Here is a 44466-nt window from a genome sequence, read left to right as displayed (position 1 = left end):
AACTTTTTTTGAAAGTTTTTTATAATGCGTTGATAATGAGTGAAATATTTTTTGATGAAAACTCTGAAAATCTAAATAAATAATAAATATAAGATAACTCCAAACTCTCTTACGCGGCTATTGCCGTGTATATACCAAGAGGTGAACTATCGCTGAAACTCCCAAAAGGGACTAACCGGAAAGGGGGGCGAGTTGGGCGGGGGGGGTAGGAATGGGATTGGGAAATAAAAAGAGTGAGCCTTTTTAAGGGACTCACTCTTTGTTTATGTGACAATGAAAAACGTTTTTTATAATTCTACGTCGCTATCTTTTACATATATAAGTTCATGGATCGTATTTCCTTTGGCATCGGTGTAGTTTTCGAACTTACCTGCAATAGTTACTTGTTGTCCTGAAGTTTTTAGTTTATCTTGTTTATCTTTAGAGATGCTTCCTATGTTGGCTGCATATAGTTGTATTTTAGTATTATCGCTTAGGAGGATATAAGATTTAGCGTTTTTACCAGTACCTTCTACCGTGATTGTTCCGTGCAATTTGACGTATTTACCATCGGCATAGTTAGCCATGGTAGCTGTAGAGGCGTTTAAGGTTTGATAAGTAGGGGCAGCAGGGGCAGTTCCAAAGGTTACATCGGCATCGGCAGCGGGTTGTATTTGCTTAGTTCCTTTAAATTCGCCTAACACTCCTTTTACAGTAACTTCATATCCTTCGGTAGCTAATTTTTCTTTTACTTCGTTGGAGACGTCTTTAGCGGGGTATACTTGTATTAAAGTGCCGTCACTAAGGCGGAAATGAGCTCTACCAGCTTTGGTTATAATAGTTCCATGTAGGGAGATTGTTTTACCATCTTCGAAGATAGCAGCGGTAGCGGTGTTGGCTTCTATGGTTGTACTGGGTTGAGGAGCGCCAGCATTGCCTAAAACAACATCATTATCTTTTACATAGATGAGTTCGTGGATGGTATTGCCTTTGGCATCGGTGTAGTTTTCGAACTTACCTGCAATAGTTACTTGTTGTCCTGAAGTTTTTAGTTTATCTTGTTTATCTTTAGAGATGCTTCCTATGTTGGCTGCATATAGTTGTATTTTAGTATTATCGCTTAGGAGGATATAAGATTTAGCGTTTTTACCAGTACCTTCTACCGTGATTGTTCCGTGCAATTTGACGTATTTACCATCGGCATAGTTAGCCATGGTAGCTGTAGAGGCGTTTAAGGTTTGATAAGTAGGGGCAGCAGGGGCAGTTCCAAAGGTTACATCGGCATCGGCAGCGGGTTGTATTTGCTTAGTTCCTTTAAATTCGCCTAACACTCCTTTTACAGTAACTTCATATCCTTCGGTAGCTAATTTTTCTTTTACTTCGTTGGAGACGTCTTTAGCGGGGTATACTTGTATTAAAGTGCCGTCACTAAGGCGGAAATGAGCTCTACCAGCTTTGGTTATAATAGTTCCATGTAGGGAGATTGTTTTACCATCTTCGAAGATAGCAGCGGTAGCGGTGTTGGCTTCTATGGTTTGGGTAGTAGTAGTTTGAGTAGCTGTAGAGGTTCCAGTTACTACTATATCGGTATAGCTATTGATCATAAACTGCCAATTTTGTCCATATTTAGTAAGTACACCAGTGACATCTAAATTACCAGCGGGGATTTTCTCATCTTTGAATTTTGCATATTTGCTAGTTCTAAATGGGATAGTATTACCTTGTGCATCTGTAAGGGTATAATCGGTACCATTAAATTTATCGTTAGTAGCTAGATGTAGTGTTTTACCGACATCGGTAGTTTTGAAGTGTACGCCTTTAAGGGTGATGAGTTGGTTTACATTATTTTCTACCTTTAAAGTACTTATAGAAGTTCCTGTTTTAGAGAGTTCTGCAAGGGTTTTGCGAGTGCCCCCTATATCGAATAGGTGTTTTTTGTAGATAGCTTCAGACATTTGTTCTACGGAAGTTTTATTATTTTTTCCTTGGTAAATTCCGTATCCGAAGTCTACTCCTCCATTATTAGTATGGAAAGAAAGTCCTTTTAGGCGCAATTGTACTTTTGTTCCGATAGGGAACTCGGAAGCGAGTCCGGTTTTGTTGATAGCTATAGTAACCGCTTTAGTTTTGTCTTCGTTTTGGATATAGATTTTTTTGAAGAAGTTACCAGCTTCATCGCTAGAGATTACATAGCCTTCGATAGCATCATCAGCGCCATAAGTAGCTATTGTATTAGTAGCTTGTGCAGTAGGGACATCAAAAGTTACTATTTGTCCGCTAAAAGAAGGTAGAGGTTTTTTCCCGTTTGGGTCAGGGATTTCATAATCGTCGTCTTTTACACACGATGTAATTGCGAATAGCGACAAGAGGGCTATTGCTGTGGGTTTTAAAGCGTTTAATTTCATATTATTGTTAAATTAATTGTCTATTTATTAAAGGCTTACTGCTAAATTGATCATATAGGTTCGTCCATATCCTACGAAATATCGATTACCGAAAGAAGGAACTCCTTGGGCGTTATCTTGGAGCATTCTGCCATAGTTGGCTGTACGTGATTGTTCAAAGCCTCCTGAAAGGAATTTGGTATTGAAGAGGTTGTTCACACTTGCCATTAGGTTGATATAGGTTTTCTTTACGCGCCAAGATTTTCCTCCTACGAGGTTCACTAAGAATACATCGTCTAAGCGTTCTTGTTTGAGGAGCTGACGAGCTTTATCGAGGTCGATATTAGAGTAAGGTGCTTTGGTAGCGGGGTCTATAAAGAACTGAGAGGTGCGGTTGAGAGCAGATAGCGATACGTAGTTTTGTGCTAAGAAGTTGGCTGTTGCTCCTACCCACCAATATTTAGGATTGCGGTATTCTAAGCCTAATGAATAGGCTTGTTGAGGGCCGCTTGGTACGTGGTAATTTTTCATTTTCACCTCGTCGATAGCTTTATTTACATCTCCCGCTGAAATGTAGAGCGATGGATTATTAATATAAGTGTATTGCCCTATAGCAGCAGCAGCCGTAAGTTTTACAGTGGGGTGCAATTGAGCTTCAGCGCCGAATTCTAATCCGAAGTGGCGTTTTTGGATACCGTCTACAGTTTGAGCTACAAAGTCTTTATCGATTTCATCGGTAATAGCGGTTTCGGTATAGAAAAAGTTAGTTTCGGCAGTATTTTCTATCTCGGTAAAGAAGCCAGTGAGGCGACCTTTGAGGTAAGGCATACGGAAGATGTAGCTTGCATCGGCACTATAAGCCAATTCGTTTTTGAGGTTAGGCAACAAGCGATTAGAATTGCGTATATTTGCATAGATATTGCGCAAGGATTGTGGGGTGTTGAAATAGCCTACATTGAGTTGCAAGAGGTGGCGACCAGTGAGAGCATAAGTAATTCCTGCTTTGGTACTCACCCCATTTTGCACTTGCATTGCCCCTTTGCCATACGAATCGCTGTATAGAGGATAGTTGAATTTCCCTTCACGCTGTACATCGGTGTAGTGGTAACGACCTGCAATGAAGAGTTCGGCTTTTTTGAAAGTAAATTCTAATTGAGAGAAAGCCTCAGCTACATTACTTTTTAGGCTATAGAAGTAATTCCATTTATCGCCTTTTTGTTTTTTCATATCTGCCTCATTGGCATCGTAGGGTTTGTTCTCGAAGTAATCGTAGTTCATAAAGTACTGACCTCCTAGCAAATCGTTGATTTCGGCAAAGTTATCGGAAGAGATATTGCGGTATACAACCCCTGATGTCCATTTGATAAAATCGTGAATAGGCATTGCAAAATTCACATTGGCTGAAAGAGTACGTTCGCGGTTGATATCATTGCTCACTATAAAAGTACTGTGTTTATCGGTATTGTTATAGTTTGCATAATACAAATTTTCCCAATTGAGTTGAGAGTTGGCTAAGACGTAGTTCTTTTGTTCCTCCGCCATTGCAAAATCGGGACCTGAATTTTGATTCAGGTAATAACTTGGCATATTTTTATAGTAGTTAGGTTCTGGGTTTTGGGCATTGGCATAAGCAATGCGGGTATTGCCAATTTCGCCGAATTGATAACCTAAGTCGATATTCAAACGGGTATTGTTTTTCAAGTAGTTATAGGATAGGACAAAGATAGGTTCGGAGATAACGCGGTTGCGAGAGTTACGTTTGTCGCCCATCTGTCTGCCCCAATAAGGATTGTATTGGTAACCAAATAAATCGAGAGCTTCGCGAGTAAGGGGCGAACTCTTGCCGCGTTTCACGGGTGAGAACATTCCGAGGAGGTTGAAGCTGCTATGATCGTTCAGTTGGTATTCTACAGCCGCTGAGAAGGCATAGGCATTGTAGAGCGTACCATCTACCCAAGAGCCTTGAGGCGCAAAGCGACGAGAGGCTGAAACCATAAAGGATAAACCATTGCGGAGTACGCCTGAGTTATAAGTAGCCATCAATCGACCGGTATAACTGCGGTTGCTTGCTGAAGAAGTGAGGCGAAGCCCAGCGCGGTTGAGAGATGGACGAATGTTGATATAAGTAGAACCCATTAGCCCCCCGAAAGTGTAATCAGACTTTAAGAGTCCATTGCTATACTCTTGGTTACGAGTAACATCATTGAGACCGCCCCAGTTATTCCATTGGGCGCGACCATTCTCAAATCGGTTCATAGGAATCCCATTGATGAGCACAGTTACATCTTTGGAATCGTAACCACGAGGTTTGAAGAAAGCAGAACTAAAATCGAAGGCTGCACGTCGCATAAACACATCTTGAGAGCTTTGCAAGAGTCCAGACATAGCATCGGCGCTACTCTCATCGTCTTCGAGTTCAGATTCGTTGATGACAGCCATTTGTTCGGATTCTTGAACTACATCGGCTGTTAGGCTCACCTCAGGCAGTTGCTGAGTGATTTTTTCCCCTCCTACAGAGACTAATTGCTCTTGACGGGTATACCCATTAAGTGAATAGATGATAAGGTATTCGCCTTTGGGAAGAGAGAGGGCATATTTTCCTTTTGCATTGGTAGTTACTTGCCAAGCAGAAGCATTGACGTGTACTTTCACACCTTCTAATGGCTTTTTGCTCAGTTCATCTACCACCGTTCCTTCTACTCGCCATTGTGCAAATGCCGAAGTTGACATTAGCAAGAGTATGAACAAATAAAATTTCTTAAACATAATAAGGTTGATTTCTTGTATTAGGAGACAAAGGTACAATAATAAAAGGAAACAGCCAAAAATAAATCATAAAATTATTTAATTGTGGGTTTGGTATAATTAATCGTTTAACAATCAGTGAAATAATTTAAATCGCACTCAAATTTTACAAATTTGTGCAACTGGGTTTGTGGAATAAGAATTTACACGAAATTGGGGTTGAAAAAGTGATGTTGTGATGAGGGGGAGAAGCTCGGAGAATCTTGGAGAATCTTAGAAAAGTGTAGGGACACCTTTTTCACCTGACGGTGATCGTATTATCTCACATATAAAAAGCCTTTTTGCTGTTCTTCTTTTCCGTGCTTGCTGTAACGAACGATATAGAAATAAGTGCCGTGAAGGGCTTTGTTATTTCCTATAAAACCTTTGGCTTTGGCATAGCCTCTGAAATAATCGCCGTTTTTTCCATAATGTTCATTTTCATATACTTTTAAGCCCATTTCATCGAAAATGAGGAGGTGAATAGGACTATTATCATCTGCTCCTTCTACTGTGAAATAGTTGTTCGTATTCTCAGTAGAAACACCATTGTAGATAACAATGCTATTCTCTGGCTCTTGTTGTGGTTTACTATCTTCTGCAGGAGAGGGCGTTTCTGTTTTCTTTTTAATTTTAAAACCTCCATTAGGCACTGCTTTTCCATTAGATATTTTATATGGTGCTACATTGGTAATAGCAAAAGCTATATGGTCTATCACTTCCACTTTGATAACCCCCGCGGGGAGTGGGATTTTTGGTTGTTTGCCCCATTCTACCGTACCTATCTCGATATTAGGAAGTGTAATCTCGCAAGTACCATCGTTTTCGGTGTTTTCTACCAAAGTATATTTAAAGGTTTTACCGAAATCATCGGAAAGGAGGATGCGCACTTTGCTATTGGGGTCAAAGAAGTTAGGGTCTACTTGCCAATGAAGTGTTATTTTATCACCCCCTTGGTACTCGTCGTTCATTCCGTTAGTAATAGCAAAGGTTTTACCGTCGGCGATGTTCACCTTTACGGCTAGCATATCGTAATTCACAAAGTGTTGGGGCGCAGGATTAGAGGTTGCCACCCAAAAGAGGTGTTCTCCTTTTGCATTGGGACGTGTATACTCTATAAAGCCTCCTAAATCGCTGTACTGTGTTTGGAAAGTGATGGGATTTCCTTCTGTTTTACCTTTACGAGTGAGGAACTTAGGATCGTTTACTCCTGCCCTACTGGTGAGTTGTGCTGTGTAATAAATAGGGAGATTGCTAGGGCTTGTCGCCTTGATATGGAATTGAAAATAAGTATCTTTAGGAATGGTATAGGTTTCTTGTAGTTTAGTGCGGTCGATTGTAGGGAAAGAGCTTTCGGTTTTGATACCATAAGCATAATTGAAATTACTCACATCATTTCCATTGCGGTTTACCAACTGAGTACGCTGAGAATCTTTGAAATAAGACCGATTGACAATCCCATTGCGTATTTGATAAGCGGTAGGGAGTGAAAAGAAAGCCCCATCGGGGAAATTGTTGCTATAGCCCATTAGTGATTGACCGTAGCTGGGTTCTGTATAGAGAGAATTGCCAGAATAAACATTTTTAAAAGTATGGTCGGCACCAAATAAGTGTCCGATTTCGTGAGCAATGGTTGCATTTTCGGCTATTGCCGAAGCCCCTCCTTTTCTTACAAGACGAAATCCTCCAGAAAAGAAAGCGAGTCCTGACAAGGTAGCATCGGTGCCAGGAGCAATCACAATTCCTATGTCATACTGCTTATCGCCAATGAGTTCGTTGATTTTTTCAGTAGAATTTTCGATGATATCTCGTCGTGATTTTTGATTGTACAACTGCTTAGCAGCTTCTTGAATAATAAGTTGGCTATCGTCTACAATACTGAATTTCACTCCTATATCGCGTACATATACCTCGTTGAGAAAGGTTTCGAGGTTGAGCAGAAAGTCTTTTACTTGTGTGATATCACTGCCAAAAGTATGGGCAAAATCGTGGTAATCCACCAATACTGCCAAGCGATAGAGATAGAGAATCCCCTCGGGGTCGTTAGGCATTAGAGAGGTAGTGGTGGTGATAGGGCGCGCAGTAGGGCTGTTTTGAGGAGATGGGAAAAGAGGCTTGTGCGGGTGCGTATCAGTGCCACATTTTGCATTGGGGTTGTGGCGAAGTCGTTCTTTTGCTGATAGCTTACCTTGCTGTGAGCTTGAAAGTTGGTAGGTAATTCCTCCCCACTGCAAGCTACCAGAAGCCTCCTTGTTAGGATGTACTACCAAAGTAGCCACAAACTGGTTTTGGTTATAACCTACAAAAGTGTGAATGCCTTTATTTTGCTGAGAGTTTTCGCGTTCTTGCCATTCGAGGTTAAGGGTTTCACCATTAGGAAGACTAATGTTCCATTGCGCTTGAGCAGTGGTGAAACTGAGGTAGAGGAATAAATAGATAATATGTTTCATTTTAATTTGGTAATGTTTTGAAATAGGTTGTAATACAATGAGTTATTAGTAGTTAGTGAAAAACTCCCCCTACTTGATAGTAAGAGGAGTTTTAACGTATGTCATTTAAATGTATAAATTACAAGGCTACGCGTTTGAAAGCTGTAATCTCTATGTTTTTAGATTTTACAAACTCAGATACTTTTTTGCTTTCGTCGTAGATGTACACTTGGTCGAGAAGAGCTTTCTCTTGGTCGAGGGTAGTGTTATCGGAGATGAAGCGTTGTATCTTACCAGGAAGGATTTTATCCCAAATTTGTTCTGGTTTACCTTCAGCTTTCAATTCAGCTTTAGCATCGGCTTCAGCTTTAGCTAATACTTCAGGAGTGAGTTGTGCTTGTGAAACGTATTGAGGTACGTGTTTGAGGGGTTTGCCCAAACGGTGTAACTCTTCGTTTTCTTTTTCGATGATAGCGATGCGAGCTTCGGTTTCTTTAGCGATGTACTCAGTTGAGAAATCTTTGTAAGAAAGGGTTTCAGCACCCATAGCAGCGATTTGCATTGCTAAGTTTTTACTTACTTCGGTAGCATCGGCGATAGCAGATGAAAGACCTACAATAGCAGCGATTTTGTTACCGTGGTGGATGTAAGAACCTACGAAAGGCGCTTCAACTTTTTCGAAAGCACCGAGTTCTATTTTCTCACCGATAACGCCAGTTTGCTCGAGGAGTTTTTCGGCTACGGTAATGCCTTTGTAGTTAAGGGCAAGAAGTTCGTCTTTGCTATTTACAGTAAGAGCAAGATCAGCTAAATCTTTAGCGAGGGCTACGAAATCGGCGTTTTTAGCTACGAAGTCGGTCTCACAGTTAAGAGAGATGATAGCACCTACCGTGTGGTTAGCGTTTACTTGAGCAATAGCAGCACCTTCTTTAGAATCGCGGTCGGCACGTTTAGCGGCTACTTTTTGACCTTTTTTGCGCAATACTTCGATTGCTTTATCGAAATCGCCTTCGGCTTCGATGAGGGCAGCTTTACAGTCCATCATACCTGCGCCGGTAGCTTGGCGGAGTTTATTTACGTCTGCGGCGGTAATATTTGCCATTTTTATTAATGTTTAGGGATTAAATTCTAAATCACGTGATACAAAAGCCCCCGTTCCCCCGAAGGGGGACAACCTTCAAAAGTGATTATTAACGAGGTAATTTGTTTTAATGTAATTTAGGTTGATGATTAATCAATAATTTTAAGGCTTTGACAAAGTTAGGGACTTTGTCAAAGCTTATTTGATTTATTCAGCTGCTTCAGCTTCTTTGTTAGCTTCAGCAGTTCTACCAGAAAGACCTTCGTTTACAGCTTCAGTGATGTAAGAAAGTACTTTTTCGATAGCTTTAGAAGCGTCGTCGTTAGCAGGGATAGCAAAATCCACCTCACGAGGGTCGGAGTTTGTATCTACCATTGCAAAAATAGGAATGTTTAATTTTTGCGCTTCTTTTACAGCGATGTGTTCACGGAGTGTATCTACTACAAATAGGGCACCAGGAAGGCGAGACATATCGGCGATAGATCCTAAGTTTTTCTCGAGTTTTTCGCGCAAACGTTCTACGTGTAGTTTTTCACGTTTTGAAAGGGTATCGAAAGTACCGTCTTTTTTCATTTTGTCGATAGACGACATTTTCTTTACAGCCTTACGGATGGTTACGAAGTTAGTAAGCATACCACCAGGCCAACGCTCGGTGATGTAAGGCATTTTTACTGAAGTTGCTTTTTCGGCAACAACGTCTTTAGCTTGTTTTTTGGTAGCCACGAAAAGGACTTTTTTTCCAGAGGCTACGATTTTTTTGAGGGCTTCGGCAGCCTCTTCAATTTTAGCAGCGGTTTTGTATAAGTTGATTACGTGGATACCGTTGCGTTCCATATAGATGTAGGGAGCCATATTAGGATTCCATTTGCGGGTAAGGTGACCGAAATGTACGCCTGCATCTAATAAATCTTTAATTTCTATGTTATTTGCCATTTCTTTTTAAATAGTTTACGTTCCTAATATTAGCAATAGCTTGGAGAGGTTTTATAAAAAAGGGATAACCGCCTGAGCCATTTGGATGCTAAACTAAGGAGCAAATTGTTTTTTTAGGTAAGAGATAAGAGGTAAGAGATAAGAATAAATATTCATTTTTAACTCTTTTCCTTTAACTATTAAATATTCACTAACACTAACGTTTAGAGAATTGGAATCTCTTACGGGCTTTTTTCTGACCGAATTTTTTACGTTCAACCATACGAGGGTCGCGAGTGAGGAGCCCTTCAGGTTTCAATACTGCGCGGTTTTCGGTGTTGAGTTCGCAAAGTGCGCGAGCGATAGCCAAACGAACGGCTTCGGCTTGACCGGTGATACCACCTCCATACACGTTTACTTTTACATCGTAAGCATCTTCAGCACCTACAAGGCTGAGGGCTTGTTTTACTTTGTATTGCAATGTAGGGGTAGTGAAATAATTGTTGAGTTCGCGTTTGTTTACGGTGATAGTACCGTTACCTGCTTTAAGGTAGATACGCGCTACGGCGGTTTTTCGTCTACCGATGGTGTGAATTACTTCCATTATTTCAAATCGTTTAAGTTAATGGTAACAGGTTGTTGAGCTTCTTGTTTGTGCTCGGTACCTGCATACACTTTTAAATTACGTAAAACTGCTGCACCCAATTTTGTTTTTGGTAACATACCTTTTACAGCTTTCTCGATGATACGTTCTGGGTGTTTTTCGAGGAGTTGTTTTACTCCTGTAGTGCGTTGTCCTCCTGGGTAACCAGTGTGGCGAAGATAGGTTTTATCTTCCCATTTGTTCCCTGTAAGGTTGATTTTCTCGGCGTTGATAACGATTACGTTATCGCCACAATCAACGTGAGGGGTAAAATCGGGTTTGTACTTACCGCGAAGTAGCTTTGCTACTTTAGAGGCAAGGCGACCCAAAGTCTGTCCGTCAGCATCTACCAAAACCCACTTTTTGTTTGCAGTGGTTTTGTTGGCAGAGATGGTTTTGTAGCTTAATGTGTCCACTCTTTGTGATTTTTATTAAAAATTAAACATTCCTTATAGTGTCATCAAACGACACTTTTATTTTTAGGGCGCAAAATTACAACAAATATTTGAAACTGCAAAATTTTTGTGAGGTAAGAGGTAAGAGGTAAGAGGTAATTATTTGGCAATTAGCAAATTAGGTGATTAGCAAATTATAGAGAGGTACGAGCCGCACGGGCAAAGAATGGGGGGGTGCGAGCCGCACGGGTAGAAAATCTCAGAGGGACTCGGAGAGGCTCTGAGATTTAGGTATAAATATAACTGCTTGTTGTGCTACGACTATTCGTTGTTTTCTATGGTTTTGTAGGCTTCGATGATGCTGCGTACCAGTGGGTGACGCACCACGTCTTTGTCGTCTAAGTGGAGGAAGGCGATGCCTTGTACGTTTTGGAGGATGAGCATTGCTTCTTTGAGTCCGGAAGAGACTTTGCGAGGGAGGTCTATCTGCCCAGGGTCACCGGTGATCATAAACTTGGCATTGCGCCCCATACGGGTGAGGAACATCTTCATCTGGGCGTGGGTGGTGTTCTGTGCCTCATCGAGAATTACAAAGGCGTTGTCGAGGGTACGTCCGCGCATAAAGGCAAGGGGGGCAATCTCAATGATTCCTGCCTCAATAAAGGCATTGAGTTTTTCGTGGGGAATCATATCGCGCAAGGCATCGTACAGCGGTTGCATATAGGGGTCGAGTTTTTCCTTGAGGTCACCAGGGAGGAACCCGAGGTTCTCGCCTGCTTCGACGGCTGGACGGGTGAGGATGATGCGGCGTACTTGCTTTTCTTTGAGGGCTTTTACAGCTAAGGCTACCCCTACATAGGTTTTACCGGTACCCGCAGGCCCAACAGCAAATACCATATCGTTATTACGCATCATTTTTACCAATTTTACTTGGTTTTGAGTTTGTGGACGTATAACCTTGCCATTCACTCCGTGTACAATGATATCTTCCTCGCGTACTTTTTCGGTAGTTTCGGGGCTAGATGCCGATAGAATATTATCGATAGTGCGCTCGTCTAAACGGTTGTATTTGGAAGTGTAAGAAATAAGCTTTTCCATTTGTTCTCGAAAATCTTTGAGCAGATGTTCTTCGCCAAAAACGATGAGCTTGCTGCCGCGTGCGACAATTTTCAGTTTAGGAAAAAGTGTTTTGATGTATTTGATATTACTTTCGTCCTCACCACAAAAAACCTGTGGGCTGACATCGGTAAGTTCCAATGTTAGTTCATTCATATTCAGGTAAAAGATAAGAGGTAAGAGGTAAGGGTTTGCGTTTCTTATCTCTTACCTCTTATCTAAATTTAATATTGTTCTAATAGGTATTTGATCAAATCGGTAGTGGTTACAAGTCCTACGAGTTTGCCGTTATCTACCACAGGGATAGAGTGGAAACTTTGGGCGGCAAGGTTTTCGGCTACTTCTTTGATAGAGGTGTCAGCAGTTACCGTAAGCGGTGTTTTAGCCATAATCTGCGGGATGGTGTACATATCATAGACTACGGAGGTTACTTCTTCCTCGCCATCGGTCATATCGGCAAAGCTGATACGAAGGAGGTCGGAATAGCTTACAATGCCTATAAGTTTATCACCTTCTACCACTGGGATATGGCGGATACGGTGTTTTTTGAATAATCGCTCGGCTTCATAGAGCGATTGATCGGGAGTAAGGGTTACTAATTCCTTGCTCATAATTTGTGATACGGGTACTCTTTGTCTCATAATAATTGTGTTTTTAAGGTGAATGCTTTTGTTTATTGATTTCACCCGCAAAGATACGAAACTTTTTGTAACTAACAAAAAAATAATCGTTAGTTTTTTAGGAGTTATAGAGGCTTGTGAAACACAATTTAAGAGCTTGTTTTATAGGTTACTTAGGCACACCCCAAATAGGGAAAGCATACAAAGGGAATTCGTAGCTTTGTAATACATATACAGGATTATCATCTTGAGGTTGTACTTTCATATCTGTTTTTTTGATATAAAAACCTTGAACGCCGAGGTCATAGATACTTCCTAAGGCGCGTTGAGCTTGTTCTAAGATAGCCTTATTTTTGTCATCGTCCCAAGTATCGGGGTCGCTAGTGCTCAAGTTTTTATCACTATCTTTTAAGTACAAACGTTTGTTTTTGAGTTCATACTTACAACTGATTTGTAGGATAGAGAATCCACTTTCGGGGAAAATATGTCCTATTTGGATATTACAATTTTCATTACCTTCGAACATTATTCTGAGTAAAAACAGGTCGGTAGAGGCATTGACTTTCAAGACATCTTCATAGAAGGCTTCGGTCATATATTTATTATCTTTGAAATATTGGCTCATAAGGGCGAATCCATCGATAGATGTATTGACGTCTTGATAATCATTTCCGTTGAAGAAATCGGGAGCTACTGATGAGTAGAACAATTCGGCAGTAACCCCATTGATGGTTGCTTTATACACGGGAGGCACACTACCCGCTACACGTTCTAACTCGGTGAAAGACTGTCCGCCTAAAGTAAAAGGGCGATTGAAAGCAATACCTTTTTGGGTTGCCAAAGTAGCGACTTTGCTTTGGGTGTTTTTCAGTGATAACACTCTATTAGTAAACACAATAGGATAGGTAGTGGAGGTACCCGTAGCAGCGCTCACTTTTAGGTAATAGTGAGCGGCGGCGCTAGTTAGAGGATTGATATTTTTATACAGATCAGGGGTGTGTGTCCAATCTTCGGCTGTAGCGGGTTCAAACACTATAGAAGAGTTGTTGTTAAGGATCAAGTTTTGGAATTTGAGTTTGTCGCCTTCCTTACCGGTATATAAAAACTGATAGACTTTTCCCGTGTGGGCATTACCTACAACTCCTTGTAGAGCATCGGCTAATAGGTGGATTTGGTTATTACCTATAAAACTGAGTACTAAGCCTCTCCCCTCTTCTTGGGTGCTGTAACTAGTAGTAGTGGGGGTAGCTGTAGCACTGAGGTCGGAGAGCATAGACACTTTGCCTTGAGCGTCGAACTTCATCAGGAAGTTGTAACCTCCAAAGGAATCATCGGAGGAAATATAGGTAAGTTTCCAGCCGTTTTGAGGAGCGATAAGCTCTTTTATTAGGGCGGGGTTTTGTGCTGGATTGACAGGTTCATTTCCTGTGGTGGGGTCGTCGTTCTTAGAGCAGAACGATAGGCTCATAGCGAGCAGAAGAAGGGTGATTTTTTTCATTGTTTATAGAGAATTAAAGCATATAAATATAACTAAAATTGATAATAGCGTGATAACGAGTAATGTAGTTGCCTTTGTTCCAGAAAGAGCCTCCTAATTCTCCAAAAATCGCTAATTTACTGTGATCGGAAGCGTATAAATCTACTCCTGCAAAAGCGTGATACCCGAGGTTGACGGTACCTCCTATCCAACCTTTGTTATTCACATCCTGAGTTTTGAATTGTCGCCACAAAGGAACGCTGAGATGAAGTCCGGCACCTGTAACAATACCAATATTAGGACTCACAGGGGTAACCACAGCTAAGCGTACGGGTACATCGAGGGTAGAGACTTTGAGCATTGCGTAGTTACTTTCACTTTGCTGAAAGCCGCCTTGTGAAAACTCACTGACTCCCAACCCCATTTCGATGCGGAAGTTTTTTTCAGGAGAGTAGAGCACTCGCATTTGTAAGCGCATTACATCACCTCTCATTTGGAAATCACTGCTCACCATTTCGGCAAGCCCTAAGCCTGCATCAAATTCACAAGACCATTTAGTATACGGAATGCTATCTTTAGCAGTTTCTTTTTCTTGGCTAAAAGCGCTAATAGTAGCACATAATAGCAGAGATAATAATAACTTTTTCATTGTGTGTGGGGTTTAAGGGGTTAAATGCTAGTTATGGGCTTTTATTTTCCAAATAGATAGCGCAATAAGTAGCAATAGGGCAATAATACCTAAAATAGATGGCTCATAGAAAATATGAGTAATGAACAGGATTACAGCTACTATAAGGATATATTTATACATTTGTTTAGGATTTAGAAGTTTAAAAAACTCTGCCAAGACAGATAATATGAGGCATTGCCTTGGCAGAGATGTAAAATGATTTTTATCTTTTAAGTGTAGCACCTTCACTATAGTAAGTAGGGTGGTTATGACTTTGGATTGTATAAATTGGGTATCTACTAGCGTATAGACGGCTTGTTTTTTTGATATATAAACCATCTGAGGCTATTTCCAAAAACTTAGCAGCTGTTACAGTTGCTCTTGCTTTGATAGCTGCATTTTCAGTGTTGTTCCAATCCGCATTGCCATAACCTGCACTCAATACATTATTACTAATATATAAACGTTTATTTTTTAGTTCATAAGTAGTTGATACAATATAATAAGACGGAGTATTGGCTTGGAAATCATATGCAACTTGAATTTGGCATCTTCCTCCTGTTTGGAAAGATATTCTAAACACATACCATTCTTTAGTTTCATCTATTTTGAGAATATCATTATAGAAAGGATCAGAAGTTTCTTTTCTAAACGAAGCAGGGTCTATCAAGAATAGGCGCATGTTGTCTATATCTTTGTAATCATCAGTGATGAAGGCTTCAGGAGGTACTAATGAATAAGCTATTTGAGCTGTTACCCCATCTATAGTAGCTTTAAAAGTAGGAGGGGTAGAGCTATTGTCACGAGTAAGTTCAGTAAAGTTTTTACCTTCAAAAGTAAGTGCGGGTTTGAAGCCAATTCCTGTTTCGGTAGCATAAACAGAAGCTTTTTGGGTGCTGGAACCATCAAGAGAGGTGAGTGTTACAAAGCGATTTTCGTACTTCATTTCATAACCTGTAGCACTTGCTGTAGTACTTACTGTAAAGTAATAGCTATCAATATTATTTTCTAAGGTATTTATATTACTACTAAGGGTTTTGATGGCATTCCAATCTTGCGCAGTAGCGGGCTCAAAATAGACAAACTGCTCGGTATCTTTACGTTGTGTTTTGAATTTAAGTTTATTACCTTCTTTACCAAAGTATATAAATTCAAAATTTCCCTCATAGCCTACTCCAGTCTCTCCTTTTGCGCTATCGGAGAGTTCGTGAATTTGGTTTTTGGTAGTAAATGAAAGCAAAGCACCTTGTCCCCATTTAATTTCATACTTACTTGTTGTAGCAGTAGCAGTAGCATTTACATCAGAAGTCATGGTTACGAATCCTTCTGGAGTAAATTTCATTAGGAAGGTAAAACCTCCGAACTTTTTATCGTTAGTATAATATACGAATTTCCAACCTTGCTCAGCAGAGGTGAGAGCCTGGCGCAATTCAGTTTGATTTTGCTGAAAGCGTTGAGAAGGGTTTTTTCCTCCAAAAAGGTCATCGGGTTCGTTTTTTTGGCAAGAGAAAAGAGCCAAAGCGATGATAGGTAATAAGAGGAGTTTTTTCATTGCAAATGTAATTTAAGTGTTCTAAAAATCAGTTTCTTCAATACGACTGAATTTACTATTCCAGTTATTCACTGCTTCGTATTTTTCTTTGCTTCCTTTTGGCACATACAACACTCTATCGATTCCTGCTACCAAATTAGGGAAGGTAGTACGGAATACAGTGGGAGGTTCTACTGCAGCACATCTTACTACCTTTATTTGGCGGCATTGTAAGAAAGCGTTTTTATCTATTTTTTTAGTTTGTGCAGGAAGTAGTATTGTTTTGAGTTCGGCGCAAGAGGCAAAGGCTTCTTGGTTAATATTCAACTCTTCATTCTCTACTCCTGTGATGGTAACTGTTTGTAGAGATGAGTTAAATTGAAAAGCGCCTAATCCTATGTTTTTCACTCCTTTAAGGGTAATTTGTTCTACTTGTTGACAACTAGCAAAGGCTAATTTTCCAAAACTTTCTACCCCATTAGTAGTGATACTTCTAAACTCTCCAAATCCTTTGAAAACGCTTTCAGCTACCGCTTTTACATCTGAGAGTACGAAATCGGTATCATCAGCAAAGTTATGGCGATCGGAATGTGTGATAGTACCATTTGCATCTACTGTATAAAGAGATGTTACAATTACTGGAATATCAGATTTTTGCTGGGTTTTAGTGTCGACTACTGTAATAGTAGTAGTACCTGTTGCCACACTTGTAATCACTAAGGTATTAGTCACTATCTTTACATTCACGATAGGAGTTACTACTGTTGCGCTATAGCTACCAGACCCCGTTGTAATGGTGAGGGTTTGGGTCTTACTAAGAGTAGTGAACGAAAGTGTTTGGGTTGCTACACTAAGATTATCATATTGAATAGGAGGAGTTCCCCCATTGTTGTTATTATCATCTTTACTGCAAGCTACAGCAAGAATAGTAACGAGTAAAATAAATATTTTTTTCATTGTATTTTTTTTAGTTTAATTTTTTTGAAAATATCCATAAGTAGGGAAATAAACATTAGGCATACGATGACTTTGAATTATATATACGTCATCGTTATAATAGAATTTATTAGCTACTTTTCTTATGTAGAGACCTTCACTTCCTAAGAGAGCCATACCATTGAGGGCTGTTAAAGCTTTTCTCAAGATATTTTGGTTTTCAGCAGCTTGCCACAAGTCTAAATTAGTTCCATCAATACTCGTTCTATCTTTTAAATAAATACGTTTGTCTTTTATTTCGTAGTTATGTACAAAGATAAGTCGAGATTGGAATTGTTGATTAGGAAACAAGTAACGCACTTCTACTTCACATTTGGTACTACTTTTGAACGAAATAAGTACAGAAGGGAAGAGATTGCTTTCATCTATTTTTATGACATTATCTATAAAACCTTCGGATGTGAAAGGTGTATTAGATAGTGTTCTTGACAAGAATAAGAATCTGTTGATAGTTGCTGGTACTGATTGATAATCATCAGAAATATGTTCTTGAGAAGGTCTCAATTCAAAACGTATTTCGGCAGTAACTCCCTCTACAGTAGTGATGTAACGTGCTGGAGAGGCATTGTTATCCCAAGTGAGCTCTGTGAAAGTTTTACCTTCAATCACTAAAGGAGGATCAAAAGAGAATCCTGCTTGGGTGGGCACGATAGCTGTTTTGAGTGTTTGGGAAGGATCGGATGAAAAATTTAGCGTTAAAAATCTGTTAGATAGAGACATGCTATAATCTTTTGTCACACCATCTTTAGTAACTCTAAAGAAATGTCTAAAAATATCACCTTCTAAAGCATCTACACTTCCACTGAGATTTTGGATTGCATTCCAATCTTGAGTAGTAGCAGGCTCGAAATATACAAATTGTTCAGTATCTCTACGTTGGGTTTTAAATTTGAGTTTGTTACCTTCTTTACCAAAATAGATAAACTCAAATTCACCTTTAAAACCTACTCCAGTCTCTCCTTTTGTGCTATCGGAGAGCTCGTGGATATAGTTTTTAGTTGTAAAGGAAAGTAGAGTGCCTTGTCCCCATTTAATTTCATATTTACTTCTAGAAGGGGTAGCTGTAGCACTTACATCAGAAGCCATAGATACAAAACCATCAGGGGTAAATTTCATTAGGAAAGTAAAACCACCAAACTTTTTGTTATCAGTGAAATAGGTAAACTTCCATCCCTGTTCAGGGGTGGTGAGTTGTGTACGCAATTCATTTTGGTTTTGCTCAAAACGCTGAGAAGGAGTTTTACCTCCAAAAAGGTCATCAGGTTCGTTTTTTTGACAAGCAAAGAACCCTAAAACTGCGATAAATATATAAATAATTTTTTTCATCGATAAGAAACTATTTATTGTAATACAGAAAGCATTTGATTTTCTACTACTTCTTGTAGTTTATAAAGGTCGATATTCCATTCACTTTTAAAGTACGATACCACAAATTCTTCTTTTTTGCGAATAATATTTCTACCCTCTTCAGGGATAGCATTTACCTTAGCATCCCAATCGGTTTTGCTCATACTAAGTATGCCTGAGGTCATTTCGGCAAAGTCCTCAATATCATTCAACATAGAATATGGAGTGATGAACCCTTTTTTGTTAGCATCAGCTAATTGAATGTTATACCAGTTGGCTGTATAGTCTGAAGGGGTGATTTTGCCATACTCTTCAGAGTAAGGTTTTCTCTGGTTGATGATATGGCAGTACTCGTGCTGAATGGTATGGAAATATTGGCGAGTAGCATCGTGTTTGGTTACATCGAGTTGGTCTACATTGAAAAGGGTGATTTTCATACCACTATCGGCAAATCCAAGGGTGATAGTACCATCACTATTCATATTATACCCCCCGATGAGAGAGATTTGGCGTGGCGCAACGCTTTTGATAAAGTCTTGTCCTGCCACTTGAGTATAAGAGTCAATCCATACTTTCTTTACAATTTCGAGCATAGGTTGCACTTTGGCTTCTGTAGGAGGATAGAAGTACTTACCCATTTCAAAATCGGCATCAATATAGTTATAAGTTACACTGATGTTGTAAGGTTTTTGGAAATTGTTGTAGATATAGGTATCTAGTGCGGTTTGAGCCGTTACACGAGGCTGTATCACACTCTCTGGGTTGAGGGTTTCTTTGTTGTTGCAGGCAGCTAACGATAGAGCCAACACTGCTGCGATATATATTTTTTTCATATCTTACTCATTTGAATGTTAATTGTTACCTATCTTGGGTTGGCGGTAATACCGTTAGAGATAGCGTCTTCAGGGATTTGTAACTCACGACGTGGGTCGTCTTTAGTGAGTTCCATTGTTTGACCAGCTTTTACGTGTACAACTTTCATACCGAGGCGTTTGTTGTCTATCCAGCGCAAACCTTCAAACACGAAAGTGGTTCTTCTCACATCTACTACTGCTTGTAACCATTCGCGTTGCTGGGTAGAAAGAGTGTAAACGGGGTCGAAATCAGTACCTTTGTTTTGATAAAGGGAGTTCATATTGGCTTCGGTCAATGCAAAAGTACTAGGGATGTCGCGTAAGGTTTTCTTTTTCAAATAGGTTACCAAATCGGTAAGGAATTTTGCTTTCTCACCTTTCATTAGGTAGGCTTCCAAACGATTTAAGAATACTTCGTCATAAGAAATAAGTACTGCCATATTATAAGGATATCCATTTCCTGCCGAGATATTAGTATATTTGAAATACTCTTGGAATTTAGGAAAGTTGCGATAATCTTCACCTCCATAAATAGTATAAGCCCAATCTACTCCTAGAGGATGAGAATCCGAACCAAAAACTTCTTCGGATTTTTGTAAGGTCAAGCTGTATTTATTAGTAGCAAAATGCCTTCCGTATACTGATGAAGCGCCTGCTATCAACACGTTAGTAGGTTCATCGGAAGCAGCGTAAAGAGCGCGTTGCTGTGCATAGGTGCGCGAACGTTGCCCTTTTACATCGCGAAGTTTATTTTCGGGGTTATTCCCTAAGGCTTGATTAGCGTGTTCTATTACCTTATCCCAATCACCTTTTACCAAGTAGAAGCGTGAGGCAAAAGCGTGAGCTGCTTCTTTGGTAAAGTGGAATTTAGGCTTGCTATACTTGCTATTATCAATAAGCGGTAAACCTTCGGTCAAGTCTTTTTCTATGGCATCGTAATAATCTTTTACTGATATACGGCGATAGATTTCAAACACTTTTCTTTCGGCTTTGGTAGCGTAAGGCAAGCCTAAATCGGTAGCTGCTGTGGCAGGGTTGAAAGGTTTGCACCAAAAGAGCCCTAACATAAAGTGTGAATAAGCACGAGCTACTAAGGCTTCCCCTTTGAGGTAATCGTTTTCAGCACCTCCTTTGAGTTCGTTGGTAGCCTCTAAAGCGTAGTTAGCAGCAGCAATAGCTTGGTAGGCTGCGTAAAAATAGTAAGGAGGGGTATCCCTTGTATTATTTTGGGTGTTAGTTTCCCAAGAATACATTTGAGTATTGAGGTCAGAAGTTGCTGAGAGTTTAGTTTTATCACCAGCGTTATCACTCATTGTTTCACAAAACTCACCGTAAAAGGCATCTGGATAGGCAGTCGCCAAAAGCTCTTGTATTTTTTCGGATGAATCGAGCTCTGTACGTTTATCAGGCACCTCGTCGAGGAACTTATCGCAACTGCTAAGGGAAAGTCCCAAAACAAATGCTACTATAGGTATATATATATATTTTTTCATTTACTTACGTTTTTTAGATTCCTAGATTGATAGTAAAGGTATATTGAGCAGTTACTGGATAAGCTACCCCTCCAGAACGGAAGAACTCAGGGTCTTGACCGTTAAGTTCTTTATCAGAATAGATAAGGAATGGATTAGCTGCCTGTAAGCGCAAAGTAAGGTTATTTATTTTCAACTGTTCAAGTACATTCTTAGGGAAGGCGTAAGAGAGAGAGATGTTTTTCATACGAACAAACGAACCATCTACTACGCGTTCAGTAGAGTAGTTGTAGGCGTTGTACACACGGCGTAGGATGTTAGAGCCTATCTCATACACAGTTCTTCTATCGGGGATACCAGGAATATTAGTAGTCTTTTCATCACCTGGATGAACCCAACGATTTTTCATTTCTTTAGGAAATACACTAAGGTCATTGTAGTTTGAGTCGTACTGAGAAGGTTTGCGAATCTTATTACCTGCTTGAGCAGTGATAAGTGCAGAGAGTTCCCAGTTTTTGTAACGGAAAGTATTAGAAAGACCTGCAGTGATATTAGGCTCTACAGCACCTTCTTTTTTGAGATAACTCAAGATATTGTCAATTTGTTGGAAATCGATATCTTCAAAATCAGTGCTACCATTGAGTAGATTAAAGAGAGGCAAACCTTTATCATTCAATCCTCTAAAATCATAAGAATATAAAGTGTTACGAGCTCCACCTTCCACATTACCTCCTACTTCGCGTACTAAGTTGTACACATTAGGGCGATAAGTAAGTTTTTGAATTTTTTGGTCGAAATAAGCAAAATTCACACCTGTATTCCAGCTAAAGTTATCAGTTTTAATATTTTTAGTATCTAAAGCAAGCTCTATACCTTTGGTAACCATAGAAGCGTTGTTTGCTAATTTCACAAATTGTCCCCCAATACCTGAAGTACGCACCACATCAATCAAATCTTTAGAATTCTTTTGGTACAAGTCCATAGAAAGAGTTATGCGGTTTTTGAGCAAACCAAGCTCTACCCCTAAGTTTGTTTCATACACTTTTTCCCAAGTGAGATCCATATTTTGGAGATCGTCTATCTCAATAATATTTTCTCTATCACCAATGTTGTAGCGGTTAGCTACTCCATTTTTGAAAACTGCTAATGCGTTGCTGGCAGCACCTAAACCGGCGATAAGACCATAACTCACACGGAAAGCGAGGTTTGAGATAGTGCTATTGCCTTCTAAAAATTTCTCATTAGAAGCATTCCAACGACCACTCACGTTCCAAGTAGGCAACCAGCGAGCCGAACGGCTTCTACCCAATTGGTTAGAACCTTCATAATTGGCAGTACCAGCAAATACATAGCGGTTGTCGTAAGTATAAGTTCCTTGCAAGAAGAAAGCTATACCACGCTCTTTAGAGAATCCTTTTTCAAAATAAGGTGAGTTCTCTTGGATTGCTTTTTGGATAATACGATAATCGGTAAAAGCAGTTCCTCCACGCGCAAATTGATAACCATAACCATTGAAAAACTGATTATCACGGTCCGTATGGCGGTATTCTTGTCCTAAGAACATTTTTAAGTCATGTTTTTCTTTAAACAAACGTTTGAACTCCAAAGCATTACGGAAGTAGTAACTTTGCAAGTTATTTTCGGTGAGTTTATAGATACCTCCATTAGGCAATACTACTTGAGGTACTTTATCAGGATCAGAAGGGTCTTCAAACAAGAAAGGGTTAGCTTTAGCTATCACAGTTGTACGATTGGCACGATAAGCCCCTACTACATTAGAATCTTCTCTCATAGAGTGCTCGTTGGAACTCTTTACGTGGCGTACAGATCCGAGGAAATTGTATTTAAGCCCTTTGGCTAATTTCACTTCTAAGTCTCCTTGAATTTTATACTCAAGCACATTCAAATCCATATAGTTATTACCAAGCTCGTTGAGGATATTCATAGGAGCATAGTTGAAACTATAGTATTCGTATTTGCCATCATCACCATAAGGACGCAAAGCACGAGTAGTGTTGAGCGCATAGCTGAAAGGGTTGATATCAAAATCACGATCGTAACCACCATTTACAGTATTGGCTGAGCGGTTGAAAGTACCAGGTGCTCTCTGGGTACGGATAGACCCTTGAGTAAGCACCCCTATTTTCACATTTTGTGAAAGATTATAAGTGGTTTTGAGGTTACCAGTTACACGATGTACACGGTCAGCAATTGTCCATCCTGGGTCTACAAAGAAACCTACTGATGCATATACAGTGGCATTTTCTCCCCCTCCTGAAAGACTCACAGTGTGGTTTTGTGTAAGTGAAGGGCGGAAAAGTGTTTTAAACCAATCGGTATTAGCATATTCGTATTTGCGCAAGAAAGCAATACGAGCAGCTTCAGAATTTTCTAATCCAAAACGACCTGTAGCAGGGTTATAACTATCAATAGCGCGATACATTATATTATAAGCCCCTCCATAGCGCGCTTGTGTATATGAAGAAAGTGAAAAATAACCCTTTTCCTCTAACTCACGATAGATACCCATAGACTCTTGAGAGTTCATTATATCGTATTGATTGTAATTAGGAATCATACGCACTGACTCTTCTAATTGATAGCTTACTTGAGTCTTTACATTGCGTTTACCACTTTTAGTAGTGATAATCACAGCACCATTGAGAGCGCGTGCACCATAAAGAGAAAGGGCTGAAGCATCTTTGAGGATTTCGATGCTCTCAATATCATTCGCGTTGATACCAGAAATAGCCGAACTCACCAAGGTAGAAGCATCACCCGAAGCCAATTGCTCGAATGATAAATTCACCACCTCTTCTTGTACAGCACCATCTACTACCCATAATGGTTTGGTATCACCAAAGATAGATGACCCCCCACGAATAGTAATTTTAGGAGATGTACCAAATGTTCCTGAAATGTTCTGTACGTTTACCCCTGCGGCACGACCTTCAATCATACGACCTACGTCCACCACACCGTCCATTTTAATATTGTCGGCTTTGAGGGTTTGGGCATTACCCGTAAACTTAGAACGGTCAAACTCTTGGTAACCTGTAACCACTACACCAGTGAGCTGTTGCGCTTCCATTTCTAGTGTTACATTGATTACCTTGTTAACCCCTACAGAACGTTCGACTGTTTTAAGACCTAATGAAGAAAATACAAGAATAACCTTGTTATTAGGTACTTTAATGGAGTATTTACCATCAAAATCTGTAGCAACCCCGTGAGTGGTGCCTTTTACTACTACAGAGGCACCGGGTAGTGGAGTGCCCGCATCATCTTTTACTACCCCTGTTATGGTGTGTTCTTGGGCAAAAGCATAGCCTACAAACAGCACAGCACATAACAGTGCGTACATCAATTTTTCTTTCATCGCTATTATATTACGTCAATTATTTTGCAAATTTTCAGAAAAAAAAATTATAAAGACAAATTTTTATAGCATTTTTTTTTACTACAATAGAAAAGAAAGCAAAAACTTTTCTTTAAAGATGTTTTTTAAAAAATCTGTAACTTTACTGTTAAATATTTGAGACATCTGCAATGTTTTTTAACATTCAATATAAAATCTATAATTATTCTCTTAAAAAAATATGAATTTTTTAAGCTCTTTTGTTAAAACATAAACAGCTTATTACCAATAATATAAGAAAAATAACAGAAAATTAAAAACTCCATACAAACTATTTATCCTCCTAAAAACAAATTAAATTTTAACACTTTTTAAGAATTTAACCTCTGGATGAATATAACAATTTTAAAATTTTTATCAAAAAAACATCCTACATCACTAACTACTTATTCCCCTCCCCTATCCCTAAAAACTTGTTTATTGATAAATTATTCGTACCTTTGCCCTATGTATACTTTCCAAAAAGCCGAAAAACTCTGCAAACGCGATCATATACAACAACTTTTTGCTCAAGGCGAAGCCCTTACTACCTATCCCATACGCTTGTTGTTCACCCCTATCGCTACTCTCAAAGTACCCTATCAATTACTGATAAGCGTACCTAAACGCTCTTTTAAACGCGCCGTAGATAGAAATTTACTCAAACGTAGATTACGAGAGGCTTACCGTTTGCAAAAACACCTTTTACCCATAAAAAAACAACACTACGCCTTGGCTTTTATTTATTTAGGAAAAGGAAAAGCTACATATAATGAAATAGAAAAATCCGTAAAAACTTCTCTTTTACAATTTGCTAATTTGACTATTTAACTATGAAAAAAATCGTCGTATTTGCCTCTGGATCTGGCTCAAATGCCGAACGCATCGCAACCTATTTCTCCGAAAAAGGTTCTGCAAAAGTAAACTTAATCCTATGTAACAATCCACAAGCAGGAGTCTTAGATCGTGCCAAACGCTTAGAAATTCCCTCTCTTGTGTTCGATAAACAAGCCTTCTACAAAACAAATATAGTCCTTGATCTGATCAAAACACAACAACCCGACCTCATTGTCTTAGCAGGATTTTTGTGGAAAGTGCCTGAGAATCTCATCGCTGCCTACCCTAGCCGCATCCTCAATATTCACCCATCTCTATTGCCAAAATACGGCGGTAAAGGAATGTATGGCGCTCACGTACACCAAGCTGTTGTGAATAATAACGAAACCGAAAGTGGCATCACCATTCATTTCGTAAACGAACATTACGACGAAGGCAACATCCTCTTTCAAGCAAAAACTAAAGTATTACCCTCCGATACCCCCGATACTTTAGCTGAAAAAATACACCTTTTAGAATACGAACATTTCCCTAAAGTAATAGAGAATTGGCTGAAAAATTGCTAGTTTAAAAAAAAGTTGTACCTTTGTGAAATTAGGTAATCCCTCTACCTCTCTGTACTTTGAACAAACTAATATGAAACTGCTAAAAAATAATAACTAAAAACTAAATATTTTTTTTAACAATGAAAGCAATTAAAACCTTAGTAACAAGCATCTTATTAGTAGCTGTTTTTGCTACTACACAAGCTCAAGACAACAAAGCTGTTGATATAAACAATACTTCGGTTGTAAAACAAAAACCTTATTGTTTGCACTACCAAAGTGTATACAACCCAAAAGAAGGCAATTTCGAAGAATGCATAGACCAATGGGTGGTAAGTAAATTCGTTTACCCTCAAGAAGCTCTCAACAAAAAAATCGAAGGCCTTGTCAAAGTATACTTCGTAATAGACAAAAAAGGTAACCTCAGCGTTCAAAAAGTAGATGGAGACCCAATCTTAGCCGCTGAAGGTAAACGCATATTCGAAAAATTCCCTAAAATGGCTCCCGCTAAAAACTCTCAAGGACGCGAAATCGCTGTTCAAGGTGTTTATCCATTAGAATTTTCAATGAACGCAGTGAAATAGTTAACAAGTAATAGCTAACAATCGTGAATAAAGAACATTTAAAACAATTAGAAGCTGAAAGTATTTATATAATGCGCGAAGTAGCAGCGCAATTCGAGCGCCCTGCACTACTTTTTAGCGGTGGAAAAGACTCTATTACTCTGGTACACTTGGCTATGAAGGCCTTTGCCCCTATGAAAATACCCTTCCCATTGGTACATATCGATACAGGCCATAACTTCCCCGAAGCTCTTGCTTATCGCGACGCCCTTGCTAAGCGTTTAGACGCTGAACTCATTGTGAGACAAGTAGAAGATACTATCAAAGCTAAAGGTCTTACTGAACCCAAAGGTAAATTTGCCTCTCGTAACTGGCTGCAAACACACACCCTTTTAGATACTATCGAAGAATTCCATTTCGATGCTTGTATTGGAGGCGCACGCCGTGATGAGGAAAAAGCCCGCGCCAAGGAACGTTTCTTCTCAGTAAGAGACGAGTTCGGTCAGTGGGATCCCAAGTTACAACGCCCTGAACTGTGGAACATCTATAACGGCAGGATACAAAAAGGCGAAAATGTGCGTGTATTCCCCATTTCAAACTGGACAGAACTCGATGTGTGGAGCTATATCCAACAAGAAAAAATTGAACTCCCTTCTATCTATTTCGCTCACAACCGCGAGGTAATTGAGCACGAAGGTCGCCTCATTGCGGTATCACCTTTTATCCAAATAGATGAAAATGATACCATTCTCAACAAGCGCGTGCGCTATCGCACTGTAGGCGATATGACTTGTACCGCAGCTGTAGAAAGCAATGCAGCAACTCTTGAAGAGGTGGTGAACGAGATTACTGCTTCACGCATCTCGGAACGCGGTGAAACTCGTATAGACGATAAAGTAACCGAAGCTGCTATGGAAGACCGTAAAAAAGGAGGATATTTTTAGTGCAAAAAAAGTATCTGTTTAAAAAATGGTCAGATTTTTGTATATCAAAATCCTGAATACTAAAAAACAAGATTACAAATGAGAAAAAGATTTCTATTTACAGCCATAGCGCTATTCCTTTTGGCAACTGTCCAAACCTTTGCACAACAACTACAACGCCACAAACCTGTACCCGAAATCGCCTTGCCTCAAGCCAATGGTGAGGAATTGAAACTATCGTCCTTACGAGGCAAATATGTACTCATAGATTTTTGGGCATCGTGGTGTATGCCTTGCAAAAAGGAAAACAAATACCTCAAACAAGCCTACAAAGAACTCAAAGGTAAAAACTTTGTAATCCTATCTGTGTCTATTGATAGACCTAAGGATAAAGACGCTTGGCTCGACACCATCAAAATGGAAGGAATGGTGTGGTACAATGTATGGGATAGCGAAAGCAAAGCCGCTAATACCTATGGAGTAACCAGTATTCCCGCTCCTTTTCTCATAGACCCCGAAGGCAATCTGTTGTCACAAGGAGAGAACCTCAGAACTGACGATCTGCTTAAAACTCTCAAAAAATACATAAAATGAAAAAAATCAAGTTTTTAATGCTATTATCTGTAGCAATAGGGTTAGGCAGTTGTAATACTGCACGCGTTAATTCTAATAGTTTGCAAGGTGAATGGCAACTCGTTACTATGGGAACTACTGCCGTAACTGCTGAGGCTCAGCCTACCCTTCAACTCAATATAAAAGAAATGAAGGTAAACGGTTCCGACAGTTGTAATACCTTTATGGGAGGCATCGCAAATATCACCGATAAAGATTTGGTATTTGGCGAATTAGCAACTACTCTAATGCTTTGTCCAGAGACTACTATGCAAGTTGCCGATTCTTTTGGCACTGCAATGAAAAAAGTAGCTAAATACGAAGTGAACGACAATCAGTTACTACTCAAAGATGATAAAGGGGAAGTTCTCCTTATTTTCACTAAAAAATAAATCCCATATTTAATAGTTTTAAATGAAGTAAAAGGCTGCGCAAAATTGTTTGTGCAGCCTTTTTATCATCTCCTTACGACCATAGTTGCTGCTAAAAAATACTATTACAAAATATAACTTTACTGTCACAATCACTCCATTTACAATACAAAAACAATTAAATAAGATTTTCTATTAGTTAAACATCATTAATAACCCTATGTAAAAATAGCCCTATGAAACGTCTCTCTTTTTTCTAAAAATTGCAAACTTTGCTAAAATTACCCTTTAAATTTCTTTTTATAAAAAATTTCTTTCGTTTTCTTTGCACGTTTCAATTATATTATCTACTTTTGTCGCTCATTAATATACTCACATAACTAAAGAATTCATCAACTCATAATTCATAACTAATTAAATATATTATGGACGTAAAAAAAATTATGACTGCCTTAGAGGCAAAACACCCTGGAGAAAAAGAGTACTTGCAAGCAGTACACGAAGTGCTTGAATCAGTACAAGAGGTGTACAACCAGCACCCTCAATTTGCTAAAGCTAAAATTATAGAACGCATCGTAGAGCCCGACCGCATTCACACCTTCCGCGTGGATTGGGTTGACGATAAAGGCGAAGTGCAAAGCAACCTCGGCTACCGCGTGCAGTTCAACGCTGCGATAGGCCCTTATAAAGGTGGTATCCGCTTCCACAAAGCTGTAAACCCTTCAATGCTTAAATTCCTTGGTTTTGAACAAACTTTTAAAAATGCCCTCACTACCCTACCTATGGGTGGCGCTAAAGGAGGTTCTGATTTCGACCCTACCGGTAAATCCGATGCCGAAATTATGCGTTTCTGCCAAGCCTTTATGCTTGAACTTTGGAAATATATAGGTCCTGATACCGACGTGCCTGCGGGCGACGTGGGTGTAGGCGGACGCGAAATAGGCTATATGTACGGTATGTACAAAAAATTAGCCCACGAGTATAACACTGGCGTACTCACCGGTAAAGGTATCAACTGGGGTGGTTCTCTCATTCGCCCTGAAGCTACAGGTTATGGCGCGCTCTACTTTGTAGACCATATGCTTAAAAAACTCGGCAAAGACCTTAAAGGACAACGCGTAGTAGTTTCAGGATTTGGTAACGTAGCGTGGGGTGCTTCACAAAAAGCAACTCAGTTAGGCGCAAAAGTTATCGGTCTTTCAGGTCCCGATGGTTGTGTGGAAGTACCTAATGGTATGACTCACGAAATGATTGACTACCTTTTGGAACTCCGCGCTTCTAACCGCAACATCGTAGCACCTTTTGCCGAAAAATTTGCTAAAGAAAGTAAATTTACTGCAGGCAAAAAAGCGTGGACAATCCCTTGTGATATCGCCTTGCCTTGTGCTTTCCAAAATGAATTAGACGGCGATGACGCTCAAATGCTTATCAAAAATGGCGTAAAACTCGTAGCTGAAGTATCAAATATGGGTTGTACTCCTGAGGCTATCAAAGCCTTCCAAGATGCTAAATTACCTTTCGCTCCTGGTAAAGCAGTGAACGCTGGAGGGGTAGCAACTTCAGGACTCGAAATGACTCAAAACGCCGCTCACCTCGCGTGGAGAGCTGAAGAAGTTGATGCTAAGTTACACCAAATTATGGAATCTATCCACAACGCTTGCCTCAAATACGGTCAAGAAGATGGTTATATCAACTACGTGAAAGGTGCTAACATCGCAGGCTTTATGAAAGTCGCTCACGCGATGCTCGATCAAGGCGTGGTTTAATAACGAGTTACGAATAACGAGTTATAAATAAAAAAAAGCTGCTCAAGATAATGGGCAGCTTTTTTTATATTTTGAAATTTCATAAAAGTGAAAAACACCAAAATCAACCTCTTCATCACATTGTATATGATGATTTAGCTTTACTTTCACCAAGTTTACTTAGCAAATAGAGTCACAAGAAAACACACCACTATCCCATAAAGCACCGGCAAGAGGGTAGCAATAAGTGTCCATTTCTTGCTTTGGGTTTCTTTATAAATCGTGTAGATAGTCGTACTACAAGGGTTGTGCAACAAGCTGAAAAGCATTAGGTTTACAGCCGTGAGCAGTGTCCATCCACCAGCGTGTAGCAATACGCCCACTTGTGAGGTAGAGGCTTCCATCAGTACGCCTGCTCCCTCGCCTATTGCTGTTTGCCCTAATACCATAGTGGTGAGCATTAGCACCGTAGGGATTACAATTTCATTGGCAGGAATAGCAACGATATAGGCGAGCAAAATCACTCCGTTCAAACCTATAAACACGCCTATAGGGTCTAAACCTTGTATAAGCCAAAGCGCTATAGGCTGTTGGGCTATCTGCAAGTTGCATATCAGCCATATCACTGCCCCTGCTGGTGCTGCAAATACAATAGCACGCCAGAGTACGATGAGGGTTCTATCAATCAGTGAGGTGTAGAGTGTTTGGAAAAAACGCGGCGGACGATAAGGCGGCAATTCCAATACAAAAAATGACGATTCTCCTTTGAGGAGGGTCTTGCTCAACAACCACGAAGTGAGGAATGAAAAGGCTATGCCCAGCACAGCTATGCCTATCACAGCGAGCATCGATACTGTGCTGCTCCACTGCTTGGGAACTAATGCTCCAATGAACAACGTTGCAATAAGTATTTGGGTAGGCCAACGCCCATTGCAAAGCGAAAAGTTATTGGTGATAATGGCTATCAGTTTCTCACGCGGACTGTTGATAATACGTGTCGCTACCACCCCTGCGGCATTACAGCCAAAGCCCATACTCATCGTAAGGGCTTGCTTGCCGTGAGCGCCCGCGGTGCGGAAGAGCTTGTCCAAATTGAAAGCTACACGGGGTAAGTAACCAAAATCTTCGAGGAGGGTGAATAGCGGAAAGAAGATAGCCATTGGGGGCAACATTACCGAAATCACCCACGTAGTGGCTAAATATACCCCATCGATGAGGAAACCACTGAGCCACCAAGGAAAATGCAAGGCATTGGCTCCGTCTTTCAAAAGTGGATAAAGCCACCCTACAAACAGATCCGAAAGCCATTGTGAAGGATAATTAGCCCCGATAATAGTAATCCACAACACCCCTGCCAAGAGCAAAAACATAATAGGGAAACCCCAAATTTTATGCGTAACTACCCTATCAATCGCACGATCAACGCGGAAAGAACGCGCTGAAAAATCAGTGCTTACCGATGCGTTGATGAGTGTGGTTGCTTGAGCGTAGATAGCTTCTACCAAGTCATTGCGGTAGCTATCCCCTAAAATCTTGTGATACTCATCGGCTATACGCAACACTCGGGATTGTTTTTCGGGATTGTTTTCAGCTGAAAAAGTGCCTTCTTCCACCCCTTTTTGTACGCTTTCATCACCTTCAATGAGTCGCATAGCAAGCCAACGGGTATTTGGCAATTCGGGATTGAGTTCAGAAAGTGCCGATTGCAGTTCAGCAATAGCTTCAGCATTTTCTTTAGGAAGATCTATATAAGTCTGTTTTTTGGTTTGAAATTTACCGCTTACTACTTCTTCAATAGCAAAGAGCAAATCGGGGATACCTTCTTTGGTACGTGCAGAAGTAGCCACTACAGGGATACCCAAATCGCGAGAAAGGGTACGTGTATCAATCGTGATATGATGGCGGCGAGCTTCGTCCATCAGGTTGAGGCAAAGCACAGCTTTATCAGTGATTTCAAGTATTTGAAGTGCCAAACTGAGGTTGCGCTCCAGTCTGCTGGCATCTACTACTATCACAGTTACATCGGGTTTGCCAAAGAGAATAAAATCGCGCGCTACCTCTTCGTCTTCTGAAGTGGAGAGCAGCGAATAAGTTCCTGGTAGGTCGATTATGCGATAACGTTGGTCGTGAAAAGAAAAACTCCCCTCAGCGCGGGTAACGGTTTTACCTGGCCAGTTACCTGTGTGCTGACGCAACCCTGTAAGGGCATTAAAAACGGTACTCTTGCCGGTGTTAGGATTTCCTGCAAGAGCAATGGTATAGTGGTAAGTGCCTGCCTCCTCGCCTAAAGGTTTTAAGGAAGCCGAAGGATTAAGCGCACAAGTATCACAAATATTTTTCATAGTCGTAGTACAACAAGCCGTTAAATAGCTCGTTTGATTTGTTTTTTATTATTTTGATAATCAATCATTTTTTTTAACAACCCTTATGCCCTATCTCCTGACACCTGAATCCTATCCCCTGATACCTGAATCAGCACACAAAGCGCATCACTCTTGCGCAGAGCAATTTGGGTATGATGAATGGTATAAGCAATCGGGTCGGCAAGCGGACTCACATTTTCTATTTTGATTTTTGAGCCACGTACGAAACCTAAGTCGAGCAATCGTTGTCTCACTTCTTGTCGGCATTCGGGTGTAAACCCTGTGATTACAGCAGTTTGTCCTATTTCTAAAGAGGCTAAAGTAAGGGTCATAAAGTGTTTATATAATTCAAAATATATTTTTAGACGAGCAAAATTACAAACTTTTGTTGGATTAACAAAATATTTTAGACACAATTTACTAATTAACAAATTTGCTAATTAACAAATTATTCTTACCTTTGGCGCATTATTTGCAATCCTTTTTTACTAAAACAATTAGAATGAAAAAAATATTTTGCCTTTCACTACTCAGCTCTCTATCACTTTTTACGGCTTGTGACCGCACTACTAAAACCGATAAAACTACCGCAACTACCACCACCGAAGCTCCTAAACCTCCAGTATATGAATTTGGATTTAACCTCAACGACTATAACATTGTAAGAGATACCCTCAAACAAGGCGACACTTTTGGTAAACTCCTTGAAGACCAACATATCGGGGCGGCTGAAATCCACCATATTGCCGAGGTAACCAAAGAACTCATCAACCCTAAAAACTTCCGCGTAGGCAAACCCTATGCTTTCTTATTCGATAAAAAACAACCCGATACTCCTCATAGTTTTGTATATCAACCTGATATAGTGAATTATATCGTGGTACGCCTCACCGATTCTATCCACGCTTATAATGCCGAACGCAAGGTTTCTATAAAAGAAAAAGCTATAGGAGGTGAGATTGAAAACAACCTTACTGTCGATGCACAAAATGCTGGCATCAGCCAAAATGCTACCTATCAATTAGGGCAAATATTCGATTATACTATCGACTTCTTCCGCTTGCAAAAAGGCGATAAATTCAAAATTATTTACGACGAGCGCTATGTGGAAGACACTATCTATGCAGGAGTTGAAAAAGTAAAAGCTGCTTATTTTGAGTGGGGAGGCAAGGCGTATTACGCTTTTAATTTCACCACCGATTCTATCAAAGGCACTAGTGGCTATTACGACGAAAATGGGAATATGATGAAACGTATGTTCCTAAAATCACCCTTGGATATCTTCCGTATTACTTCTAAATTTGGAATGCGTTTTCACCCTGTACTTCACCGTATGAAAGGGCATTTTGGCACCGATTACGCCGCCCCTGCAGGCACCCCTATACGCGTAACAGCAGCAGGCACCGTGATAGAAGCAGGCTATAGTTCGGGCAATGGTAACTACGTGAAAGTACGCCACAACAATACGTATACAACACAGTACTTACACATGTCGAAAATCTTAGCCCGCAAAGGGAAATACGTAGCACAAGGTGAAGTGATTGGGCTGGTAGGAAGTACCGGTTTAGCCACAGGCCCTCACGTGTGTTATCGCTTCTGGAAAAATGGCGTGCAAGTAGACCCATTGAAAGAAAAAATGCCTGATTCAGTGCCTATAGAAGCCAATCTAAAAGCAAAGTATTTAGAGTTTATCAAACCGCTAAAAGAACAATTGGATAAGTTAGGCAATTAGCCAATATATAAATTTAGCTAATGAACATTCAGGTTAGTCTTTAGCCATTAGTGTCAGTTTCTAACTACTAATGATTAAAGACTAACTGCTATTTTGGAAATATTTTATACCTTTGCAACCTAAAAACCAAAAACTATGGTGAGGTGCATTCGGTGCTGTTCCGCGAATTGAAGTTACATACTAATAACATTTTTAGAAAATAAATAACAATATGCTTCCTGCTCGAATCTTTTGGACAATCACAGCTGTTTTAATAATTGTTGTCGCTCTTCTGTTTTTTCCTATTGATAGCTTTGAAACCTATGGTATTCCGTGCGCAATGGGCTTAGGCGCATTGGTAGGGGTTCTTTCTTATTTGGCTATAGCCAAAGTTAAAAATTTTAGCGAACTCTACAACGCTATGTATGATAAAGAGGCTAAATCAAATAACTTTGCCAATGTAGTCATTACGTTTGTAATAATGGTAGTGGTGAGTTTTTTGTTTTACCAATTGATAAGTCACCGTATTGAACATCTGCTCAAAACTGAAGGGGTCTATACCCAAGCTACCATTGAAGGTCAACAAAAAGAATTTACCCGACGCCGAGGCAGCACTTATTCTACTTACACCATAAAAATAGCATATAACGATAAACAAAGTGGAAAATCCTATAATGTCAATGGAAAAATCCCTAAAGATATCTATCAAAATCTCTATCAAGGTCAAGAAATAGAAGTGCTCTATTTACGTAAACACCCCTCCATTTTCCGATTGATGATTGGTGATAACATCACACGATACAAGCAACAACAAAACCGAAAAATGCACTTGCAGGATCTTGATAAGTTATTTGGTTATAGCTCATCGGATGAAGTATTGAAGAAACTCAGAGAAATAAGTCCCACTTGGCAAGAAGACCTATTTGAAGCAGGAGATGACACTATTATTGAAGATGGAATAGCTTTCTACAACCAGCAGCTTCAGGAAAGTTTTTTAATATCTCCTCACGGTATGGCTATCTATCAAAGCACTATAGATTATGATTTTTTACAAAAAGCCGCTTTAGAAAAAGTCTCTGAAGAAGATGCTTCTACCACAGAAGAAGGCTTTTCTCAAACCTCTACTTTGTATGAAACTGCCTCTTATAATGTAAAGAAAATGAAAGTTGTGAATTTAAAGAGCAGACCTCCTTTACAAATCTTTTATTTGATACAGAAGAAGTAACAATTTTCGTGTTTTACAATTATTTTATACCTTTGCACTCTAAAACACAATCTAATTAATAACCGATAACTAACAACTAATATAATTATATTTAAAAATGTTAAAAAATAGTAATCCAACACAAACCAATGCTTGGAAAGCATTGCAAAAACATTTCACTGAAGTAAAAGACCGCCATACGCTTTCTCTCTTTGAGAAAGACCCTGTTCGCGGTGAAAAATTCACTATCAAATGGCAAGACTTCTATGTTGATTATTCTAAAAACCGCATTGATGAGGAAACAATGAAACTCCTCGTGCAACTCGCTGACGAATGTGGTTTAAAGGACGCTATCGGCAAATACTTCGGTGGCGACCTTATCAACAACACCGAAAAACGCGCCGTATTGCACACTGCCCTTCGCGCTCCCGAAAACAGCGTGATAAACGTAGATGGCAAGAATGTAATGCCCGAAGTAGCGGCTGTAAAACACAAAATCAAACAGTTCAGCGAAGAAGTCATCAGCGGAAAACGCAAAGGTTATACTGGTAAAGCCTTTACCGATGTGGTAAATATTGGTATTGGTGGCTCTGACCTCGGTCCGGCAATGGTAACCGAAGCGCTTAAATTCTATAAGAATCACCTCAACGTACACTTTATCAGCAATGTAGATGGCGACCACGTGCTCGAAACTATCAAGCACCTCAACCCCGAAACTACCTTGATAGTGATTGTATCTAAAACATTCACAACACTCGAAACCCTTTCTAATGCGCTTACTGTAAAAGAATGGTTCCTCAAATCGGGTAGCGAAAAAGATATCGCTAAACACTTTGTAGCAGTGTCTACTAACTTGCAAGAAATCGATAAATTCGGCATCGACCCAGATAACGTATTCCCTATGTGGGATTGGGTAGGCGGACGCTTCTCTTTGTGGAGTGCCGTAGGTCTCAGCATTGCTCTATCAGTAGGTTACGACAACTTTGATAAATTGCTCAAAGGAGCACACGCTATGGACGAGCATTTCCGCACTGCTCCTTTTGAGAAGAACATTCCAGTAGTCTTGGCATTGCTCAGCGTGTGGTACAACAACTTCTACGGAGCTGAAAGTCAAGCGATTATTCCTTATACTCAGTATTTGCACCGCTTGGCAGCTTACCTACAACAAGGTATAATGGAAAGTAACGGTAAACAAACCGATCGTGATGGCAACCCTATCCCTTATCAAACTGGGGTAATCATCTGGGGTGAACCAGGAACCAACTCTCAACACGCGTTCTTCCAGCTCATCCACCAAGGTACTAAATTGATACCTACTGATTTCATTGGCTTTAAGCACTCTTTGCACGGCAATACTGACCACCACAACAAGCTAATGGCTAACTTCTTTGCACAAACTGAAGCCCTCCTCAAAGGTAAGACTGAAGCCGAAGTGCGCAAAGAAATGGGTGACAAGGTGAACGAAGCCTTAGTGCCTTTCAAAGTGTTTACTGGTAACCGCCCTACAACTTCTTTCCTTATCGATAAACTTACCCCTGAAAGTTTAGGTAGCCTTATCGCAATGTATGAGCATAAGATATTTGTAGAAGGTGTGATTTGGAACATCTACAGCTACGACCAATGGGGTGTAGAGCTCGGCAAACAATTGGCAAGCAAAATCCTTAAAGACATCGCCGCTACCGAACTCTCTGCTCACGACAGTTCCACAACCAATTTATTAAAACAATTCAAATCTTAGGAAATAGGAAATAGGAGTTAGGAAATAGTGTCCTAACTCCTAACTCCTAACTCCTAACTCCTACAATATGATTCACATTAGAACAGCCGAAGAAATAGAACTACTACACCAAGCCGCCCAAGTGGTATCACGCACTTTGGGTATATTAGCTAAAGAAGTAAAACCAGGGGTAACCACCCTGTATCTTGATAAACTCGCTGAAGAGTACATCCGCAGTCAAGGGGCTATCCCAGGATTTTTGGGTTTGTATGGCTTCCCTAATACCCTCTGTATGAGTCCTAATGCGCAAGTAGTGCACGGCATCCCTAACGACCGTCCGTTACAAGAAGGCGACATCATCTCAATAGATTGCGGAGCATTGAAAAACGGTTACTATGGCGACCACGCTTATACTTTTGAGGTAGGCGAAGTAGCCCCCGAAGTAAAAGAACTCTTGCGTGTAACCAAAGAATCGCTGTACATAGGTATCCGTCAGTTTCGTGCGGGTAACCGAGTAGGTGATGTAGGACACGCTATACAGCAGCACTGTGAGGCACACGGCTATGGCGTAGTGCGCGAACTCGTAGGGCACGGTGTCGGGCGCAAAATGCACGAAGACCCCGAGATGCCTAACTATGGCAAACGAGGTAATGGTAAAAAATTCAAAGACGGAATGGTAGTAGCCATAGAGCCGATGATCAATATGGGTACCAAGAGCATACGCCAGCTCAAAGACGGTTGGACAATCCTTACTGCCGACGGCAAGCCTTCCGCCCACTTTGAACACGATGTAGCCCTTATCGATGGCAAACCCCGATTGCTCTCCACCTTCAAATATATATACGAAGCCTTAGGTATTAAAAGCAATGAGGAGGACGAGTTTTTGCTCAATTAGCAAAATTTAAATAGCATTAAAAAAGAGCTCATAATGGAAAAAGAAAAAGTAAACGAGAAAGTAGTACTGCACAAAACCCATAATGCAGAGACTATAGAGATTAGAAACCCCAGTGAAAAGCTATTAGCTTTTATGGAAGAACTTGCTGAGAGAGCAAGGAAGCGTAAAGAAGAAATAATGAAAAAAATATATAAAGAAGAAGATTATATAACTATTTAGCTGTGGACTTAGAGGTAGATATTCCTTTTAAAACTGAAGGAGGTAATTTGTATTCTTTAAATTTTTCTGAGTACAAGCCTAATGCTAATATTGCATTTCCTGTGGTTGAAATTTCTTTAGCTCTTAAAGAACATAAGAAAGACACAAATCCTTTGAAAGTATTTTCTTTCATTATTAAGGAAATTGAAGAATATCTATCTGAAAAAGATGTTATATTGTATTACTATGCCGATAGTGCCCCTATTTATTATAGGAATAGTGATAAACATATTTTTATTTCACCACAACATTTTAGAAGTTATCTTTTTCATACACTATTCACAAAAGTAAACCCCAAAGATTTACTCATAAGTAATAGAATTATCCCTAATATCCATATAGGCAACCATTATATCTCTTTTATCTATAAACAAAAACATCAACCTTATGTAGATACACTCACTAAGGAATTGGAAGAGTATCAAAAGTAAAAACCTTAAAAATTGAATTTTATGTGTCTATTAGTTTATCCTAAAACTCAAAATCAAATCAATGTACTAACTACCCTATTCAAAGAAATGAACATTGATTTTGAATACAATACCCCTCAAGAAGAGAGCTATATCCCTAACGATCTTACTCTACAAGCTATGAAAGAAGCCGAAGCTATGGCTAAAGATAAAAACAAGAAGAGCTATGGAACCGTAGAGGAATTAATGGAATCTCTTAAAAACTAACTATGGAAGAAGAAACATTTAAATATGAAATATACTATACAGGACTTTTCAAAAAGGATTTTAAAAAATTCCTTAATGATGAGACCAAAGTAAAGAAGATTACCGACACTATCACATTATTAAAAAAAGGAGGAGTTGAGGCTCTCCCTGATTATATGAGACCCCACAAACTTACAGGTAATTATAAAGGTCATTTAGAATGTCATATCCTACCTGATTTATTGATAATTTGGTTGCAATATGATGAGGAACAAAATGAAATTTACTTAGTAAGAGTAGGTTCACACTCTGAATTATTTAAGAAATAGCACTAATTCATAATTTAAATAAATGTACAGAACGCATACTTGTGGAGAGCTACGACTCTCACACGAAAAACAACAAGTAACCCTCAGCGGATGGGTACAACGCGTCCGCAACAAGGGATTTATGATTTGGGTAGACCTACGCGACCGCTATGGCATCACTCAGCTTATATTCGATGAAGAACGCACTGATAAAACTGTCTTTGAGCAGGCGAAAACCCTCTCACGCGAGGACGTGATTCAAATTCAAGGTACTGTTATCAAACGTGAGGCTGCCAACGCAAATATCCCTACGGGAGAAGTGGAAATCCTCGTTACAGCACTCACCCTGCTCAACCATTCCGAACTTCCTCCTTTTACCATTGAAGACAATACCGATGGCGGTGAAGACCTCCGTATGAAGTACCGCTATCTCGATATACGTCGTACCCCCGTACGCGATAACCTTATTTTCCGCCACAAAGTGGGGATAATGGTGCGCAACTATCTATCCGAACAAGGCTTTATAGAGGTAGAAACCCCTGTGCTTATCAAATCAACCCCTGAAGGCGCACGCGATTTTGTGGTGCCCAGCCGTATGAACCCAGGTGAGTTCTACGCACTTCCACAATCGCCACAAACCTTCAAGCAGCTGCTAATGGTAGGCGGATTAGACAAATATTTCCAAATTGTAAAGTGCTTCCGTGATGAAGACCTTCGCGCCGACCGTCAGCCGGAATTTACCCAAATAGACTGCGAAATGTCGTTTGTAGAGCAAGAGGACGTTATCAGTACTTTTGAAGGATTGGCAAAACACCTCCTCAAAGAACTCAAAGGTTTAGACTTTGGGGCTTTCCCTCGTATGACGTATGCCGAGGCGATGAAAACTTACGGCAACGACAAACCCGATATCCGTTTCGGTATGAAATTCGGCGAACTCAACGACCTCGCTCAACACCGCGATTTCAAGGTGTTCAACGAAGCCGAATTAGTAGTAGGGATTGCCGTACCTGGTGCCAACAGCTACACCCGCAAAGAGATTGATGCTTTGGTAGAATGGGTAAAACGTCCGCAAGTAGGCGCTTCCGGAATGGTATATGTAAAATGCAATGAAGATGGTAGCTTCAAATCGTCAGTAGATAAATTCTATAACGAGGACGACCTCAAGGCGTGGGCAGAACGTACGGGCGCCAAAGCAGGCGACCTTATCTGTATCCTTTCAGGCAAAGCAAACAAAGTACGTGGACAACTCAGCGCCCTCCGTATGGAACTCGCCGAGCGTCTCGGATTGCGCAAACCAGATGAATATGCACCACTTTGGGTAGTAGATTTCCCTCTTTTGGAGTGGAGCGAAGAGGAAGAACGTTTCTTTGCAATGCACCACCCTTTCACCTCGCCTAAACCTGAGGATATTCCGCTACTCGACAGCAACCCAGGTGCCGTACGCGCCAATGCTTACGACCTCGTGCTCAACGGCAACGAAGTAGGCGGTGGTTCTATACGTATCTTCAACCAAGAGCTACAAGCCAAGATGTTCGAGCTATTGGGCTTTACCCCCGAGCAAGCACAAGCACAATTTGGCTTCTTGATGAACGCCTTCAAATACGGTGCTCCTCCTCACGGTGGTTTGGCTTTTGGCTTCGACCGATTGGTGGCACTCCTCGGCGGACAAGAAACCATACGCGACTTTATCGCTTTCCCTAAAAACAATAGCGGTCGCGATGTGATGATTGATGCCCCCTCCCCTATTGATGAGGCGCAACTCAAAGAACTAAGCATTCAATTAGCAAATTAGAAAATTTGTCAATTAATAAATAAAAGGCTGTCGCAAAGTAAAATTTGCGGTAGCCTTTGTTGTTTCTCTCCATAAAAATACTATCTTTGTCCTTTCAATAAAAAACATTCTACTTATGGGATATTATATGTTTGCTTACGGAGTGAAAACTCCTGAAATCAAAGCTGTTTTTGGCTCTAAAGATGAAGCCCTTTTGCAAAAGGTAAAAGCCAATGATATTTTCCAAAACTATACTGATGAAGATGACAACGAAGAGACAGTAAAAGCACTTACTGATATTATTATGGGTAATCAGTATAATCAGGAAGGATACATTTATGGTTATGCCTTTATTGGAATTTGCGCAACTTTGGGCGTAGAATTACCTTATACACAAGAAATTAAGTTTTGGTACGAAACTGAACTTATCAATCAAGTGCTTTCAGAAGACTGGAATATAAAAACTAAAATAGATACAGATCTCTTCCCTGCTGACCATTTTCACCCATTTTCTATTCCAGAGATAGACGATTTTCCTATGATAAGTCTACTTGATAAAAAGCATCTGCAAGCCCTTTCGGATTCATTATCAAAAGTGCATAAAACCCCTGAGGAAATAGAAGAATTAATTAATAGTGAAACTGAGGAAGAAGAAGACAAAGGCTATAGCTATGAACACATTATGGGGCTAAAAGAAAATATCAATTTTTGTCTTGAAAACGGATTAGATATGGTAGTTTTTTGCCATTAGTGAAAAGACAAAAAAACAACTTTTTTATCATTTATGTTTTGTAATTCGTAATTATTTTATACCTTTGCCCTTATTAACATATAAAATATAAACTATATGAAAAAAATTTTATTGATGGTTGCCGTAGCTTTCTCAGCAGCTACCTACGCACAAACTGAAAAAGGAAATTGGATGGTAGGTTCAGACTTAGGATTTTCTTATCAATCTTCAAAAGAAACTGTCTCTACCAAAAGAGGTAGCATTACTGTAGATAATGAAACTACTATCAACACTTTCAAATTCATTCCTAACCTCAACTATTTTGTGATCAATAACTTAGCCGTAGGTCTTGGATTGGAATACCAAAGTGTCAAAGTAAAAGGCGCTTCCGATGCTACCAATGCTCTTATTATTGCTCCTAACGCTACTTACTTCTTCCCTATTGGAGGTAACTTAGCTCCATTTGTAGGCGCTAAAGTTGGACACGCTTGGGTTTCTGAAGGTAGCAACGATAGCCAAAAATACAGAGGCTTAGCTGTTGGCGCTAAAGGTGGTATGGCTTACTTCGTAAATCAAGGAGCTGCACTTACTGGCTACTTGAGCTACGATCACCAAAAACTTAAAAACAAAGAAAACAGCAACAACTCTGTTACCAATGGCACTTTCGGTGTAGGTATAGGTGTTGCTCTATTCTTCTAATTAAAACCTCAAGGCTTTCCAAAAAGCCTCAAAATCGCATTCGCGTTACTAAACTTTGCCAAAGTTTCTGCCCCTGCGGCTCGCACCTTTGGCAAAGTTTATTATTCTGATAATTAACCATATTTCTCTTTCTTCGAACTCTCATTAAAATATGATCAATAATCACTGGTTAGAACGTACTGAACTATTAATCAAACAGCAAGGTATCAACACCTTGCAAAAAGCTCATATCCTCATTGTAGGCTTAGGAGGCGTTGGCTCTTTTGCCGCCGAATTTATAGCCCGCGCAGGCGTAGGTTCCCTCACCATTGTCGATGGCGATTGCGTTTCTCTATCTAATATTAACCGACAGTTGCCCGCCCTTCACTCCACCGTAGGCAAAAACAAAACCGAGGTAATGGCTGCCCGCCTTTTAGACATCAACCCCCAACTCAAACTCACCGTACTACACGAATTCCTCACCCCCGAACGCGCTACCGAAATCGTAACCCCTCAGTTCGATTATGTAATCGATTGTATCGATAGCATCACCCCCAAGCTCAACCTTATCCTCTCAGCCAAACGCCAACGTGTGCGTTTAGTAAGCTGTATGGGAGCAGGAGGAGCCACCGATGTATCCCAAATAAAAGTAGCCGACCTGATGAAAACCTATAACTGCCCATTAGCAAAGTTTATCCGCAAACGCCTGAAAAACGAGCGCATCGATTCGGGTATCAAAGCCGTATTCTCTTCAGAAATCGTTTCCAAAGACTCTATGCAGCGCACCGAAGGTCTCGACTATAAAAAATCATTCTACGGCACCATCAGCTTTATGCCCGCCGCTTTTGGCTTACACGCCGCCGCCACCGCCATCAATTATCTATTAAAAAGACCCGCAACCCCCTAACCCCTATCACCTGTCCCCTGACCCCTATAACTAATCCCTATCTCTTCATAAAATCTTTCAATTAGAAAACTATTTACAATCTTCAAAAACATCCTACTTTTGCACCCGTAAACAGAACATAAAAACACAAGATAATATGTCATTTGTAGGAAAACAATTCCCCAATATCGAGGTAAACGCTATGAGCGACCTCGGCGATACATTCAAAATCAACGTGCTTTCTGAAGCCGTAAACAGCAAAAAGAAAGTACTCCTTTTCTGGTATCCTAAAGATTTTACTTTCGTATGCCCTACCGAGCTCCACGCTTTCCAAGAAGCCTTAGCTGAGTTCGAAAAACGCAACGTAAAAGTAATAGGTGCCTCTTGCGACACTGCCGAAGTACACTTCGCGTGGCTCAACACTCCTAAAAACAACGGTGGTATTGAAGGCGTTACTTACCCTATCCTTGCCGATAGCAACCGTAACCTCGCTCGCACTTTAGGTATCCTCGACTCTCGTGAAATCTACGACGAAACTGCCGATGCTTACCTCCTCGAAGGTGACGATGTAACTTTCCGCGCTACTTACCTTATCGACGAAACAGGTAAAGTATTCCACGAAAGTATCAACGATATGCCTTTAGGTCGTAACGTAAAAGAGTACTTGCGCCTTGTAGATGCTTACACTCACGTACAACAACACGGCGAAGTTTGCCCAGCCAACTGGGAAGAAGGTAAAGACGCTATGAATGCCGACCGTAATGGCGTAGCAAGCTATTTAGCTTCTCACTAAAAAAGCTAAAAACTTGATCATTGTAAATATGTATTAACTAAAAAACTCACCACTATTTTTTTATCACTATGACAGAACTTACCCAAGATAATTTGCAAGAAATCATAGCCGCTAATCCCCTTGTTTTCGTACAATTCGGCGCAGGATGGTGCGGTAACTGCAAAATCATAAAACCAAAATTCAAAAAGTATGCAGCCGAAACCCCTAACGCTACTTTTGTATATGTAGATGCTGAGGCTTTCCCAGAGTCACGCAAACTCGCCAAAGTGGATAACTTGCCTACATTTGCCGCTTTCAAAAACGGTAATTTGGAAAAACAATTGCAAACTAACAAAGCCGAACTCCTAAAAGAATTTATAGATGAGATTACCGGTAATTAAACATATCGTTCAGTTTATCGAGAACAACGACCAAGATTACGTAACCGAGACTATCGAAACGCTCGAAAATCTCATAGAATGCGAACAACTCAAAGATGAGGAGTTAGACGTAATCGGCGAATTGCTCTCCAATTTCTACGGAGCTATCGAAGTAGATGAACTCATCAAACAAGGTACTCCACAAAAAGAAGCCCTCAACACCTTTATGAAGCGTGTAGTAGGCTCTATCGACAAGTAAAATTATTATTATTTCTTTCACTAACTAAAAACGAAAAGCCGTTCAGAGGGGTCTGAACGGCTTTTTTAATTCCCCAATCCTATAACCCTCTCAATTTGTTAATCATCTAATTACCAATTATTTAACCCCCTAATCCCCACCCTCTTACCTCTTACCTCTTACCTCTTACCTCTTACCTCTTACCTCTTACCTCTT

At 40.1% G+C, this 44466-nt stretch carries 42 protein-coding genes; 22 read left to right on the top strand and 20 right to left on the bottom strand.

Annotated elements, in window-relative coordinates; all coding sequences use genetic code 11:
- Positions 1-287 precede the first annotated feature (287 nt).
- The 18 genes from Q0162_RS06235 to Q0162_RS06150 all read right to left on the bottom strand — a co-directional run bounded on the left by Q0162_RS06235 (position 288) and on the right by Q0162_RS06150 (position 24069).
- Positions 288-2384, bottom strand: coding sequence for a DUF5689 domain-containing protein (locus Q0162_RS06235; RefSeq protein WP_297890468.1), 2097 nt, complete (start codon positions 2382-2384; stop codon positions 288-290).
- Positions 2385-2411: 27 nt separating this feature from the next.
- Entirely contained in the window at positions 2412-5129 is a 2718-nt protein-coding gene (locus Q0162_RS06230) for a TonB-dependent receptor (protein ID WP_297890466.1), read from the bottom strand.
- Between the two features lie 296 nt (positions 5130-5425).
- Positions 5426-7597 carry a reprolysin-like metallopeptidase gene (locus tag Q0162_RS06225; RefSeq protein WP_297890464.1) on the bottom strand — a complete coding sequence of 724 codons (2172 nt, stop codon included), beginning with the start codon at positions 7595-7597 and terminating at the stop codon, positions 5426-5428.
- A 118-nt stretch (positions 7598-7715) separates the two neighbouring features.
- A complete protein-coding gene (tsf, locus tag Q0162_RS06220) occupies positions 7716-8678 on the bottom strand; it encodes a translation elongation factor Ts (RefSeq protein WP_297890462.1) in 963 nt (320 codons plus the stop codon).
- A 186-nt stretch (positions 8679-8864) separates the two neighbouring features.
- On the bottom strand, positions 8865-9590 hold the full coding sequence (gene rpsB, locus Q0162_RS06215) for a 30S ribosomal protein S2 (RefSeq protein ID WP_297890460.1): 726 nt from the start codon (positions 9588-9590) through the stop codon (positions 8865-8867).
- Positions 9591-9786: 196 nt separating this feature from the next.
- The gene (gene rpsI, locus Q0162_RS06210) at positions 9787-10173 is read right to left on the bottom strand and encodes a 30S ribosomal protein S9 (protein ID WP_297890458.1); all 387 of its coding nucleotides are present in this window, start codon (positions 10171-10173) and stop codon (positions 9787-9789) included.
- Positions 10173-10628 carry a 50S ribosomal protein L13 gene (gene rplM / locus Q0162_RS06205; protein WP_095898375.1) on the bottom strand — a complete coding sequence of 152 codons (456 nt, stop codon included), beginning with the start codon at positions 10626-10628 and terminating at the stop codon, positions 10173-10175. The genes rpsI and rplM overlap by 1 nt, the downstream gene beginning before the upstream one ends.
- A gap of 300 nt (positions 10629-10928) precedes the next feature.
- Complete coding sequence (locus Q0162_RS06200; RefSeq protein WP_297890454.1) at positions 10929-11879, bottom strand: PhoH family protein; 951 nt, start codon at positions 11877-11879, stop codon at positions 10929-10931.
- A gap of 68 nt (positions 11880-11947) precedes the next feature.
- Positions 11948-12364 (bottom strand): CBS domain-containing protein, encoded by a 417-nt coding sequence (locus Q0162_RS06195; protein ID WP_297890452.1) that lies wholly within the window; start codon positions 12362-12364, stop codon positions 11948-11950.
- 148 nt (positions 12365-12512) lie between these two features.
- The gene (locus Q0162_RS06190; RefSeq protein ID WP_297890450.1) at positions 12513-13841 is read right to left on the bottom strand and encodes a DUF4302 domain-containing protein; all 1329 of its coding nucleotides are present in this window, start codon (positions 13839-13841) and stop codon (positions 12513-12515) included.
- Positions 13842-13854: 13 nt separating this feature from the next.
- The gene (locus tag Q0162_RS06185; protein ID WP_297890448.1) at positions 13855-14469 is read right to left on the bottom strand and encodes a hypothetical protein; all 615 of its coding nucleotides are present in this window, start codon (positions 14467-14469) and stop codon (positions 13855-13857) included.
- Positions 14470-14496: 27 nt separating this feature from the next.
- The gene (locus tag Q0162_RS06180; RefSeq protein WP_297890446.1) at positions 14497-14631 is read right to left on the bottom strand and encodes a hypothetical protein; all 135 of its coding nucleotides are present in this window, start codon (positions 14629-14631) and stop codon (positions 14497-14499) included.
- Between the two features lie 82 nt (positions 14632-14713).
- Positions 14714-16042, bottom strand: coding sequence for a DUF4302 domain-containing protein (locus Q0162_RS06175; protein WP_297890444.1), 1329 nt, complete (start codon positions 16040-16042; stop codon positions 14714-14716).
- 21 nt (positions 16043-16063) lie between these two features.
- Complete coding sequence (locus tag Q0162_RS06170; protein ID WP_297890442.1) at positions 16064-16978, bottom strand: leucine-rich repeat domain-containing protein; 915 nt, start codon at positions 16976-16978, stop codon at positions 16064-16066.
- A 15-nt stretch (positions 16979-16993) separates the two neighbouring features.
- Positions 16994-18343 carry a DUF4302 domain-containing protein gene (locus Q0162_RS06165; RefSeq protein ID WP_297890440.1) on the bottom strand — a complete coding sequence of 450 codons (1350 nt, stop codon included), beginning with the start codon at positions 18341-18343 and terminating at the stop codon, positions 16994-16996.
- A gap of 14 nt (positions 18344-18357) precedes the next feature.
- Positions 18358-19197, bottom strand: coding sequence for a putative zinc-binding metallopeptidase (locus Q0162_RS06160; RefSeq protein WP_297890439.1), 840 nt, complete (start codon positions 19195-19197; stop codon positions 18358-18360).
- Between the two features lie 29 nt (positions 19198-19226).
- The gene (locus Q0162_RS06155) at positions 19227-20711 is read right to left on the bottom strand and encodes a RagB/SusD family nutrient uptake outer membrane protein (RefSeq protein ID WP_297890437.1); all 1485 of its coding nucleotides are present in this window, start codon (positions 20709-20711) and stop codon (positions 19227-19229) included.
- A gap of 13 nt (positions 20712-20724) precedes the next feature.
- The gene (locus Q0162_RS06150; RefSeq protein WP_297890436.1) at positions 20725-24069 is read right to left on the bottom strand and encodes a SusC/RagA family TonB-linked outer membrane protein; all 3345 of its coding nucleotides are present in this window, start codon (positions 24067-24069) and stop codon (positions 20725-20727) included.
- Between the two features lie 486 nt (positions 24070-24555).
- Between Q0162_RS06150 and rnpA the strand changes: the two genes are divergently transcribed.
- The 7 genes from rnpA to gdhA all read left to right on the top strand — a co-directional run bounded on the left by rnpA (position 24556) and on the right by gdhA (position 29704).
- Positions 24556-24918: a ribonuclease P protein component gene (gene rnpA, locus Q0162_RS06145; protein WP_297890435.1), complete on the top strand. Its 363-nt coding sequence runs from the start codon at positions 24556-24558 to the stop codon at positions 24916-24918.
- A gap of 2 nt (positions 24919-24920) precedes the next feature.
- Positions 24921-25490: a phosphoribosylglycinamide formyltransferase gene (gene purN / locus Q0162_RS06140; RefSeq protein ID WP_297890433.1), complete on the top strand. Its 570-nt coding sequence runs from the start codon at positions 24921-24923 to the stop codon at positions 25488-25490.
- A gap of 119 nt (positions 25491-25609) precedes the next feature.
- The gene (locus tag Q0162_RS06135; RefSeq protein ID WP_297890431.1) at positions 25610-26053 is read left to right on the top strand and encodes an energy transducer TonB; all 444 of its coding nucleotides are present in this window, start codon (positions 25610-25612) and stop codon (positions 26051-26053) included.
- Between the two features lie 23 nt (positions 26054-26076).
- Positions 26077-26976, top strand: a complete 900-nt coding sequence (gene cysD / locus Q0162_RS06130; RefSeq protein ID WP_297890429.1) for a sulfate adenylyltransferase subunit CysD — start codon at positions 26077-26079, stop codon at positions 26974-26976.
- A gap of 78 nt (positions 26977-27054) precedes the next feature.
- Positions 27055-27549: a TlpA disulfide reductase family protein gene (locus Q0162_RS06125; protein ID WP_297890427.1), complete on the top strand. Its 495-nt coding sequence runs from the start codon at positions 27055-27057 to the stop codon at positions 27547-27549.
- The gene (locus Q0162_RS06120; RefSeq protein WP_297890425.1) at positions 27546-27959 is read left to right on the top strand and encodes an META domain-containing protein; all 414 of its coding nucleotides are present in this window, start codon (positions 27546-27548) and stop codon (positions 27957-27959) included. Before Q0162_RS06125 ends, Q0162_RS06120 begins: the two co-directional genes overlap by 4 nt.
- 404 nt (positions 27960-28363) lie before the next feature.
- The gene (gene gdhA, locus Q0162_RS06115) at positions 28364-29704 is read left to right on the top strand and encodes an NADP-specific glutamate dehydrogenase (protein ID WP_040361877.1); all 1341 of its coding nucleotides are present in this window, start codon (positions 28364-28366) and stop codon (positions 29702-29704) included.
- 155 nt (positions 29705-29859) lie between these two features.
- On the opposite strand, the gene feoB is transcribed toward gdhA, so the two are convergent.
- Together feoB and Q0162_RS06105 are read right to left on the bottom strand one after the other, a co-directional pair.
- Complete coding sequence (feoB, locus tag Q0162_RS06110) at positions 29860-32025, bottom strand: ferrous iron transport protein B (protein ID WP_297890422.1); 2166 nt, start codon at positions 32023-32025, stop codon at positions 29860-29862.
- A gap of 83 nt (positions 32026-32108) precedes the next feature.
- A complete protein-coding gene (locus tag Q0162_RS06105) occupies positions 32109-32378 on the bottom strand; it encodes a FeoA family protein (protein WP_095898395.1) in 270 nt (89 codons plus the stop codon).
- Between the two features lie 170 nt (positions 32379-32548).
- Between Q0162_RS06105 and Q0162_RS06100 the strand changes: the two genes are divergently transcribed.
- From Q0162_RS06100 to Q0162_RS06030, 15 genes are all read left to right on the top strand, one after another.
- Entirely contained in the window at positions 32549-33778 is a 1230-nt protein-coding gene (locus tag Q0162_RS06100; RefSeq protein ID WP_297890418.1) for a peptidoglycan DD-metalloendopeptidase family protein, read from the top strand.
- A gap of 211 nt (positions 33779-33989) precedes the next feature.
- Positions 33990-34982: a DUF3592 domain-containing protein gene (locus Q0162_RS06095; protein ID WP_297890416.1), complete on the top strand. Its 993-nt coding sequence runs from the start codon at positions 33990-33992 to the stop codon at positions 34980-34982.
- A gap of 97 nt (positions 34983-35079) precedes the next feature.
- Entirely contained in the window at positions 35080-36699 is a 1620-nt protein-coding gene (gene pgi, locus Q0162_RS06090; RefSeq protein ID WP_297890414.1) for a glucose-6-phosphate isomerase, read from the top strand.
- Between the two features lie 67 nt (positions 36700-36766).
- Positions 36767-37573, top strand: coding sequence for a type I methionyl aminopeptidase (gene map, locus Q0162_RS06085; RefSeq protein WP_297890412.1), 807 nt, complete (start codon positions 36767-36769; stop codon positions 37571-37573).
- Between the two features lie 33 nt (positions 37574-37606).
- A complete protein-coding gene (locus Q0162_RS06080; protein WP_002681777.1) occupies positions 37607-37792 on the top strand; it encodes a hypothetical protein in 186 nt (61 codons plus the stop codon).
- 2 nt (positions 37793-37794) lie between these two features.
- A complete protein-coding gene (locus Q0162_RS06075; RefSeq protein ID WP_297890410.1) occupies positions 37795-38262 on the top strand; it encodes a hypothetical protein in 468 nt (155 codons plus the stop codon).
- A 21-nt stretch (positions 38263-38283) separates the two neighbouring features.
- Complete coding sequence (locus Q0162_RS06070) at positions 38284-38508, top strand: antitoxin (protein WP_297890408.1); 225 nt, start codon at positions 38284-38286, stop codon at positions 38506-38508.
- Positions 38509-38510: 2 nt separating this feature from the next.
- On the top strand, positions 38511-38816 hold the full coding sequence (locus Q0162_RS06065) for a type II toxin-antitoxin system YafQ family toxin (RefSeq protein WP_015782050.1): 306 nt from the start codon (positions 38511-38513) through the stop codon (positions 38814-38816).
- Between the two features lie 22 nt (positions 38817-38838).
- Positions 38839-40587, top strand: a complete 1749-nt coding sequence (gene aspS, locus Q0162_RS06060) for an aspartate--tRNA ligase (RefSeq protein WP_178958033.1) — start codon at positions 38839-38841, stop codon at positions 40585-40587.
- Between the two features lie 115 nt (positions 40588-40702).
- Positions 40703-41317, top strand: a complete 615-nt coding sequence (locus tag Q0162_RS06055; RefSeq protein WP_297890399.1) for a pyruvate dehydrogenase — start codon at positions 40703-40705, stop codon at positions 41315-41317.
- 96 nt (positions 41318-41413) lie between these two features.
- On the top strand, positions 41414-41995 hold the full coding sequence (locus Q0162_RS06050) for an outer membrane beta-barrel protein (protein ID WP_297890397.1): 582 nt from the start codon (positions 41414-41416) through the stop codon (positions 41993-41995).
- Between the two features lie 154 nt (positions 41996-42149).
- Positions 42150-42881: a tRNA threonylcarbamoyladenosine dehydratase gene (locus tag Q0162_RS06045; RefSeq protein ID WP_297890470.1), complete on the top strand. Its 732-nt coding sequence runs from the start codon at positions 42150-42152 to the stop codon at positions 42879-42881.
- Between the two features lie 136 nt (positions 42882-43017).
- Entirely contained in the window at positions 43018-43653 is a 636-nt protein-coding gene (locus Q0162_RS06040) for a peroxiredoxin (RefSeq protein WP_297890395.1), read from the top strand.
- A 68-nt stretch (positions 43654-43721) separates the two neighbouring features.
- The gene (locus Q0162_RS06035; RefSeq protein ID WP_002681786.1) at positions 43722-44033 is read left to right on the top strand and encodes a co-chaperone YbbN; all 312 of its coding nucleotides are present in this window, start codon (positions 43722-43724) and stop codon (positions 44031-44033) included.
- On the top strand, positions 44014-44271 hold the full coding sequence (locus tag Q0162_RS06030) for a hypothetical protein (RefSeq protein ID WP_281639002.1): 258 nt from the start codon (positions 44014-44016) through the stop codon (positions 44269-44271). The genes Q0162_RS06035 and Q0162_RS06030 overlap by 20 nt, the downstream gene beginning before the upstream one ends.
- Positions 44272-44466 lie beyond the last annotated feature (195 nt).

This window comes from uncultured Capnocytophaga sp., from assembly GCF_937936315.1.
Lineage (GTDB): Bacteria > Bacteroidota > Bacteroidia > Flavobacteriales > Flavobacteriaceae > Capnocytophaga.
The sequence above is the reverse complement of the archived record's forward strand: the minus strand, read 5'-3'. Positions and strand labels throughout refer to the sequence as shown.

Coding starts and splice junctions, on each gene's coding strand:
- Q0162_RS06235 (WP_297890468.1), bottom strand. CDS start 2,384: ATGAAATTAAACGCTTTAAAACCCACAGCAATAGCCCTCTTGTCGCTA.
- Q0162_RS06230 (WP_297890466.1), bottom strand. CDS start 5,129: ATGTTTAAGAAATTTTATTTGTTCATACTCTTGCTAATGTCAACTTCG.
- Q0162_RS06225 (WP_297890464.1), bottom strand. CDS start 7,597: ATGAAACATATTATCTATTTATTCCTCTACCTCAGTTTCACCACTGCT.
- tsf (WP_297890462.1), bottom strand. CDS start 8,678: ATGGCAAATATTACCGCCGCAGACGTAAATAAACTCCGCCAAGCTACC.
- rpsB (WP_297890460.1), bottom strand. CDS start 9,590: ATGGCAAATAACATAGAAATTAAAGATTTATTAGATGCAGGCGTACAT.
- rpsI (WP_297890458.1), bottom strand. CDS start 10,173: ATGGAAGTAATTCACACCATCGGTAGACGAAAAACCGCCGTAGCGCGT.
- Q0162_RS06200 (WP_297890454.1), bottom strand. CDS start 11,879: ATGAATGAACTAACATTGGAACTTACCGATGTCAGCCCACAGGTTTTT.
- Q0162_RS06195 (WP_297890452.1), bottom strand. CDS start 12,364: ATGAGACAAAGAGTACCCGTATCACAAATTATGAGCAAGGAATTAGTA.
- Q0162_RS06190 (WP_297890450.1), bottom strand. CDS start 13,841: ATGAAAAAAATCACCCTTCTTCTGCTCGCTATGAGCCTATCGTTCTGC.
- Q0162_RS06185 (WP_297890448.1), bottom strand. CDS start 14,469: ATGAAAAAGTTATTATTATCTCTGCTATTATGTGCTACTATTAGCGCT.
- Q0162_RS06180 (WP_297890446.1), bottom strand. CDS start 14,631: ATGTATAAATATATCCTTATAGTAGCTGTAATCCTGTTCATTACTCAT.
- Q0162_RS06175 (WP_297890444.1), bottom strand. CDS start 16,042: ATGAAAAAACTCCTCTTATTACCTATCATCGCTTTGGCTCTTTTCTCT.
- Q0162_RS06170 (WP_297890442.1), bottom strand. CDS start 16,978: ATGAAAAAAATATTTATTTTACTCGTTACTATTCTTGCTGTAGCTTGC.
- Q0162_RS06165 (WP_297890440.1), bottom strand. CDS start 18,343: ATGAAAAAAATTATTTATATATTTATCGCAGTTTTAGGGTTCTTTGCT.
- Q0162_RS06160 (WP_297890439.1), bottom strand. CDS start 19,197: ATGAAAAAAATATATATCGCAGCAGTGTTGGCTCTATCGTTAGCTGCC.
- Q0162_RS06155 (WP_297890437.1), bottom strand. CDS start 20,711: ATGAAAAAATATATATATATACCTATAGTAGCATTTGTTTTGGGACTT.
- Q0162_RS06150 (WP_297890436.1), bottom strand. CDS start 24,069: ATGAAAGAAAAATTGATGTACGCACTGTTATGTGCTGTGCTGTTTGTA.
- rnpA (WP_297890435.1), top strand. CDS start 24,556: ATGTATACTTTCCAAAAAGCCGAAAAACTCTGCAAACGCGATCATATA.
- purN (WP_297890433.1), top strand. CDS start 24,921: ATGAAAAAAATCGTCGTATTTGCCTCTGGATCTGGCTCAAATGCCGAA.
- Q0162_RS06135 (WP_297890431.1), top strand. CDS start 25,610: ATGAAAGCAATTAAAACCTTAGTAACAAGCATCTTATTAGTAGCTGTT.
- Q0162_RS06125 (WP_297890427.1), top strand. CDS start 27,055: ATGAGAAAAAGATTTCTATTTACAGCCATAGCGCTATTCCTTTTGGCA.
- Q0162_RS06120 (WP_297890425.1), top strand. CDS start 27,546: ATGAAAAAAATCAAGTTTTTAATGCTATTATCTGTAGCAATAGGGTTA.
- gdhA (WP_040361877.1), top strand. CDS start 28,364: ATGGACGTAAAAAAAATTATGACTGCCTTAGAGGCAAAACACCCTGGA.
- feoB (WP_297890422.1), bottom strand. CDS start 32,025: ATGAAAAATATTTGTGATACTTGTGCGCTTAATCCTTCGGCTTCCTTA.
- Q0162_RS06105 (WP_095898395.1), bottom strand. CDS start 32,378: ATGACCCTTACTTTAGCCTCTTTAGAAATAGGACAAACTGCTGTAATC.
- Q0162_RS06100 (WP_297890418.1), top strand. CDS start 32,549: ATGAAAAAAATATTTTGCCTTTCACTACTCAGCTCTCTATCACTTTTT.
- Q0162_RS06095 (WP_297890416.1), top strand. CDS start 33,990: ATGCTTCCTGCTCGAATCTTTTGGACAATCACAGCTGTTTTAATAATT.
- pgi (WP_297890414.1), top strand. CDS start 35,080: ATGTTAAAAAATAGTAATCCAACACAAACCAATGCTTGGAAAGCATTG.
- map (WP_297890412.1), top strand. CDS start 36,767: ATGATTCACATTAGAACAGCCGAAGAAATAGAACTACTACACCAAGCC.
- Q0162_RS06080 (WP_002681777.1), top strand. CDS start 37,607: ATGGAAAAAGAAAAAGTAAACGAGAAAGTAGTACTGCACAAAACCCAT.
- Q0162_RS06070 (WP_297890408.1), top strand. CDS start 38,284: ATGTGTCTATTAGTTTATCCTAAAACTCAAAATCAAATCAATGTACTA.
- Q0162_RS06065 (WP_015782050.1), top strand. CDS start 38,511: ATGGAAGAAGAAACATTTAAATATGAAATATACTATACAGGACTTTTC.
- aspS (WP_178958033.1), top strand. CDS start 38,839: ATGTACAGAACGCATACTTGTGGAGAGCTACGACTCTCACACGAAAAA.
- Q0162_RS06055 (WP_297890399.1), top strand. CDS start 40,703: ATGGGATATTATATGTTTGCTTACGGAGTGAAAACTCCTGAAATCAAA.
- Q0162_RS06050 (WP_297890397.1), top strand. CDS start 41,414: ATGAAAAAAATTTTATTGATGGTTGCCGTAGCTTTCTCAGCAGCTACC.
- Q0162_RS06040 (WP_297890395.1), top strand. CDS start 43,018: ATGTCATTTGTAGGAAAACAATTCCCCAATATCGAGGTAAACGCTATG.
- Q0162_RS06035 (WP_002681786.1), top strand. CDS start 43,722: ATGACAGAACTTACCCAAGATAATTTGCAAGAAATCATAGCCGCTAAT.
- Q0162_RS06030 (WP_281639002.1), top strand. CDS start 44,014: ATGAGATTACCGGTAATTAAACATATCGTTCAGTTTATCGAGAACAAC.